The sequence below is a fragment of the Roseovarius aestuarii genome (assembly GCF_019966515.1).
Taxonomy (GTDB): domain Bacteria; phylum Pseudomonadota; class Alphaproteobacteria; order Rhodobacterales; family Rhodobacteraceae; genus Roseovarius; species Roseovarius aestuarii.
This window is the reverse complement of the sequence record NZ_JAIMIB010000017.1, coordinates 57,672-110,250: the sequence shown is the minus strand read 5'-3', so window position 1 is coordinate 110,250 and position 52,579 is coordinate 57,672. Positions and strand designations below refer to the sequence as shown.

50 protein-coding genes, 1 tRNA gene and 2 pseudogenes (1 of these 53 running past the window's edge) are annotated in these 52,579 nt (G+C 53.5%); 19 read left to right on the top strand and 34 right to left on the bottom strand.

Annotated elements, in window-relative coordinates:
* Positions 1-115 precede the first annotated feature (115 nt).
* On the bottom strand, positions 116-1,180 hold the full coding sequence (locus LC334_RS18150; protein ID WP_085801631.1) for a Hint domain-containing protein: 1,065 nt from the start codon (positions 1,178-1,180) through the stop codon (positions 116-118).
* 213 nt (positions 1,181-1,393) lie between these two features.
* Between LC334_RS18150 and LC334_RS18145 the strand changes: the two genes are divergently transcribed.
* Positions 1,394-2,176, top strand: a complete 783-nt coding sequence (locus LC334_RS18145; RefSeq protein WP_223413060.1) for a maleate cis-trans isomerase family protein — start codon at positions 1,394-1,396, stop codon at positions 2,174-2,176.
* Between the two features lie 74 nt (positions 2,177-2,250).
* Here the strand turns inward: LC334_RS18145 and LC334_RS18140 are convergent, their stop codons facing one another.
* From LC334_RS18140 to LC334_RS18095, 10 genes and pseudogenes are all read right to left on the bottom strand, one after another.
* A complete protein-coding gene (locus tag LC334_RS18140; protein WP_085801632.1) occupies positions 2,251-3,276 on the bottom strand; it encodes a trans-3-hydroxy-L-proline dehydratase in 1,026 nt (341 codons plus the stop codon).
* Between the two features lie 62 nt (positions 3,277-3,338).
* Complete coding sequence (locus LC334_RS18135) at positions 3,339-3,920, bottom strand: GNAT family N-acetyltransferase (RefSeq protein ID WP_085801633.1); 582 nt, start codon at positions 3,918-3,920, stop codon at positions 3,339-3,341.
* Positions 3,917-4,309 carry a ketosteroid isomerase-related protein gene (locus LC334_RS18130; RefSeq protein ID WP_085801634.1) on the bottom strand — a complete coding sequence of 131 codons (393 nt, stop codon included), beginning with the start codon at positions 4,307-4,309 and terminating at the stop codon, positions 3,917-3,919. Before LC334_RS18130 ends, LC334_RS18135 begins: the two co-directional genes overlap by 4 nt.
* Positions 4,306-4,767, bottom strand: coding sequence for an arsenate-mycothiol transferase ArsC (locus tag LC334_RS18125; RefSeq protein ID WP_085801725.1), 462 nt, complete (start codon positions 4,765-4,767; stop codon positions 4,306-4,308). Before LC334_RS18125 ends, LC334_RS18130 begins: the two co-directional genes overlap by 4 nt.
* 5 nt (positions 4,768-4,772) lie before the next feature.
* Positions 4,773-5,252, bottom strand: coding sequence for a UPF0262 family protein (locus LC334_RS18120; protein WP_223413062.1), 480 nt, complete (start codon positions 5,250-5,252; stop codon positions 4,773-4,775).
* A 129-nt stretch (positions 5,253-5,381) separates the two neighbouring features.
* Positions 5,382-6,566: pseudogene (locus tag LC334_RS18115) on the bottom strand (RidA family protein); the annotation flags it as partial.
* Positions 6,567-6,684: 118 nt separating this feature from the next.
* The gene (gene hisD, locus LC334_RS18110; RefSeq protein ID WP_085801636.1) at positions 6,685-7,986 is read right to left on the bottom strand and encodes a histidinol dehydrogenase; all 1,302 of its coding nucleotides are present in this window, start codon (positions 7,984-7,986) and stop codon (positions 6,685-6,687) included.
* A gap of 152 nt (positions 7,987-8,138) precedes the next feature.
* Positions 8,139-8,609: a DUF2948 family protein gene (locus tag LC334_RS18105; RefSeq protein ID WP_085801637.1), complete on the bottom strand. Its 471-nt coding sequence runs from the start codon at positions 8,607-8,609 to the stop codon at positions 8,139-8,141.
* Entirely contained in the window at positions 8,606-9,874 is a 1,269-nt protein-coding gene (gene murA, locus LC334_RS18100) for a UDP-N-acetylglucosamine 1-carboxyvinyltransferase (RefSeq protein ID WP_085801638.1), read from the bottom strand. Before murA ends, LC334_RS18105 begins: the two co-directional genes overlap by 4 nt.
* A 5-nt stretch (positions 9,875-9,879) precedes the next feature.
* A complete protein-coding gene (locus tag LC334_RS18095) occupies positions 9,880-10,035 on the bottom strand; it encodes a hypothetical protein (RefSeq protein WP_176237734.1) in 156 nt (51 codons plus the stop codon).
* 233 nt (positions 10,036-10,268) lie between these two features.
* On the opposite strand from LC334_RS18095, the gene LC334_RS18090 reads away from it, so the two are divergent.
* Positions 10,269-10,343, top strand: a tRNA-Thr gene (locus tag LC334_RS18090).
* Positions 10,344-10,489: 146 nt separating this feature from the next.
* Here LC334_RS18090 and LC334_RS18085 read toward each other — a convergent pair.
* A complete protein-coding gene (locus LC334_RS18085) occupies positions 10,490-11,656 on the bottom strand; it encodes a tyrosine-type recombinase/integrase (protein WP_085801639.1) in 1,167 nt (388 codons plus the stop codon).
* 454 nt (positions 11,657-12,110) lie between these two features.
* On the opposite strand from LC334_RS18085, the gene LC334_RS18080 reads away from it, so the two are divergent.
* The 7 genes from LC334_RS18080 (at position 12,111) to LC334_RS18050 (ending at position 22,635) form a co-directional block, all read left to right on the top strand.
* Positions 12,111-12,707: a restriction endonuclease subunit S gene (locus LC334_RS18080; protein ID WP_223413059.1), complete on the top strand. Its 597-nt coding sequence runs from the start codon at positions 12,111-12,113 to the stop codon at positions 12,705-12,707.
* The gene (locus tag LC334_RS18075; protein ID WP_085801641.1) at positions 12,704-14,218 is read left to right on the top strand and encodes a type I restriction-modification system subunit M; all 1,515 of its coding nucleotides are present in this window, start codon (positions 12,704-12,706) and stop codon (positions 14,216-14,218) included. Before LC334_RS18080 ends, LC334_RS18075 begins: the two co-directional genes overlap by 4 nt.
* On the top strand, positions 14,208-15,398 hold the full coding sequence (locus LC334_RS18070) for a restriction endonuclease subunit S (RefSeq protein ID WP_085801642.1): 1,191 nt from the start codon (positions 14,208-14,210) through the stop codon (positions 15,396-15,398). The genes LC334_RS18075 and LC334_RS18070 overlap by 11 nt, the downstream gene beginning before the upstream one ends.
* 2 nt (positions 15,399-15,400) lie before the next feature.
* On the top strand, positions 15,401-17,101 hold the full coding sequence (locus LC334_RS18065) for a DUF6119 family protein (RefSeq protein WP_085801643.1): 1,701 nt from the start codon (positions 15,401-15,403) through the stop codon (positions 17,099-17,101).
* Positions 17,098-20,379 carry a type I restriction endonuclease subunit R gene (locus LC334_RS18060; RefSeq protein ID WP_085801644.1) on the top strand — a complete coding sequence of 1,094 codons (3,282 nt, stop codon included), beginning with the start codon at positions 17,098-17,100 and terminating at the stop codon, positions 20,377-20,379. The genes LC334_RS18065 and LC334_RS18060 overlap by 4 nt, the downstream gene beginning before the upstream one ends.
* 4 nt (positions 20,380-20,383) lie before the next feature.
* On the top strand, positions 20,384-21,112 hold the full coding sequence (locus tag LC334_RS18055; RefSeq protein WP_085801645.1) for a M48 family metallopeptidase: 729 nt from the start codon (positions 20,384-20,386) through the stop codon (positions 21,110-21,112).
* Between the two features lie 149 nt (positions 21,113-21,261).
* A complete protein-coding gene (locus LC334_RS18050) occupies positions 21,262-22,635 on the top strand; it encodes an exonuclease domain-containing protein (protein WP_085801646.1) in 1,374 nt (457 codons plus the stop codon).
* A gap of 209 nt (positions 22,636-22,844) precedes the next feature.
* Here LC334_RS18050 and LC334_RS18045 read toward each other — a convergent pair whose 3' ends face one another.
* The 4 genes from LC334_RS18045 to LC334_RS18030 all read right to left on the bottom strand — a co-directional run bounded on the left by LC334_RS18045 (position 22,845) and on the right by LC334_RS18030 (position 28,100).
* Entirely contained in the window at positions 22,845-25,250 is a 2,406-nt protein-coding gene (locus LC334_RS18045) for a bifunctional DNA primase/polymerase (RefSeq protein WP_085801647.1), read from the bottom strand.
* 268 nt (positions 25,251-25,518) lie between these two features.
* The gene (locus LC334_RS18040; RefSeq protein WP_085801649.1) at positions 25,519-26,103 is read right to left on the bottom strand and encodes a hypothetical protein; all 585 of its coding nucleotides are present in this window, start codon (positions 26,101-26,103) and stop codon (positions 25,519-25,521) included.
* A 39-nt stretch (positions 26,104-26,142) separates the two neighbouring features.
* Positions 26,143-26,343, bottom strand: a complete 201-nt coding sequence (locus LC334_RS18035) for a hypothetical protein (RefSeq protein ID WP_223413058.1) — start codon at positions 26,341-26,343, stop codon at positions 26,143-26,145.
* A gap of 605 nt (positions 26,344-26,948) precedes the next feature.
* Positions 26,949-28,100 (bottom strand): DUF4268 domain-containing protein, encoded by a 1,152-nt coding sequence (locus LC334_RS18030; protein ID WP_085801650.1) that lies wholly within the window; start codon positions 28,098-28,100, stop codon positions 26,949-26,951.
* A gap of 362 nt (positions 28,101-28,462) precedes the next feature.
* Between LC334_RS18030 and LC334_RS18025 the strand changes: the two genes are divergently transcribed.
* The gene (locus LC334_RS18025) at positions 28,463-29,326 is read left to right on the top strand and encodes a hypothetical protein (RefSeq protein ID WP_223413057.1); all 864 of its coding nucleotides are present in this window, start codon (positions 28,463-28,465) and stop codon (positions 29,324-29,326) included.
* Positions 29,327-29,555: 229 nt separating this feature from the next.
* On the opposite strand, the gene LC334_RS18020 is transcribed toward LC334_RS18025, so the two are convergent.
* Positions 29,556-30,230 (bottom strand): hypothetical protein, encoded by a 675-nt coding sequence (locus tag LC334_RS18020; RefSeq protein WP_085801652.1) that lies wholly within the window; start codon positions 30,228-30,230, stop codon positions 29,556-29,558.
* Positions 30,231-30,292: 62 nt separating this feature from the next.
* On the bottom strand, positions 30,293-33,577 hold the full coding sequence (locus LC334_RS18015) for a DEAD/DEAH box helicase family protein (RefSeq protein WP_223413056.1): 3,285 nt from the start codon (positions 33,575-33,577) through the stop codon (positions 30,293-30,295).
* Positions 33,578-34,345: 768 nt separating this feature from the next.
* On the opposite strand from LC334_RS18015, the gene LC334_RS18010 reads away from it, so the two are divergent.
* From LC334_RS18010 to LC334_RS18000, 3 genes are all read left to right on the top strand, one after another.
* Complete coding sequence (locus LC334_RS18010; RefSeq protein ID WP_085801654.1) at positions 34,346-34,612, top strand: hypothetical protein; 267 nt, start codon at positions 34,346-34,348, stop codon at positions 34,610-34,612.
* A gap of 150 nt (positions 34,613-34,762) precedes the next feature.
* Positions 34,763-35,017, top strand: a complete 255-nt coding sequence (locus LC334_RS18005; RefSeq protein ID WP_085801655.1) for a hypothetical protein — start codon at positions 34,763-34,765, stop codon at positions 35,015-35,017.
* A 415-nt stretch (positions 35,018-35,432) separates the two neighbouring features.
* Positions 35,433-36,272: an EF-hand domain-containing protein gene (locus LC334_RS18000; protein WP_139836466.1), complete on the top strand. Its 840-nt coding sequence runs from the start codon at positions 35,433-35,435 to the stop codon at positions 36,270-36,272.
* Between the two features lie 547 nt (positions 36,273-36,819).
* Here LC334_RS18000 and LC334_RS17995 read toward each other — a convergent pair.
* Together LC334_RS17995 and LC334_RS17990 are read right to left on the bottom strand one after the other, a co-directional pair.
* Positions 36,820-36,984, bottom strand: coding sequence for a hypothetical protein (locus LC334_RS17995; RefSeq protein WP_223413055.1), 165 nt, complete (start codon positions 36,982-36,984; stop codon positions 36,820-36,822).
* A 189-nt stretch (positions 36,985-37,173) separates the two neighbouring features.
* Positions 37,174-37,380, bottom strand: a complete 207-nt coding sequence (locus tag LC334_RS17990; protein ID WP_139836467.1) for a hypothetical protein — start codon at positions 37,378-37,380, stop codon at positions 37,174-37,176.
* A 660-nt stretch (positions 37,381-38,040) separates the two neighbouring features.
* On the opposite strand from LC334_RS17990, the gene LC334_RS17985 reads away from it, so the two are divergent.
* From LC334_RS17985 to LC334_RS17975, 3 genes are all read left to right on the top strand, one after another.
* A complete protein-coding gene (locus LC334_RS17985) occupies positions 38,041-38,496 on the top strand; it encodes a hypothetical protein (RefSeq protein WP_139836468.1) in 456 nt (151 codons plus the stop codon).
* A 635-nt stretch (positions 38,497-39,131) separates the two neighbouring features.
* Positions 39,132-39,446, top strand: coding sequence for a hypothetical protein (locus LC334_RS17980; protein ID WP_223413054.1), 315 nt, complete (start codon positions 39,132-39,134; stop codon positions 39,444-39,446).
* Between the two features lie 699 nt (positions 39,447-40,145).
* On the top strand, positions 40,146-40,367 hold the full coding sequence (locus tag LC334_RS17975; RefSeq protein ID WP_085801662.1) for a hypothetical protein: 222 nt from the start codon (positions 40,146-40,148) through the stop codon (positions 40,365-40,367).
* An 8-nt stretch (positions 40,368-40,375) separates the two neighbouring features.
* Here the strand turns inward: LC334_RS17975 and LC334_RS17970 are convergent, their stop codons facing one another.
* The 6 genes from LC334_RS17970 to LC334_RS17950 all read right to left on the bottom strand — a co-directional run bounded on the left by LC334_RS17970 (position 40,376) and on the right by LC334_RS17950 (position 43,951).
* A complete protein-coding gene (locus LC334_RS17970) occupies positions 40,376-40,729 on the bottom strand; it encodes a helix-turn-helix domain-containing protein (protein WP_085801663.1) in 354 nt (117 codons plus the stop codon).
* A gap of 650 nt (positions 40,730-41,379) precedes the next feature.
* Complete coding sequence (locus LC334_RS17965; protein ID WP_085801664.1) at positions 41,380-41,559, bottom strand: hypothetical protein; 180 nt, start codon at positions 41,557-41,559, stop codon at positions 41,380-41,382.
* Positions 41,560-41,932: 373 nt separating this feature from the next.
* A complete protein-coding gene (locus LC334_RS23345) occupies positions 41,933-42,391 on the bottom strand; it encodes a GFA family protein (RefSeq protein ID WP_176237735.1) in 459 nt (152 codons plus the stop codon).
* 78 nt (positions 42,392-42,469) lie between these two features.
* Positions 42,470-42,664, bottom strand: coding sequence for a hypothetical protein (locus tag LC334_RS17960; RefSeq protein WP_139836470.1), 195 nt, complete (start codon positions 42,662-42,664; stop codon positions 42,470-42,472).
* Positions 42,665-42,781: 117 nt separating this feature from the next.
* Complete coding sequence (locus LC334_RS17955; protein WP_085801666.1) at positions 42,782-42,970, bottom strand: hypothetical protein; 189 nt, start codon at positions 42,968-42,970, stop codon at positions 42,782-42,784.
* A 738-nt stretch (positions 42,971-43,708) separates the two neighbouring features.
* Positions 43,709-43,951, bottom strand: a complete 243-nt coding sequence (locus LC334_RS17950) for a hypothetical protein (protein ID WP_085801667.1) — start codon at positions 43,949-43,951, stop codon at positions 43,709-43,711.
* A gap of 30 nt (positions 43,952-43,981) precedes the next feature.
* Here LC334_RS17950 and LC334_RS17945 point away from each other — a divergent pair.
* A pseudogene (locus LC334_RS17945) lies at positions 43,982-44,134 on the top strand (integrase core domain-containing protein); the annotation flags it as partial.
* A gap of 405 nt (positions 44,135-44,539) precedes the next feature.
* Here LC334_RS17945 and LC334_RS17940 read toward each other — a convergent pair.
* From LC334_RS17940 to LC334_RS17905, 8 genes are all read right to left on the bottom strand, one after another.
* Positions 44,540-45,061 carry an HGGxSTG domain-containing protein gene (locus LC334_RS17940; RefSeq protein WP_085801668.1) on the bottom strand — a complete coding sequence of 174 codons (522 nt, stop codon included), beginning with the start codon at positions 45,059-45,061 and terminating at the stop codon, positions 44,540-44,542.
* Complete coding sequence (locus tag LC334_RS17935) at positions 45,051-45,299, bottom strand: hypothetical protein (RefSeq protein ID WP_139836471.1); 249 nt, start codon at positions 45,297-45,299, stop codon at positions 45,051-45,053. Before LC334_RS17935 ends, LC334_RS17940 begins: the two co-directional genes overlap by 11 nt.
* Entirely contained in the window at positions 45,296-45,685 is a 390-nt protein-coding gene (locus tag LC334_RS17930; RefSeq protein WP_139836472.1) for a hypothetical protein, read from the bottom strand. The genes LC334_RS17935 and LC334_RS17930 overlap by 4 nt, the downstream gene beginning before the upstream one ends.
* 1 nt (position 45,686) lies before the next feature.
* Positions 45,687-47,174 carry a YfjI family protein gene (locus LC334_RS17925; RefSeq protein ID WP_176237736.1) on the bottom strand — a complete coding sequence of 496 codons (1,488 nt, stop codon included), beginning with the start codon at positions 47,172-47,174 and terminating at the stop codon, positions 45,687-45,689.
* Positions 47,175-47,218: 44 nt separating this feature from the next.
* Complete coding sequence (locus tag LC334_RS17920; protein ID WP_085801671.1) at positions 47,219-47,605, bottom strand: hypothetical protein; 387 nt, start codon at positions 47,603-47,605, stop codon at positions 47,219-47,221.
* 269 nt (positions 47,606-47,874) lie between these two features.
* Complete coding sequence (locus tag LC334_RS17915) at positions 47,875-48,075, bottom strand: helix-turn-helix transcriptional regulator (protein ID WP_085801672.1); 201 nt, start codon at positions 48,073-48,075, stop codon at positions 47,875-47,877.
* A gap of 97 nt (positions 48,076-48,172) precedes the next feature.
* Positions 48,173-48,904: a hypothetical protein gene (locus LC334_RS17910; protein WP_139836473.1), complete on the bottom strand. Its 732-nt coding sequence runs from the start codon at positions 48,902-48,904 to the stop codon at positions 48,173-48,175.
* Entirely contained in the window at positions 48,901-50,103 is a 1,203-nt protein-coding gene (locus LC334_RS17905; protein ID WP_085801674.1) for a tyrosine-type recombinase/integrase, read from the bottom strand. The genes LC334_RS17910 and LC334_RS17905 overlap by 4 nt, the downstream gene beginning before the upstream one ends.
* A gap of 475 nt (positions 50,104-50,578) precedes the next feature.
* On the opposite strand from LC334_RS17905, the gene LC334_RS17900 reads away from it, so the two are divergent.
* Together LC334_RS17900 and LC334_RS17895 are read left to right on the top strand one after the other, a co-directional pair.
* Positions 50,579-51,973 (top strand): serine/threonine protein kinase, encoded by a 1,395-nt coding sequence (locus LC334_RS17900; protein ID WP_223413053.1) that lies wholly within the window; start codon positions 50,579-50,581, stop codon positions 51,971-51,973.
* Positions 51,974-52,030: 57 nt separating this feature from the next.
* Positions 52,031-52,579, top strand: the 5' portion of a protein-coding gene (locus LC334_RS17895) for an FHA domain-containing protein (protein WP_223413052.1). It continues 420 nt past the right edge of the window; 549 of the gene's 969 nt are visible here — the first part of the coding sequence; it begins with the start codon at positions 52,031-52,033; its stop codon lies beyond the right edge, outside the window.

The window sequence follows — 52,579 nt, the reverse complement described above, 5'->3', positions numbered from 1 at the left end:
AAATCCCAAAACAGCTGGATCAGTGTCCAACACCCGCCAAGTGCGCCAATGCCGCGAGAGCGGCTTCGTCCTTGTCCGCAAAGCAGACTATTCCATCAGATCAACCGCCGCCCATTTATGCCGCCTCATGCGCCAAGATTGCGGCCTCGGAACTGCTGAGATTGCGGCGCGCGAAATTACCATAGGCGTAGGGTTCGTATTCCAGCCGGTGATTCCGTTCCAGCAGACGCGCCTTGTCTTCGGCATCCAGCATATCCAGTGAGGTATTGGCCGGATGGAAGCTTTCGGTCTCAATGCCGTTGGCCCAAAGAATCTGGTGCCGCGGCAAAAGCAGGTGGATATAGGTCACCTCGCGCACGGCCAGATCGATCGAGACAGTTGATCCGTTGATCAGATCCTTGGCCGAGACCAGCACCTCGGGCACGTTGAAGAGCGATTGCGCGACATTCCCCTGAATCAGCATCCGGTGTTCGGGGCTGACAAGCAGTTCGGCGTCCGGCCGGTCGATGCCAAGCGCACCGGTACGGATGCGCACAGGCCGCAACCTCGGCATGGCAAAAAGGCGCGCGCCGGTCATCCGGCGGCTGCCGATCCATTCGATTTCCTGCGCGTCGCTATCCTTGGTCTGGACCCAATCGCCTTCGCGCAGTTCCTCTACCAGACGCGGGCCCTGCGGGGTCTCGATGCGCGTACCGGGGGTGAAGCAGATCACGCCACTGGCCATCGGCTCTTTGCTGTCATCGCGCGCCCGTTCCAGTGACTGGTGCACGATCCACATCTCGGTTCCCTTTGGCGGAATTTCATCGAGGAACATCAGCAGCGGCGGCGCACCGCGCCCTACGTCAACCAGCGTCGCCGTGTAGCTTTGCGCCCCGTCGGACACGATGAAGCCACTATCTATCAGTGGTTCGTCTACATCGACCTTTTCCAGATCGCTTGTATGTGTGATTGCAGCCCCGACCAACCGCCGCACTATCCGTGCCGCGCGTTTGCGATCTGTCATGTCATCGTCTGCCCGCTCAAGGCGCAGGAGTTCACTTGGACCGTCCACCCGCACAGCATCGCCCCGCCAGGCCCACGCGGCCCCGACACGTAACGACTGCACCGGAGCAGCTTTTAATCCGTCCACTTCCGTCTGCGACCAGGAGATGACAAACGTGCCGCGAAAGCCCGTCTTCATTGCCTGCTAACCTGCCTTTTTTATTTTTTATTAACCAAGGTTAACAAAAGCGAATCACCCTGGGAAGCCCTGGAATCCCAAACAAGCGAAAAAATCCAAACCGTCGCAATCTGCCCACATGATCCGCGCCCGCGTAGTTGACGGCGGCCTCACAATGATTGTGTGCCTCGCGCAGCGGTGTAATATCCCATGATCCAATCCGGAGTGCGCGCGATGAACAAACCTGAAAACATGACTGAGGCCACCCGCAGGGCGATACTGGACAACGTGGGCTTTGACGGCGGGCGCAGTGCGCGCGGCAAGATCGGTTTTGTGCTGATCCCCAACGAGCAGACCATCGAGGATGACATGACCCGTCACATGCCGCCCGGTGTGGGCGTCTATTTCAGCCGGGCAACCATGCCGCGGGAGATATCCACCGAAAGCCTAGCGCAGCTGCGCGGCTCCTTGGCGGAAACCGCCGCGCGAATCCTGCCCGATGACGGTCTTGACGTGATCTGCTTTGGCTGCACATCGGGCACGGTGGCGGTGGGCGAAGCGGCCTCGTGCATTGAACTTTCCAAGGGCGCACCGGGAGCCGAGACCTCAACCCTGGCAGGGGCGGTACGCAAGGCGCTGACCGCAATGGGGGCCAGGAACATCTCGCTCGGCTCTCCTTATGTGGCCGAATTGAACGACAATGTGGCAGCCTACCTATCACAGGCAGGGTTCAACATGATTGCGGCGCATGGGATGGGGCTGAATTACGATACCGAGATGATACGAGTCGCACCAGAATATCTGATCGATTACGCCCGCGCCATCGACACGCCTGAGGCGGACACCATCCTGCTGAGCTGCGGGGCGTTGCGCAGCATCGATGTGGTCGATGAAATCGAACAGAGACTGGGCAAGACGGTGATCTGCAGCAATCAGGCGATGTTGTGGGATTGTCTGCGTCTGGCAGGCATTGATGATCGCCTGCCGGGTCTGGGGCGACTTCTGCGCGAACACTGAGTATTGTAAGCACCAGCCTCCGCGATTTGCGCCTTATAACCTGGTTGCGCCAGCGCGCCCAACTTGCCGAGACCTCATACGCCCCAGGTGTCGCTTAGCCGGTAACCGCCGGGCCAGGGGTCGTCGGGGTCCAGCATGTGCTGGTGCATACCGGTGATCCAGCCGCGCCCGCCGATCTCGGGCACGACAGCCGGTTTACTGCCCACCTGCGTGTCACCCACAATCCGCCCGGTGAAACGCGACCCGATGATCGATATTGCCTCAAAGCTCTGCCCGGTTTGCATCTGCCCCTTTGCGGCCATCAGCGCCATACGAGCCGACACTGCCGTACCGGTGGGCGAGCGGTCGACCTTGCCAGGCTGGATCGCCACGGCGGATTTGCCGGACAGACCAGTTTCGGTCTGTTTCACCGGGCCGCAGAAGGCGCAGAACGAAATATGGGTCCAGTCAGGGTTTTCGGGGTGGGTAAAGCCAAGCTGCTCATTCGCCGCCTCAGCGATCTTCATACCTGTACGGGCAATGGATTTGGCTTCGCTTTCAACGATCTCGAACCCTAGCGTCGCGGCATCGACCACCACGAAACTATCGCCACCATAGGCCGTATCAACGGTCAGCGTACCCAGACCCGGCACTTCCAATGGCACAGCGATCTTATCGGCGAAACTTGGCAGGTTTTGCACGAATATGCGCTCGGCCTTGCCATTGCGGCAAACAGCGCGCACCCGGACAAGCCCGCCCGGTGCTTCCAACGTCAAAAGGGTTTCGGGTTCACGCATCGAGATGATGCCGCCATCCAGCAGCACCGTGGCGACGCAGATCGAGTTTGAGCCGGACATCGGCGGATCAAATTCCGGCTCCATGATGATGAAGCCCATATCGGCTTGCGGATGTTTGGGCGGCACCAGCAAGTTGACATGGCGAAAAACCCCGCCGCGCGGTTCGTTCAGGACGAAATTGCGCAGGGTCTGATCGCGTGAAATAAACGAGCGCTGCTGCCACAGGGTATCGCCAGGTGGGGGTGCCACCCCGCCCACGATGACATCGCCGACCTCGCCTTCGGCATGGGCCGAGATGACATGAACTGTCTTGCTGCTGCGCATTAAAAACCCTTTTTGAGCTTACCTTGTCACGGGATCCCCGGACAGGTCAAAGAATGTCAGGATCAGAGGGCACGCATCCAGAATTGCAAATCATGATCGCTCTCACCGTGCTGGTCGATATCCTTCCAGCGATACTGCGCGACTGCGCCCTCAACCGGCATGTAGCCGCGCTTGCGCCAAAACGGATCTAGCGGGGCGTAATCAGCGGGCCTGAGCGGATGGTCCGAAGGCCGCACCACACCGCAAAAGGCCGAGTAACGCCGCCTGAGATCGCGGCCATGCGCCTCGCGCAGATCGAAGAAACTATGCCCGATCCCCTGCCCGCGATAGTCCGCCAACAGCACGCTTTCTGCACAATAGAAGATGTCTTTCAGGTCGATATCCTGCCTGTCGAAGGCCGCCGCAAATTCCCCGTGGTCCTCCATCGGCGTACCGGTCGAGGCACCCACCAACCGTGCGCCGTCAAAGGCCCCCACGAGGATTGCGTCGGCACTGTCGCGATAGGTTTGCAGATATGCGCGCTCATAGGCGGCATCGCCGTCATAAAGATAGGGAAAGGCGCGAAAGACCTCGATCCGCAACCGCGCCACATCGTCAAGCGCGGCGCCAAGCGCCTCGCCGGTCAGGCGCACGACCCGGATCATGCGACCTGACGCATCCACTCAGCCAGATTATAGTAGGTGACAACGCGGGTGATCCTGCCATCTCGCAGCGAGAAAAACGATCCTGCGGGCAATTTGTAGGTCTGGCCTCTGGCTTCCGGCAAGCCTTCATCGGTTTGCAGATATGTGCCGGTTACGATGAATTCCGCCGCTGCGCGGGTGCCATCCTGTGCCGAGAAAATCACCATCTCGATCAGTTCTTCGCGATAGCAGCGGTTCATATGCTCGCAAAAGGCGCGAAACTTCTCTTTGCCCTGTCGGACCTGACCTTCGTTCACGTGATGCGCCACATCATCCGACAGGCAGTCCAGCATGGCCGGAACATCGCCACGGTTAAAGGCATCGAAGTAGCGTTGTATAATGTCTTTCATCGTTCTTCTCGTGCGGGTCCCCAACGTTCGGTCAGATGACCGATGATCTGGTCCCGTGTTTGCCGGTATGAGCCCAGCTTGGCCTCGCGTGTCTCGCCCAGCCCCGTGGGGTCCATGATCGGCCAATAGATGACCTCAAGATGAAAAACCCGCGTCAGTTCCAGCGCCCGGCGCTGGCTGGCAGGACTGAGCGCCACCACCAGATCGAAGGACGACAGATCATCACCCCATTGCTCCATCTCGTCGAAACTGCGGGTGCGGTGCCGGTCCAGCTCGACCCCGATCTCACCGCAGACGGCGATGCTGAACCCGTCGATATCCATATCGCTTTTGACACCGGCGGATTGCACATAGGTATCTGTGCCGTAGAATTTTTTCATGATCCCTTCGGCCATGGGTGATCTCACGGCGTTATGATCACAACAGAACAGAACGGACTGAGGAAGCTCCTCAACCATGCGCATCAGGCCCCGAAATGCAGCACGCAGATCAGCGTGAAGAGGCGGCGTGCCGTATCATTGTCAATCACGGCCTTGCCTTCCAGCCGCTCTTCCAGAACGCGCGCGCCCTCATTGTGAATGCCCCGCCGGGCCATGTCGATGGTTTCGATCTGGCCGGGCGGCAGGTTCTTCACGGCATCGAAATAACTTTCGCAGATCTGCCAGTAATCCTTGACCACTTGCCGGAACGGGCTGAGCGACAGGTGAAACTCCGCCGCCGGTTCCTCGGCCTCGGTCTGAATGTCAAAGACCAGCCGCTTTTCACGGATCGACAACTGCACTCGGTAAGGTCCCGGCGGTACGACACGGTCATCACGTTTAGGCAGATCAAAGGTGTTGCCCTCGATCAGGTCAAACATCGCCACTTTCCGCTCCTGCTCGATCTCGGGCGTGGGTGGCGGCAGATTGGCGTCATCCAATTCGATATGGCTGATACGGCTCATCTCACTATCTTTCACTTGGCAAGCGTCAGCACCACTATCGCAGGAGGTGTTATTGGGCAATGCGGCATCGGATTGTGCCCCGGGTTCGAGGCGATTTGGGCACAGCCGGTCCGACTCGACCATCGCGGTGACCTCAATCTCAATGACCATGTCAGGATAGACCAGCGCGGGCATCGGAATGCCCGTCGTGGCGGGGCCGGGTTCGGTGTAGGAATTCGAGCGGATCAGCAGGTTTTCATGCAGCGCCTCGGCCGAGGCATTGCCCTGATAATGGGTCGTGACCTTCACCACATCATCCAGACCGGCGCCCAGATCGGCAAGCACCTTGGCAACGTTATCCATCGCGCGACGGGTCTGGGCCACCATATCGCCCGGGTCAATCACCTGGGCCTCGCTATCAAGCGACACCTGCCCGCCCACATGGATCATCTGCCCGCAGCGGTTGCCATGCTTATAAGGTAGTGGCGTGGTCCAATCCCAGTGACCATCGGGCCAGGCATAGGTTTTTTCGCCGCGCATGGCAGTGACGTAAATTTTGGTCATCACCTCCGGGTCAGGGAACCGTGGCACCGGCATACCGGTCGGCGCAGGCCCGGGATCAGGGAAATATCCGGCCCGGATTTTCGCAGGCTTCTCCCAATCTTCCGCCGCGCCCGAGCCGACATAAAAGACGTTTAACTTAACCACGTCGCTGATCCCCGCTCCGGCTGCGGCCAGCGCTTTTGACAACTGCTCCATCATGAATTCGGTCTGAGCGGCCACATCTCCGGGCGCGGCGACACGACCATCCGGCGCAATCGCCGACAGATCGCCGGTAAAGATCATGTCTTCGGCCACAACCAGATGGGAAAAAGCTGGCGACAAAAATGGCATGTCCGGCAAGTGCAAACAGGTGCGCGGCACAGTCCTGCCATCCTCGGTCCGCATGGCGACCCCTTCGATTTCGATCATCATCTGCGGATAGCAAAGCTCGGGCAAGGCAATCAGATTGACCACCGGTCTGGCGCGGTCATCGAGGATATCCGCCAATTGCTTCAGAAGGCAGCTTTCGGTCTCAGCGTCACCGACGAAATAGACCACCAGCCTGACAAGGTCTTCCAACCCCGCATCCAGGTCCTTCAGGACATCCGCCAGATAGGCCATGGCGGCATCGCATTGCTGATAAATGTTGCCGGGGTTGCGCACATTCCCATCCGCATCCAGATCAACCTGCCCGCCGGTAAAGATCATCTGTCCGGCCCGTACACCGTGCTGGTGTGTCAGCCTGACCGGCCAGTTCCAGTGGCCCTCGGGCCAGCTATGCCGTTTTCTCATGGGATCATCCGCGCTGTCGCATCGTCTAGCGTCAGACTACACAACCGCGTTTGCGCGTCCAGTCAAACTCTGGTCGGATCGGAGATCTTGTTTCGGCTACACATGCGCCGAGGCCCGGTCAATCGTTCAGATGATCCAGCCGGGCGCGCACCGACAGTCCGTGTGCCTGCAAGCTTTCGGATTTCGCCAGTGTTTCCGCTGCGGGACCGATGGCTTTCAGGGCGGCAGGCGTCATGCGCGTCAGCGTCGTGCGCTTCACGAAATCCATCACGCTCAACCCGCTGCTGAATCGTGCCGAACGCGCCGTCGGCAGCACATGGTTCGGGCCGCCCACATAGTCGCCGATCGCCTCGGGCGTCCATGCGCCGAGGAAAATTGCGCCCGCATGGGTGATCCTGTCGGCCAGCGCATCGGCATCAGCAATACAAAGTTCAAGGTGCTCCGGTGCGACGCGGTTCGACAACTCAGCCGCCCTGTCCAGATCGGGCACCACGATCACCGCGCCATAATCCCGCCAACTCGCGCCGGCAATCTCGCGGCGTTCAAGGGTCTGCAAATGCTGGTCGATCGACACACTGACCGCTTTGGCCAGATCGGCATCGTCGGTGATCAGGATCGATTGCGCGCTTTCATCATGCTCGGCCTGGCTTAGCATATCCAGCGCAATCCAATCGGGGTTGCTGCTCCCATCCGCAATCACCAGGATCTCCGACGGGCCCGCGATCATGTCGATCCCCACCTTGCCGAAGACCCGCCGCTTGGCAGCAGCGACAAAGGCATTGCCCGGCCCGGTGATCTTGTCGACGGGCGCCACCGTTTCAGTGCCATAGGCCAGCGCCGCAATCGCCTGCGCACCACCGATCCGGTAAACCTCATCAACCCCGGCCAGGCGTGCCGCCAGCAGGACCAGCGGATTGGCCTGCCCGTCCGGCGTCGGCACGGTGATCGCCAATCGTCCGACGCCTGCCACCTTGGCCGGAATGGCGTTCATCAGAACCGAGGACGGGTATGACGCCAATCCGCCCGGCACATAAAGCCCAGCCGCGCTGACCGGCGTCCAGCGCCAACCCAGCATCGCGCCCTGCGCATCGGTCCAGCTTTCATCTGCGGGCATCTGACGTTCGTGATAGGCGCGGATACGCGCCGCCGCGCGTTCCAGCGCTGCGCGTTCCTCTGCCGGAACCTCGGCCACCAACGCGTCAATCTCGGCATCGCTAAACCGAAGCTCATCCACGCTCAGCGCCATTCGATCAAACCGCGCAGTCAGTTCAATGAGCGCGGCATCGCCCCGCGCCCGCACATCGGCGATTATATCGGCAACCACCCGGTCCACGTCCGGGCTGTCCTCACGCTTTGCGCCCAGCAATGTGGTGAATGACGCCTCGAAATCCGCGTCTTCAGCGTTTAAGAATACCGGCATGCAGCGCCTCCTTGATCGGGCAGAGCCTTACTGCGAACCGCATCCGGGCTCAAGGTGCCGCAACCGGTTTCGCCTGATATTGACGATGCACCTTACCGGCGGCCTGTAGGGCCGCCCCCGGGCGACGCGCGCAAGCGCGGCGCAACCCGATCTCATGCGCCGTGGTCGGGAGTTTTGCCGGAGGGCGCGGCGTAGGGTTGTGTGACATCTTTCAGGGTCACTTCCAGCGCTTCGACTTCCAGCCGGATCGCACCGTCCCCCGCCAAGGTCATCAGGACCTGCCCGGTTCCATCCTCGCCAGCTTCGAACGTCACCGCCATCAGCGACAGGATCAAATCGGGGTCGCGCCGGTCAATCCCCTGACTGGCCACCCGCAATACGTTGTCCACCACCAGCAACGCACGAACCCGCTCGGGGCCATGCCGGTCGCGCCCGTCATCCTCCCAGCGAAACCGGTTCAGCAGCAGCGCAAAACGGCGCTCACCTGCCCGCCAGGCCATCTCTGAAATCGGGAAAACCGCGTCCTGAACAAGCGATGATATCACCTCAAGATCATCCGACGCCAGCGCGCCAAGGTTCAGGGGCGCCTCGCGGCCATCCTCAAAAAGTGCGTCATCACTCATCTGTCCGACACCCGCTCGATCCGGGCTCCGACGCCTTCAAATTTACGCACCACATGTTCATAACCGCGATCCAGATGATAGACCCGGCTGACAAGGGTCTCTCCCTCGGCCGCCAGACCGGCCAGAATAAGCGAGACACTGGCCCGCAGATCCGTCGCCATGACCGGCGCGCCTTTCAGCCGTTCAACGCCGGTCACCGTCGCGGTGCCACCCTGGACATCGATCTTTGCGCCCATGCGGGTGAGTTCCGGCGCATGCATGAACCGGTTCTCGAATATTTTCTCTTCCAGCACGCTTGTGCCGTCGGCGGTACACATCAACGCCATCATCTGCGCCTGCAGATCGGTTGGAAAACCCGGGAACGGCTCGGTCGTCACATCGACGGATCGTATGCGCCCGTTCTTGCGCGCCACTTTCAGCCCTGCATCGGTTTCGGTCACGGATATGCCAGCTGCATCCAGCTTTTCACAGAAAGCCCCCAGCAGGGCGATCCGCCCGCCGAGGCATTCCACTTCTCCGCCACAGACTGCCGGGGCCAGCATATAGGTACCCAGTTCGATCCTGTCAGTCACCACCGGATGGGTCGCTCCGCCCAGTCGGTCCACGCCCTGAATGGTGATCGTGCTGCTGCCATCACCTTCGATCTGCGCGCCCATGCGACGCAGGCAATCGGCCAGATCCACGATCTCGGGCTCCCGCGCGGCATTTTCAAGGACAGTTGTACCCTTGGCCAGCGTCGCGGCCATCAGCACGTTTTCCGTCGCTCCGACCGAGGCGAAGCTGAACGAAATCTTCGCCCCCTTCAGCCCACCCGGCGCTTTTGCGTGCAGATAGCCATCGCGCAGCTCAATCTCGGCCCCAAGCGCCTTGAGACCCTGAATATGCAGATCCATCGGGCGCGCGCCAATGGCACATCCCCCCGGCAATGACACGACCGCATGGCCCAGCCGCGCCAGCATCGGCCCCAACACAAGGTTCGAGGCGCGCATCTTGCGCACGATGTCATAATCGGCCACGTGATTGTCGAGGTTATGACTAGACATCACCAGTACCTGCCCGTCCTGCAGGCTGGAGACTTCACAGCCCAGCGACCCCAGCAGCGCCGTCATGGTCTTGATATCCGAGAGGCGCGGCGCGTTGGTCAGCGTCAGCGGCTCGTCACTCAGCAATGTCGCGGGCATCAGCGTCAGGCAAGCATTCTTGGCCCCCGCGATGGGTATCTGCCCGTTCAGCGGGCCGTTGCCCGTCACCACAATCGAATCCATCTGCTCTATTCCTTGCCTTCGCTCGTGCCAGTATCAGCGGCATCCCGCGCCCGGGACTGCGCCTTGCGCCTTGCCAGATTGGCCTTCAACGCCTGTTTCAGCCTGTCTTCGCGCGACTCAACCGCTTTTTTTGGTTTTTTTGCGGGCGCTTTCTTATCCATCCCAACTCTCTACATCAGCTGCGGATTAGGGTCCAGATTACCCTTGCACCATATGCGATAAGGGTCTAATCAGCGCGCCACAACGTGCTGCTGTAGCTCAGTGGTAGAGCGCACCCTTGGTAATGGGTAGGTCCATTCCAGGTTTGTGTGTTTGAACAGTGAGTTAGCGGGGCGTGGTGAAAATAAGTAGGGTATTAGTAGGGCATATGTCGTGATGCCCTGAAAATGGATAGGCTGCTGTAGCTCAGAGGTAGAGCACTCCCTTGGTAAGGGAGAGGTCGAGAGTTCGATTCTCTCCAGCAGCACCATAAGCCACTGATTTTTCATTGGAAAACGCCGCTCCGTCGGCCGAAAGTTATACTGGTCGGCTTCCTAAGCAGTGTCCCAATTGACCTAGACAGAAAGCACGCTCTTCTGTGCTGTAACCGCTTACCGTCGAGGTAGCGGCTTGCAATCAGTCGTTAGCTTCTTTCATGGCCAGAATGCGTTCGGAAATGAGTTCAACGGGGCCGCGCAACCTATCAACGTTGATGATGATATATCCGCCAGTCACGTCGGCGGACGAGCGGTGGTTCAGAAGCCGTTTGAGCGCGTAGTGCGGGATATCGAGACTTTCAGCAATCGTGATGTAAGTTCTGCGCAAGTCGTGCAGGGTGAAAGTTACGCCTGAGGCTGCAGCCACCCGTTGAGAGAATTTCTTAGGCTCGACAATGTGACCTGCGGGTCCGTTACCGGGAAACACCCAAGGCGATGGCCCCGCGCTGTCTTTTCTTTCCCGAAGCAAATTGAGCAAATAGTCAGAAAGTGGAAGCATCAAGGGATCACCATTCTTGGTTGTCGGCAGGTGTAGCTTGCGATCGTCAAGGTCGATGTCTTCCCATCTCAGGCTTGCGATCTCGTTGCGGCGCATCCCGGTGAACAGCGCGAGGAGCAGGAAGTCGCGCGCGTGTTTAGGCTCTCCCATCACAGCGGCCCACCATGCGGGAAGCTGTTTGGCTTCGATAATTGTTTGGCGCCTCCGCTCTTTGTTCCAAGCTCTTGCTTGGCTAAGAATACTCACTGGATTTGGCGGGAAGTCGTCTTCTGTTGCAGCAATGAAATTGTACACAGAGCGAAAATGACGGAACGAGTCATTAGCGGTGACCTTTCCGTTATTGCGCGACATCTCCTGGTGTTTTTTCAACACCATCTGTCGTGTGATTTCATTGATTGGCTTATTCGACCATGATTTAAAGTAAATGTATCCAGTGCGGGAGTAGTTCTCAACCGTTGCTCTGGCCAGATCAGGTCTGGCTTCAAAGAACTTGTTGAAAGCCTTCTCAACCGTCAACTTTTTTGCAGCTTCTTTGCGCTTCTCAGCTGTCGGATCAACACCGTTTGCCATATCACCCAAAATGACGAGCGCTTTGCGTCGCGCTGTTTCCGGCGGAAAGAGGTCAGCCCGCCCGATTGTAACGCGTTTGGTCCGACGATTTACCTGTCCTTCGACAATGTATGTTTTTGATTTTGCACCGACACGCACACCAAAACCAGGCAACATCGTATCTCTATAGATAGCTTGCCCGCGCTCGGAATGCGGTATGTCATCAACACTGCGGCGGGTAAGACGTAAGTTTGGCATCGTGACCTCCTTATGGCCACAACTCAGTATAAGCACATTTTTAGAAAATGCTCGACTTTTCTGATGGTTATACAGCCGCAGCGTACTGCATCCGGTACAATGAAACGCCGTCCAACTTTTTGGCGGCGAACCTCAATAGCTCAGCTGGTAGAGCAGGCCCTTCGTAAGGACAAGGTCGGGGTTCGAGTCCCTCTTGAGGCACCAGTTATCCGATAGAGTACAAAGATCCCGCTCCAATTCTTATCGATGCCAGACCTAAGGCATCTTAGTCGGGCGTATGTATAATTTCCGGAATCACATGGATCTAAAGGTGGAGGGGCAAACAGCCCCGTTCATCAATTGACCCGCCAAAATTAAGCGTGCCCAAGGAAAACACCGCATAGACAAACATTAGTATGACGCATACTTTTCTCATGCTCTTGACTGCCAGGTGAATCGATCGTATATGAATAGTATGACGTATACTTATGGCATACAAAAACTAGGCGATCTAGCGGACATCAGGTCAGGCTACCTCTTTAAGGGAGCTCTCCCTGAAGATGCTTCCGGCGATGTCTCGGTCGTTCAGGTGAAGGATCTGAAAGCTGGCCAGCCAATCGGCTGGGAGAATTGTGCGCGGGTGGCCGAAGGGCGATTGATGAACGAGGCCCGCCTCCGAAGGGGGCTGGTCATCTTCTCTGCGAAAGGTTCCCGCAACTTCGCTTGGCACATTGATGACCAACCAGATTTTGCGATTGCCAACTCGTTGTTTCATGTGATCGACGCACGGTCTCCTGAAATCGACCCTGCTTTCTTGGCCTGGCAAATAAATCAGCCCAAGGCGCAGGGCTGGATCGACAACGCATCAGCCGGTGTAACTGTCCGAAACGTAAAGATCAGCGCGCTACGCGACCTGCCAGTCGTAGTTCCGCCAATCGAAATCCAACTAAAAATCGCATCCTACGAGAGCGCCGCCGCTGCTGAAAGGCGGGCGTTGAAGGCGCTCATCCAGAACCGAGAAAGAGAAATGCGCGGCATCGCAGCAACCATTCTGTCAGGAAAAACGACATGACCAAGCAAGTAAACCAAGCCGAGATTAACCAGGCCGTATGGGCGGCATGTGACACCTTCCGCGGAACGGTAGATCCAAGCATCTATAAGGACTTCGTTCTGACGATGTTGTTCCTCAAGTTCCTCAGCGACGTCTGGCGGGAGCACTACGAACAGTACGAAGCCGACTATGGCGACGCACCAGAGCTCATCGCGGAAATGATGAAGAACGAGCGCTTCGTCCTTCCCGAGGGCGCAAGCTTCTACGACCTCTACGGGCAGCGGCACGCACCAGGCAATGGTGAACGCATCGACAAGGCGCTGCACGCCATTGAGGAGGCAAACATCACCAAGCTGCGCGACGTATTTCAGGACATCAGCTTTAACAGCACCAAGCTCGGTGATGAGAAGCAAAAGAATGACTTGCTGGCCCACCTTTTGGAGGACTTCGTGGACGAGCGCTTAGACCTTCGAATGGCACACATCGGCAACCAAGACGTCATTGGGAACGCATATGAGTATCTGATTTCGCGGTTTGCGTCTGAAGGTGGCAAGACGGCTGGCGAGTTTTATACACCGGCGGAAGTCTCCGAACTCATAGCAGAGCTTGTTGACCCCCAAGAGGGCGATGAGATTTGCGATCCAACCTGTGGCTCCGCCTCGTTGCTCATGAAATGCGGTCGGAAGGTGAGGGCGAAGGGCTCGAAGAAGTATGCACTCTTTGGGCAAGAGGCCATTGGCAGCACCTGGGCCTTAGCCAAAATGAACTTATTCCTGCACGGTGAGGATAATCACCGGGTTGAGTGGGGCGATACGATCCGAAACCCAAAGCTGCTTGATGAGCATGACCGCCTTAAGCACTTTGACGTGGTCGTAGCCAATCCACCGTTTAGCTTGGACAAATGGGGGCACGGAACTGCCGAGGATGACAGATTTTCGCGCTTTCGGCGAGGTATTCCGCCAAAGTCCAAGGGCGATTATGCGTTCATCCTGCATATGATCGAGACCATGAAGCCTGGCTCAGGTCGCATGGGTGTAGTGGTTCCACTTGGAGCACTGTTTCGAGGCGCTTCTGAGGGAAAAATTCGGCGCAGACTAGTTGAAGAGCACAAGCTAGATGCGGTCATCGGATTGCCCGAGAAGCTGTTCTTTGGCACCGGCATCCCAGCCGCCATCCTCATCTTTAAGCAGGACAAAGAGGACGGGTCGGTTCTGTTCATCGATGCCAGCCGCGAGTTCATTAAGGGCACAAACCAGAACCGGTTGGACCCCGAAAAGCACATCAAGAAGATCGTCGAAACCTACCGGGCAAGGGAGTCCGAAACTGACAAGTATTCCTATCTCGCCCAGTTCGAAGAGATGGCTGAAAACGACTTCAACCTAAACATCCCTCGTTACGTCGACACATTCGAGGAAGAAGAAGAGATCGACTTAATGGCGGTTCGCGCAGAGCGCGAAGTGTTGAAGAAAGAACTTGCTGACCTGGACATTCAAATGGCTGGCTGCCTGAAGGAACTGGGCTATGACGCCTGAAGGATGGAAGGAGCAAAAGATTGAAGATGTCCTGACGCGAGTTGGGAGTGCGGTCGATGTGCAACCTGACGAGCAGTACCAGCAGATTGGTATTCGATCCCACGCCAAAGGCCTCTTCGACAAACCGTCTGTTTCTGGCGTTGAGTTAGGCAACAAGAGAGTATTCTGGGTCGAGCCGAATTGTTTTGTTGTGAATATTGTCTTCGCTTGGGAACAAGCCGTCGGAAGGACAACCGAAAAGGACGTAGGCAAGATTGCCTCCCATAGGTTCCCTATGTATCGGCCAAAAAACAACAAGGCTGACGTGGATTTCTTTCTCTACCTCTTCAAATCGAAGTACGGAAAACACCTTCTAACACTTGCGTCCCCAGGTGGTGCTGGCCGCAACAAAACGCTCGGTCAGAGCGAATTCAGTAAAACCGCTGTTTCGATTCCACCGCTTGCGGAACAACAGGAGATCGCCAAGATCCTGTCTACTTGGGATCAAGCTATTGAGGCCACGGAGAGACTGATTGAGAACTCCAAGGACCAGAAGCAGGCACTCCTGCAAGGGTTGCTCACTGGAAAAAGACGGCTTCCAGGGTTTTCGCAAAGTGAATGGCTAATATTGCCATTCGAAAATATCGCTCGAAAGTCGAGCCGAAACTTTACACCAGGGAAAGGCTCGAAAGTTTTTCGATGCATTGAACTGGAACATATTGAGCCAGAAACTGGTCGTCTTCTTTCTGAGACGACAACCAAAGAAACAGAGAGCAACAAGACGCATTTTACTGCAAAAAGCATTCTTTTTGGTAAGCTTCGCCCTTATCTGCGGAAGTTCCTAAAACCTGGCTTTGACGGCGTTTGCACATCCGAGATTTGGGTGTTGGACGCTGTGCAAAGCGTGTGCTCCCGAGATTACCTTTACTTCTTAGTACAATCCGGTCCGTTCCTCAGAGCAACGAGTATTTCAAGCGGATCAAAAATGCCTCGCGCAGATTGGCAGTACGTAAAGGATTCTCTTTTTCACATTCCCAAGGACAAAGAAGAACAAGCAGGCATAGCAGAAGTACTGACTCGTTGTGAGGTGGAGCTAGACCGGCTCGAAACCCAGCTCGAAAGCCTAAGGGATCAGAAAAAGGCATTGATGCAACAACTCCTGACCGGCAAGCGCCGCGTCAAATTGGATGGAGGTGACTAACGATGGCCGCAACCGAAGACGAAACAAAAATCGTAACGCTGACAGCGCGCCTTCTGAAGCCAGGAAGAGACATCGAAGGTACCTTCGCAGCTGACTATGCACCTGGCCAAACCAAGGCTTTCGAAGAGAAGGACTGGCCTGGGATTGAGGGCGCTCGTTTGTTTGTTGGCGAGGCATTCTCCACACCGCCCGGTTGGCTGGAATTCGTCACCAGAGCCAGCCCAGGAGCTGGAAGCATCACGAAAACAACCGTGGACGGGGTGGAAGAAGAACGACGCCTTTGGGTGAGTGGCGCTGCTGGCATCCTATTTGTACCCGTGGATGGCCGAGTTATGGCGATCTGTTTTGGACATGCTCACATCCCGCTGAACCTTGAGGCGTTCGAAAAGCGTTTTGGGTTGAAAGTGACGTTGAACCGGGTGCCACGCGACAAGCTGCGTACGCTCGACGTCGCCGTACCTGACGCAACCTCGTTCCAAAAGCGGATTCAATCGAGCCGAGACAGTGACCTTTCCGCCTTCGGCGTAAATGTGTTGCGCGACATCGCGCAAGTGGCTGGGGGCACCCCAAAGGACAAAGATTTTGCCCGCTTCGTCGCCGGCAAAGACAGCCTTTCTATTACCTGCAAAGTTGGCCCGAACGACATCGAAGACCTCAGCATCAAATTGATGGCAGCCTACAAGGACAAGGCCTATCAAAGTGACTTTAAGTGGATCGATTTTCTGCAGCCGGTCGACAAGACCGTGACGGCAGAGCTTGACACGAAGCTTTCGGAGGCATTGCAGGAGCTGCGCGACGGCGGCGTCAATGACCTGCATTTGGCACCGCCAGAAATCGTAGATTACCGGGAGGGATCGAAACTCCACTACAACGGCTTCAACGGTGGTTCAGACGACTTCTTCCAACTCGGAATCGGGGATTACTGTGCCCAGTTGGACAAGGCCGGATTTGCTGGCGATATCGCTGAAATCAAAGAAAAACACTACATTCGCGGAGCCAGGAGCGGCGAGGAAAAACTCTCCAAGCGCTGGCGCGTGTACGAATGCTTGGTTTACGAACTTGAGCACCAGCCAGCAGGTGAGACAAAGGCAAGCCGCTTTGCCCTCTATGGTGGCGACTGGTACCGGATCGACAGCGACTACAAAGACCAGATTGAAAACGGGTTCGACGCGATACCCAAGAAGTCTGTGATTGGGGCAACCACCTGTGCCAACGAAGAACTGCTCAATGAAGATCTAAAGGCTCGTCCGGAGTTTGTTTGCCTCGATAAGCAGAAGATCAACCCAAAGGGCGTTCGTTACGCCAACCTCGAACCCTGTGACTTCTTTTCGGAAACTAAACAATTCATCCATGTGAAGGATGGGCACTCCTCCCATTCGATAAGCCACCTATGGAGCCAGGGTTTTGTAAGCGCCGAGGCCTTTGTGAACGATGGGAAATTCCGGGGCGACCTACGCAAGAAGGTCAAGAAGCTGAAGCCTGGATTTGAAGCGCACCTTCCGACGGCTCGCAAAAAGCCTGACACCTCGGAGTACGAGATAGTCTACGCGATCATGCGGCGCCCGTACGCCGATGGCTCAATGAGCATCCCATTCTTCAGTAAAGTGAGCGTGCATTCGTCGCTCGAACAGCTCCAAAACATGGGCTTCAAGGTGGCGATCGACCTGGTTGAGAAACTTGAACCAGTGGCAGTCGCAGCATGACCAAGACACCCGAAACTTCTGAGGCATACGCCTCGCACATTCCAGCACTCCACATTCTCATGGCCATGGGCTGGAAGTTCATGTCCCAGGCGGACTGCCTGGCCGCTCGGAGTGGCAACACCGGTGTGGTGATGAGGGGGGTACTGGTCGAACAGCTGAAGGAACGCACTTTTGAGTACAAGGGGCGCTTGTATCCACTTTCAACGAACGCCATCGATCAAATTGTCCGGGAAGTCACATCGCCTGCACTTAACGAAGGTTTGGAGACGGCCAATGAACGGCTCTACGACCAGATCACGCTGGGTATTACCGTTACCGAGTTCGTAGATGGGAACCGGTACAGCCCGACCATTCAGCTGATCGATTGGGGTAATCTAGGCAACAACAGCTTTATTGTCACAGAAGAGCTTGAGGTCCTGTCTGCAGGCGGCACACATACTCGTCGACCCGACGTGGTTTGCTATGTCAACGGCCTGCCTCTTGTAGTCATCGAAGCCAAACGACCTGACAGCGGCAACCCGAACAAGTCGATGGTAGTCGAGGGGATCAGCCAATCAATTCGCAACCAACGCACGGACGAAATCCCTCAGCTTTTTGCCTATTCGCAACTTCTGATGTCCGTAAGCGGTATCGATGGCAAGTACGCGACGACCAAAACGCCGTCAAAATTCTGGTCAAATTGGCGAGAAGAAGAGATTGAGGAGAGCGAGTTCTCCAAAATCAAGTCTTACGTTCCAGACCGCCAATCGGCTGATGCTCTGTTTGCGGATAAGCCTTTCTGGAAACGGCAGTACTTCGAGGAATTGTGGACCGCTCACAACCTACCAACAGAGCAAGACAAGCTGATTGTCAGTTTGCTGCGGCACGACAGACTTCTAGAGTTCATTCGCTATTTCATCTTGTTTGATAAGAAAGTTGGCAAGATCGCTGCGCGGTATCAACAAGCTTTTGGCATAAAGGCATTGCTAGACCGCATAACGCAGAAGCGGGTAGACGGAGGTCGAGAAGGCGGCGTTGTCTGGCACACCACGGGCTCCGGAAAGTCCTTTACGATGGTGTTCCTTACGAAGGCACTTTTGCTGCACGAGCAACTTAAGCGTTGCCGCATAGTCGTGGTGACCGACCGCATCGATCTGGAAAGACAGTTATCAAAAACCTTCATGTCTAGTGGAGCGTTTGGCTCTGATATCGGGACCAAGAAAGACGGTGAGAAGGCCAAGGCTCAGTCCGGACGAGACCTTGCCAAGCGTATCGGCCAGGGCAAGGAGCGGATAATTTTCTCAATCATCGACAAGTTCTATGGAGCTTCAAAGTTTCCCGAGTGTAGGAACACCAGTAGTGATCTCATCGTTCTTGTTGACGAGGGGCATCGTAGTCATGGTGGCGAAAACCATGAGCGGATGAAGCAGGCCCTACCGAATGCAGCATACGTCGCATTTACCGGCACTCCGCTGCTCACAAAGGATAAGACAACGAGCAAGTTCGGCCCAATTGTTCATGCCTACACGATGCAGCGTGCGGTCGAGGACGGGACTGTTACCCCGCTGTTGTACGAGGAACGAAAACCGGTTCTCGACGTCAATGAAACGGCCATCGACAACTGGTTTGAAAAGATCACTCTTGGTCTAACTGACAGCCAGAAGAATGACCTGAAGAAGAAGTACGGCACCAAGGGGCCCGTTTACGGATCGGCAAACCGCATTGATCTGATTGCGTGGGACATTGCTGTCCACTTTAGTGAAAACATCAAATCGCTGGGTGGAGGTTTGAAAGGGCAACTGGCGACAGACAGTAAGATCTCGGCAATCCGTTACAAAGAAGCTCTCGACAAGACCGGGCTAGTCACCAGTGCCATTATTATGTCGCCACCGGATACACGCGAGGACCATTCGGACGTCGACAATGCGAAGCTTCCAGAGATCCAAGAGTGGTGGAAGAACAACGTCGGCAACGACCCGGAAGAGTATGAGCGGCAGGTATTGGAAGACTTCGGAACGGACGGCCGCCCGGACATACTAATCGTTGTTAGCAAACTGCTAACCGGTTTTGATGAGCCACGTAACGGCGTGCTCTACATCGACAAAAAGCTCGAAAAGCATAATCTTATCCAAGCCATAGCGCGTGTGAACAGACTACATGAAGCCAAGAAGTATGGGCTATTGATCGATTACCGCGGCATTCTGCGGGAACTTGATACGGCAATCAGAGACTACCAGGACTTAGCCGAGAGGACCCAAGGCGGCTACGATATCGAGGACCTGGAGGGTCTCTATAACCAGGTCGACACCGAATACAAAAGATTGCCCTCCCTGCATGACGCTCTTTGGGCACATTTTGCGGCTGTGCAAAATAGACAGGATTTGGAGCAATATCGGCAGATACTGGTGCCCCATTTCCAGAACGATGATGATGGCGTACCTTATGATGTGCGTCAGAAGATCAGAGAGGACTTTTACGCGAGCCTCTCCGAGTTTGGAATGTGCTTGAAAATAGCACTTTCATCACGAAGCTTTTTTGAGGATGGAGGCGTTTCTGAAGAGCGAATTGAGCAATACAAGAGCAACCTAAAGTTCTTCACAAACCTTCGCAAAATCGCAAAGCAAGATGCGCAGGAAACTGTGGATTTCAGTATTTACGAGGAGCAAATCCGAAACCTGGTCGATAAACACGTTGTCGGGGAAGAAGTGCTAGATCCTGAGGGCGTCATTTCACTTACAGACATCGGCAATACTGACCCTGAGGGATGGGACGCGGAACACGCTCGCAATGAAGCCGATGTGATTAGGAGCCGTGTCACCAAAACAATTGAACAAGCGCTTGGCGAAGATCCTTACGCCCAGAAGGTATTTTCTGAGTTGCTGAAGGAGGCCATATCGGAAGCGGAGGCATTATTTGACCACCCAATAAAGCAATATCTGCTGTTCAAGGAACTGGAGGAGAAGGTTAAAGATCGAAGGGTCGAGCAAATTCCTTCAGAACTAAGCGAGAACCGGCGCGCAGCGGCGTACTTTGGGTTGTTCAAGCTTGCCAAAGGTGAAGAGTATTTTGAGAGCCTAGATGTGGTTGGGATGGATCAACTCATCTCAGAAGCCTTGGAAATCGACACCATTGTCCGCAATGCGATAGCGGAGAATTCTCTAAATCCTCAGAATATCGAAACGGAAATTCGCAAAAACCTGTTGCCGCGTTTGTTTAAACTGATCGGGTTGGATGACGCCAAAGAGGTAATCGAACAAGTTATCCTGATTACGCGCGTCGGATTGGGCAAGAAAGGTTGATCCTGTGAACCGGCAGTCTTTTAGCTACGGCGGGAACAGTTACGATTATTCAGTAGTCCATCTACCTGGGAAAAGAAGTGCGATCGAAATTCACGTGTTCCCAAACGGCGCTATTCAGGTTGATGCCCCAGCTGACGCATGCGGTCCCGAGATCAAAAGAGCCGTTCTGAAAAGAGCTCGCTGGATCGAGCGCCATGTGGAGGAGTCAGAAAAGCGTCTTAGGCACATCTTGCCGCGCGAGTATGTGAGTGGTGAAAGTCACTACTATCTTGGACGTAGATATCTGCTGAAGGTGTTGCCTGCAGAGGATGGCGACCAATCAGTGAAATTGCTGCGTGGGAGGCTTCAAGTCACATGCCGAAGCAAAGATGCAGAAAGCGTTAGAGCACTACTGGATACTTGGTACCGGCAGCGGGCTGCTAGCATTTTTCATGATCGTCTTGGGGCGGTTTGCGAGACTGTCCTTTGGCTTAAAGAAAGGCCTTCGATCAAACTTCTGAGCATGAAGAAGCAATGGGGCAGCTGCTCCACTTCTGGAAGGGTCATTCTAAATCCGAGCCTCGTAAAGGCGCCAAAAGAATGCATTGATTACGTCATCGTACATGAAATCTGTCATCTTAAAGAGCACAATCACAGCCCGCGTTTTTACAGAGAGCTGGATCAGCTGATGCCTAATTGGCGCAGTGTAAAAGGTCGGCTGGACGGGATGGCTGAGGCCATTCTGGCTAGATAAGGATGGGGGCGAGTATGACGAAAGTGGTTTTTTCCTATTCAGCTGCGTCTGCTCCCAGAGGGCGCAAAAATATTCTTTTGACTCCTTTGGAACTTGGCGGTGCAGCTGCCGCAACTTCACTGGAGCCCTTTGTTCAAAGGTCAACATGAATGGGCTTCGTTTTTTACGATACCGAAACGACCGGAACGGACACTACCTTCGACCAAATTCTGCAGTTCGCAGCGATCCGGACAGATGACGATCTAAACGAACTCGACCGCTTCGAAACCCGCTGTCGTCTGCTGCCCCATGTGATCCCAGCGCCGGGAGCTTTGCTTGCCACGCGAGTCACACCGGCAATGCTGATCGATCCCAGGCTACCCACACACTACGAAATGATGCTTCAGATCGCCGAGAAGCTGCGCGCGTGGTCACCCGCGATCTTCACTGGTTACAACACCCTCTCCTTCGACGAACCCTTGCTGCGTCAGGCATTCTACCAAACACTACAGCCGGTTTACCTGACAAACACCAACGGCAATCAACGCGCGGATGTGCTGCGCCTGGCCCAAGCCACAGCAGCATTGGCTCCCAACGCCATGGCGGTGCCCATCAGTGCCAGGGGTAAGCCGACACTGCGCCTCGACACGCTGGCACCAGCCAACGGGTTCGCCCATGAAAACGCCCATGATGCTTTGGCAGATGTGGAAGCTACCATTTACATGGCACGTCTGATCCGTGACCGAGCTCCTGCCGTTTGGCATGCGTTGCTGCCGCTTGTGGACAAGGCAGAAGTAAAAGCACACCTGAACACCAGCGAACCAAAATGCCTGGTCGAATACCATATGGGGGTTCCATCTACGCGCGCCGTTGTCGGCTGCGGAAACCACCCCAAGAACCCAACTATGCAGGCTGTGTTCGATCTCCGCCGCGACCCAGCTGAGGTTCTGGACCTGAGCGAGGAAGACCTGGCGGGAGAAACCAAGGGACCTAACCGAGCGCTGCGCACAGTTTACGCCAACAAGATGCCAGCGCTGGTCGACCCGGGTCTTGCGCCTGACCTACCAGCCACCATTGGCCTGCACTTGCCCGAGATCGTCCGCAGGGCCGCTGTGGTGTCCGCTGACAACCAGTTCGCCGCCCGAGTAGGCAGGGTGATGGAACAGCGCTACCCGCCCTTCGAGCCTGCCCAGATCGTCGAGCAGCGGATGTATGAGGGTTTCCCAAGCCGAGCCGACGAAAACCGAATGCAGGAGTTCCACAAGGCGGATTGGTCCGTACGAGCGGAGATTGCCGAAGCGCTCGAGGACGACAGATATCGCGAACTGGCGCGGCGGCTCGTGTTTGTGAATGCACCTGAAGCGTTGACCGATCCGCGCCGGTCTCAACTGCAGGCCTGGCTCAGGAACCGGCGACATGGGCGCGATGGCGTTGAAGTCGGAAGAACCATTTCAGGCGCATTGGCGGAGCTTGATAACGACTCTTCTGCAGATCAACCTCCGGAAGCGGAAGCCATACGATCCTGGTTAAGGAATCTTGATTAATAATCTGCGGGCAGATGCTGTACCGCCCGAGAGCTTTGCCCGGTCTTATTTTTGATCATGCGTAGTTTTGCCCCGGGTTTGCAGTGTTAATAGGGTTATTGTGGCCCGTGCATAATGCGCTGGGTAAAACAAACCCGCGTTACCCTTAAAACCTGTAGGGCGCATGCAATCTGCACGCGCCCATCTGTAAGTTTGAAAATGACTTTTGCCTAGAATGGGATTTCAACTGATGCTGGCTGGCCAATAGTTTCCAGCCGATAACGCTTTACACCAGTGGGATCGTCGACACAGCGAAGGACCCTCCCGCCGACAACACGGTCTTTGTGTTTTCCCAGGTAGCGCCCAACGCTCCGGGAGTTGAATGTACCCTTGTAGGTTCTGGCAGCCAGCGCATCGTGAAGTACTGTGACCTTGCTGTTCTGATTGTAGCCAGCCGATTCCACAATTTCCGCAAGCGTTGTTGGTTGCCCGCCGAGCGCATCACCCCACACGTCCAGCAATTCCGCCAGGTCACCTTTGCGCGGATCGTCTGCGATGACCCGCTCGCGGGTCGACGTGGGGTCAGCCTCATCCAACCATACAAGCGCTTCACGGATCATGTTCCAACTTTCAAACGACCCCATCGGCACCATGCGGTTCGGGCGCCCGGCGGCCTCATAAGCCCGTAGGATTGTCAAACCAGCTACGACCAGGGCCGCACGATCCGAGCGGGCCTCTTCGACAGGGTTGAAATCGTGCTCGATTTGATCTGGCCGTTCTTCACCAGTATCAATCCGGCTCAGAAGTGTCCGGCGACCAAGATCCCCCAAAACTTCAATGTTGTTTCCCGTTGCCATGAATAGAGCATTCGTCAGCACACGCGGCACCTCAGATTTACCCAGTACTCTCGCTGCAATGACTTCTTGGGTCAGAGCGGAACACAGGGTGTCACCGACCAAGGGGCGATCACAGTTGTCAAATACCAGAATCGGATCACCCGCCATAAGAACACTAGAGATACGTTTTTCGTTCTCTTCGTCTGTCTTGCCCTGCGAAATCATAGTCGGTTTGTGGCCTGTGGCGATGATGCCAACCGTTTCACACAACAATGACTTTCCAGAGCCCGCTGTTGGTGCGTCGATTGCAAAGAGTGGTGCTGAAGGAAGAATCCGACGCACAATTGCCGTCAATGCACCACTAAGCAGAACACTACGATCTGCAGGGGTGGCAAACTCGAAATTACGAAACGGCGCAAAAAGAACGTCTCGTGCGCGCAATGCATCTTCACGTGTTGGTGCATCTGGTACAGCTGGGAATTCGACGCCGTTTGGCTCGAAAAGAAGACCAGACTCCGGGTCATATCCAGGGGTTTGGAGAATGGTGCCATCTTTGCGCATGGTCGGGCTGGAAACCACACCATGCAAAACCGGCGCGTTCCATTCTCCCACGCGCGCCAAGAGTGCGGATACATGCCCACCAGGTGGATTGATCGGAATGTCCATCTCTTCACCAGGTTTGAACCAGAGCGAAGCAATCGCAAACTTTTCCTTCAACCAGGGCTGCGTCAATTCGTTGATCAACAAAACACCACCGGACCGCTTGACGCCATCTTCTCCGATACTTTGCGGAAGGCGTACAACGCGAACCAGTTTTTCACCGCGCTGATAAACACCAAGATCGGCAGCAAGCAACGCTGCTTCAGCCTGGTCAACCTCCTCAGGCGTGTGGCCAGCGCGTACAAGAATACGTGAGCGAGTGTCACCGCTGGACGAACCGCCGCTGAGGCGCATCCATTCCCGCAGTTTGGGTTCCAACGCTTCCATACCCAAACGCTCGCAAAGCTGTGGCAACCCCCAAGTAGGTTCCTCGGACTCAAGCTTGGCGCGGGTCGCTGCAGCTTTTCCACCGCGTTTTTCTGCCTCATCATCACCAGCAACAGCCGCTACAGCGATCACAAGCTCGTCTACTTCGTCATCTGACAAGTCACAGCGGACAAGCACACCGGTCAAGATAAGGCAGATTTCATCGCGTTCACCGGCCACCTTGGGATAGTGCATAGCAACGACAGACAGTGCGGCCAGCAAACCGCAACGTTTTGCAAGCTCACCGCCGTTTATTGTCGGTACTTGGTGCGGATCGTCGTGCCAGGTTACAATTTCGCCGCTTGGGTGCGTGGACGGCGGAAACATAGTCTGATGTCCATTGCCACGAACCTCCAGCAGCATCGCACGGTCCGCGCCGATGGTTTCTGCTGCGCTAGTAGGAAGTTGGAAGACCAAGCGCCCCTTTTTCAGCTTCGCGTATGCAACGCGATGACTAAATGGAGATCCTGCGCGTCCAAAGCTAGGCAGGTCGCTGAGCACGACCTTAGCCAGTTCGGCTGCTTCTGGGCAGTCAAAATCAATGTCGATGAGGCCGCTTGAACGCTTGCCCAGCGCAATACCGATATTCACGTTGCCGCCAAATTCGGTCTTTACAGTTTCGGGCGTCCATGCGCGCGGTTCTTTCCATTTTCCGCGTGGGGATTTCTCTTTGAAAGGCAGGATCAGCGGTTCCCAACCAAGTTTTGTGTAAGTGAGCGCGGCTTCTGCCGCGCCCCCAATATCATGAGTAGTATTTGCAGAAGATTTTTTCATTTTTGGTCTCCCACCGGGGTGACCATATGCTCTTCAAGCCAGCGTATGACGTCGGAAAGCCAGTATAGCACGAGGTGGCCGCGCTTGATATATTTGGGACCTTCACCACGACAACGCAGCTTTTCCCAGTATGATTTACTTGTCTTTGTCAGGCGCGCGATTGCGCACGTGTCAACAAGCGTCTTCTCCGAATCTATGAGCATTTCTGCCTCCTTTCAAAAAGTGGAGGCTTCCCAATGATACCGAAAACGGGTTCGAAGATACGTGTTTAAATCAGGGAATTAAGTTCCCGGTCTTGATCAACCTCCGCTGAGACGGGAATTCCAAGTACCCGCAATGTCTCGGCAAGGTCGCGTACATGCATTTGAATCAAGTCTCCGTTTGTTCCATCCCAGCCAACTACACGACGAATGAGCTCTTCCCGCGATGCGTCGAATTTTTGTTGCAGATTTCGGATCTTCTCATCTTCGTTGTAAGGTTTGTATCCGGGATGTTGTTCTTTGCGGGCTGCGATTGCGCACCGCGCGAGTTCGGTTTGATAGCCCTTTTCCTTCTCATCGTTGTCTGAAAACCTGGGTATGTAGTCTGAATCCAGTTTGTAGTCTCCACGTTCTCGAACGTATTCTTTGGCCATGTAGACGAGTTCTGGAATGTCACGATCTTTTGGCCTGCCTCGAAAGGATTTGAAACCGAACAGAGCAGTCTTGGCATGGTTCAGGCGCTTGCGCTCATCTTCCGCAGCTTCCCCCGCCATGGGCGAATGGGTTCGGATAACACTCAATAGCGCCGCATCTATAATGGCGATAATCGCTGGATTTTCACGCCAGTCTTCCGCTTCAACATCGTTCTTCAAGCTACTCGGTTCCTTTGGTCTGTTTTTGTCATGGCCATTTCAATCATCTTGTTCGCTGCCGCGTCGACCAACCCTCGCAAAACGCTCGGCATCGATATCAATGTAGCCTCCGGTTACATCGCCGCCAACACGGTGATCATACCACTGTTTCAACGCATGACGTGGAATGCCCAAAGCAACCGAACAGTTAACAACATGCGCGCGCGAAGGCCCAAGTACTTGATCTCCTGTTATATACATAGTGTGGGTGCATCGTTGATTTGTGTGCGTTTCTTCTGGATGCCATCGACTGTGCTGTTGAAGACGAAAGTCCTTCGACAAGAATGGCGAACCATGAGCACAGACTGCGGCGGTTGCGTCGAAGCACACCGATGGGCAGGGTGCAGTGCACTAAAGTGCTGTTCCAGTGTTTTTCAGTAATAAGAAACCGATGCTGTCACCGGTAGGCTCGTCCAGATACTTAGAGGCCACCCTCCAAAGAGTGGGTAAGACCTTTCCCAACTTTGTAGATCGGGACCGCAAAATCACAATTACTTCGTTGCCGACTGATAGGTTCTCCGCAGCTTCTCGATAGCGGCCTTTATTCACTTTCGGTATGTAGGCTGTGGCTTCACCATTCTGAATTTTGTCATTCCAGACAGAGCAGACGACAAATCCATTTCGTCCGCTGTGATGGCCCCAATAGCCCCGAGCGTTTCCTGGAATATCTGTGACACCTGCAGCCTCGAAGGCTTTAGTCCAAGGTACGAATTCTGAACTGGATTCTGCCACAGTTGCTGAGCCTCTGTTGTTTAGCCGGATGCGCTGAGCCAAAAAGATGGGTTGGTCGAGTTAAATTCTTGCAATCAAATGCCGCCACCTGGTTTCATACGTGACGCGAGCTGACGAACTGGCTCCGAAAAAACCTCATCCATCTTTTTGTAATGATCGACCAACCATCCGATCATATCAGGCCAATTCTCTTTGCTGTATCCTTGGACAGGCGTCTTGCAGACAAGGATACTGACCTTTTTGTCATCCATTCTCCGCCATTCTAACTCCCCACCAAAAGCCTTTTCATACTTTTCTCTACCCTCGACCAGCTGATCGAACAGCCACTTGTTCTCGTCCGGATTTGAACGGCCGAGTTGCAACTCGACCCGGACTTCATGACGAAGAAAAATAAGCGTCAGGCCGCATCCTGAGACACCAATACTCGAATTACTCCAATGGTCTCTTGACGGTGTGATATTTTGCCATCGCTCAAGACCAGCACTTCGGAGTGCCTCAAGTGCCTGGTCCCAGAACTCGAGCCGCATTTGATGGCTCCATCGTTGAGCGCCTTTTGTGGATTTTTCTTCACTATCTTTTTCGGCCATCCGGATCATGTAGTCCGCAGCCTCAGGTGTTGGGATGACTTGTTGTAGATCGATAAAAAGCTCTTCTCCGAACTTGTAAGGCACGACCTTAATACAGCGCGCGTCTATCTGATGATCACGCAACCATAGCACGGTGGCAGTGACTTCACGTCTGAAATTCGCAGCTATGAAAACGACCCGTTGATTGGTGCCATCGTTTAAAACCACCTCATCCAAGGCATCCTCATCGAGAAATTCACATATCCTTGCCGCTGCATCACCGCCGCCGTTGTGATCGAGATACTGCTGAAATATTGCCAATATCTCGGCCTTCTTCAGGCTCGAGCAGTAAGCCGCGTACTTGAGTGCCTGCCAGACGACATCCCGTCCAGAGTCATCAAGCTTATTTTCGATGACAACAAGCTGCCCGCTACGGTCAAGTGCAAGCAGATCGAGCCGTTCTCGCGTTCCATCGAAGCCATCGAATTCCTTCTGGATTATAAGAAGACTATCTTGTCCTTCGCTCATTGCCTCACAAAGAGCATCCGGCATGGCTGCGAGCCATTCCTGTAGATGTTCCCGTTCTCTAAAACCGACTTCCGTGAAGGTTGTACGTTCTAGTTTATTTAGGCGGTTGGAGGACCGGTCAATTTGAAACATAATTTGCCTGCTAAGTCGCTTTTTTGTTGATTGGCCATCACATAAGAAAGTGTCACCGTCATGGCAAAAGCCTATATTCCTTTCGATCCTCCTTTGCTGTATCTAATTATTCAAGCCTTTGAAAATTCGCTGGAAGTAGCTCTCCAGAAGTGGTGGACCGGGAGGGCGCTGACGCCCCTAGTGCCGGAAAGCCGTCGATGGGGTGGGGTTGCCCGGGTTTGCAGTGTTTAACGGATATGGCGCAGCCAGTTAACATAACTGCGCTTACGCGCATCAACACGGCTTAAGATGAATATAGTGTAGCTACTCGAAGCTCTTGTGCAACTACTCGTCGCACGGCTAATCAAATCAAAGCCAGCAAGTTGCTGGCAGCGAACAGGATTCTGGCGATGAACTCTATACCGGTGCCCAGTTGGAAAGAAGCTGAGTCTAAGATCAGTGTTGAGATCAATGGAGTCTACGTGCAATTGAAGAACGCTCCTGACCAGTTTCAAAGATTTGTCAGACCTGCCGTCTTCTCAACCGACAACGAGATCTGGGAGCTTCAGTATCACGGCAGTGCCACCATGGTGAGGTACGGCGGCCGCGACATGGCAATAACAACTGCGCATCAAACCGGCGATGGTCACGCAGCGCCAAGAGCAGAAAAATTCGTGATCGTCGTTAAAGACGAAGAGCGCAGACTTACCGTTCCTCCTCGGTCAGTCCGCAATGTGATGGTTGATGCAGGTGAGAACACAATCGCCGAGGACATCCTCTTTTACGAGTATGATAAGCAAGGCGGCCGCAAAGTAGCTGACCACCTCGAACTTACCAAAGTGCTTTGGTCAGATGCGATTGGGCTCAAGGTTGTTTACTCGTTCTTGATAGGGTTCCCGTCGGAAAGCGTAATCATTGAACTCGATCCGTCTGATGAGACGGCAATTGGCGAGTACAAACTGCGATGGATCAGGCAAGATTTGGAACCAGCTGAGCGCCAGCCGTTGGACCCGGGAAACCGCAACATCTTCATAAAACACCATCAATCGAGTCGAAGGAGTGTCAAACCTGATGGTCTGAGTGGGAGTCCGGTGTTCTCGGTCGTTCAAGATAGTGGAAATGATTGTCACTTACGGTTCGATGGAATCGTGACACATGCCAAGGGAGACAGGTTCGCCGTCTATCCAAGTCAAATGATCCGAGAAGCCCTAGACACGATTCAGGACGATGGATCAGTTGAACGCTAAGACCGGCGGTCTGCTTAACATAATGGACCTTACAGGTCATTCACCGGACACAAATACATTTGCCCGACGCTGAAATACTCAGCACCGGGCAATTGATCACCAAATCAGAAAAGAATGGTAATGTGGATTTATCACATGAAGGAATAACGCATTGTAGTATTTAAATGCGAGATTTGGGCAAGAGAGGTTCGGCTTGCCGTCGTCTACTTGATCGGATGCTTCCCTTTCATCAGCGCCCCCAGCGCTTCGCAATCATATGCTTTTCAAGCCAATTCGACAGCTTTTCAGTTTCCCCGATGGCAACTCGCAGTTGATCTCGCGAAACATGAACGGCAGGGTCCAAAAATGAGACATCTGCAATATCGGAATTACTAAACATGGCGCTATCCTGTTCGCTCATGAAAAATAGATGGCCGTGTTTTTCTCTGTCAGTCTTCGAGTGACTAACTCGCATTGTTGTTATTTTCTCTGGATGCTGGTCACGGTTTCGGGCCAGTGTAATCTGCTCGATTAACCCCAGGTCGGCGGGACAATCACGACGCGAAATGCCGAGAACTTGCTCAAAGCAGGTCATGTAGCCTTCGATAAAGCCTTTCTTGAAAACTTTCTTTCGGTCACCGTCTTCCCACTGCACCCCTAGTTCTCGCTCCCAAGTTCTAAAATAGAGCTGAAGTGAAGGCGAAAGCATCGACAAACATGTCCGGCCTAGCACCTCAAGCGCTTCAGATGCCTCAATCCACTCAACCAGATAGGCTGGTTCACCATCTTCACTGTACGGCGGGTCATCAAACGGTGGTAGCTCGTCCTCGATGGCTTTCATGGTTGTTTCAAATGGAATTGCGGCAGTATCGTAGAACAGTCTGATGAACCGGGTACGCTCTTTGTAGAAATATAGTACGTCCATACTGGTCTCCCATGCACAGATTAGCCGCTGCTGGTGCGGATCACCGAAACGCGGTTGCCGGTTCAGTGCTCGCCTGCACCGTCTGAGAAAAACACCACCGAGATGCGACGGCCGATCTCCGGCTCATGATCCCGCGATAGAAGCTCGGCTTCCTCGATTACCGCAGACATCATTTCATGAATTTCGGCAGCGCGGCTAGCATCATATTCGAGCTTTTCGAGAATAGCTTGGATTGCGATATAACCCTTTGGTAGGTCTTCGTACGCAAAGCTGTCCCGCACTTCTTGCTTTGCCTGCTCCCAAAACGGGTCGAGAAGACGGCTCCAACTTTCGCAGATCATTTCTACAGCGGCCAGAGACAGATGCCCAAACAGCTCTTGGTCATCAAGATCGTTGCCATTTCTCCGACTCATAAACTCGGCGCATGCCTTCATCAGGCTTTCGACACGTGCCGGGCGCAGGTCCCACTCAGTAAGTATTCCAAGCTGGCCTGAGATTGTCTCGAGAGCCCCAGAAAGATTTTCCAGGCTCATCCGAGTCTGTTCCATGCCTAGGGATTTCGTCCTCTCGTATGCCGCCTCAAGGGTCTTTGCGCTGGTCAGCTGATCCCTTACTGGATCAAGGCCGTTCTCGGATTGCTGCAACATCAGGAGCCGAGGAGGCAAGAAACTGGCGGGCTTGTTTATTCCTTTCAGGTGCAGAGCTGTGAAACTCTCTCTTGCAGCAAGGAGTGCTAGCTCCGCGCCCCAGGTGCCCTGGATTTTTGCCTTGTTGATAAGATCATAGCGGCCCGGGGCGATCGTCTTTCGCGTGCGAGACAAAACATCGTGGAAGTTATTGTCGCGCAGGCGTCTCGGGGATCGAAGATAGCTGACAACACTCTCAAGAATCACCTCCGCATCCTCAGACCCTTCTTCCTGTACGGCATCAACAAGTTCTTCACCGGAAAGAGTTCTGTAGTTTTCGATGCGCTTTGCGACCTTTTCGTCGGAAGCAAATTGACCAACAGGGATGTCGACAAGATGGTAATTTACAATGCCAAATTGGCTATCGATCCTGTCAATCCGTCCAAGTCCTTGGATGAGTTCCTTCAAATTGGATGTGACGCCGAGAAGTACCAAAGTGTCAGCCGATTGAAGGTTGATACCTTCGGCCATCTTATAAGTCATGAAGACGGAGGCTGGGCCATCTGGGGCATTCCTTCCGCCGGGGCGGAAGTATGATTCCACGGACTTCCCCTGCTTGATCCGTTTGAAGCTATCTGGGCCACTGCCAAAAATGGCCTTTACTGCGCGTTCTTCGCCCTTCGTCTGGTTGCCAACAACGAAATTATTATGCTGACCTCTGCGCGAAAGGGCCTCCGCGAAAATCTCAAGCGTATCGGTCCGCTCTGCCAAGAAGACCACGCGGTCTTTCCCTTCCTGGACCTTCAGGCAGGCTTGGTAACGCTTTTCATCTAGTTCTCGAAGTGCGCGCGTACTAAGTTTTTGGGCCAAGGCGTCGCACTTCTCCGCAGCTGCTGGTACATCGATGCCAAGCACAGAAAACATGTCAGTCTGATTGGGGTGGGTCAGTCTTTTCCGGGCCTTTGAGCCCTGTTCGAACTCTCGCAGCCATTTGCCAATTGCACCATGAGACATTTCCCAGCCCGCTTGTGCGGCGCTCACTCGAAGAATGTTCAACAGATTCCTTATGTGAAGCTGATCCTGAGAGCTGTGTCGAGTATTCACATTGCCGAAACGGCTTTTCTCAACAGCAGTCACTCTTCCGCCGGGTGCAAGTTCCTTACAGAGCGCTACGATCTCGTCGAGCCGCTCTTTCTGTGGCTTGGTAACCTTCAATACCTTCGGACGTCCATGATTAGTAAGCTTGGGATAACTGTGTTTAGACCGATCCTTATCTTCGCCGATACAGCGACGCTGCCTGCGGGTCAAAAAGGGCGAAATCAGTTGCGAGAGTTCGTTACGCGCTTGCCTGGAAAGCGTAGTCTCCGGTTCAGAAAGAACGGCAACCGGCACGTTCAGATCGAAGATGTCAGGTGATTTTTGCATCTCCCGATCAAAGAGCTCCCCCATTGATTGGATGTAATCAGGGGTCATAAAGATGGAGGCGCGTTTTTCTTGCATGTGCGCCAACCAATCGACGTCTCGATTGCCCAGAAGAGTCGCAGATAGGCAGACATTCCAACTCGGTGGGGCTAGTTCGATGGCCGCAGCCATTTGAGAGGCTTGTTCGAACCCAGGTGTGACCGTGTGACTTTCGTCGATGATTAGAACGCCAAACTGATCAAGACGAAGGCCAGCTCGTTTATCATCTCCTGCTCCTCGCAGATGTTGCTTTGCAAGCTTGCTGTTGGCTACAGCATCCAGTGAGTTTGTAGAATACTTCTTCCAGCTAGGTATCACCTTTGGCGGAGCAATAACGACCGCGTTCTTTCGTGCAACGCCATGGATGGGAGATCGCGGTATGACCCGCGTGAAGGTCTCAGACAAAGCCTCTGCAAGGTGGCATCCGATTTCAGTTTTGCCAGAGCCAGTAGGTGCCTCGACAAAAGTAATACCGTGATCGTATGTGATAGAGCACGCCTCGTAGGTAAGTTCCTGCTGGTAATCGTAAAGCGTATGGCCAGTAATGTCTTTGCGGTCGCCAGTTATCCAAGGCTCAAAGCCCTTCTGCTCCGAGATCATTCGCGCCATCGCATCTTCGGCGGTGACGGGTTTTATGAGCTTATCGAGGATTTCTAGCGCTTCGCTTTTCCAGTCAGCTGAAACGTCCCAAATCTGCTCGGCCGCCTGCGTTCGTTCCGGCTGCAGTTCATGGGAACCAGTATCAAGCCCATCCGCATACTCGATGTTACTGTACAAACCTGATTTGGAAAAGTTGGCCGAGCCGGCGACAGCACCATTCGGTGAGCTGACGATCTTTGAATGCATCCGACGATCTCCGGTGATCCCAAGCTTTTCCTTGGCCAATATGGGGTCAAAGACGCGTAGCTCAATCTTACCAGATAGGATGGCATGCTTCGCCAGCACTGCCAGCAGATCGTCGTCATCTTCGACTTGGATACCTGAGCGCTCTAGCCAATATAGCTTCATTTCTTCTGTCACAGGTTTCGGTTTGGCAAGACGACGGGCATTCGCTGTATCGATACCGAAAGAGATCCGAATGCGTACCGCGCTGTCGCCATCAGGTTCCTTCAGCTCAGGTACTTCTTTCATGAGGATGGCCAGAGAGGAGAGAAAGTCTTGGTATCCGGTTACAATCAGACAGTCGCCGGAGACGATGTGTGGCCGGTAGAGTTTAATGACGGGTCGATCGATATTGGTGCCGACCTTGGGCGCAACCACGTCAACGTCATCGCGCTGGGAAGCGTGTTCAGGTTGGTTAATTCGTTTTGGCTTAGAACGGAGCCAATTAGGGAGGGAGAACAAAAGATAAAACCAAGTTATTGAGACTACTTAGTAACTTGGTACTTACGTCTCTTTTCGGCAAGGCTTCGATGCGCGTCACTTTCGCAGCCGTCTCATTTTGTGGACAACAGCTACCCCACTCTTTGCGCGACAAGCAGTTGGAATCTGATGTGCGTGGTAGGTCGCCAACTCCTTCGGAGCGGGACACGCAGTTAGGCGTCCTGTCTCGACACCCGTCGATGGGGTGGGGTCACTAGTAGGGGATTAGTAGGGGAGCGGAGTACAACCGGGACTGGTCACATGCGACACCATGCCAAACCAACTCGGAGAAAAGTCTAATTACAGCAATCGGTTATGCTACCTGAGACAACTTTATCAGTTCGCGTCCAACCCAGTCCAAGAGTTTGAAAAACACATTGGTAAGGGTGAGGTCGGGAGTTCAATCCTCCCCAGCAGCACCATTTAGTTAAACAATATCGCGTAAATTCAAATACTTGCTATATTTGAGCAAATTTGTATCCACCTAATTACCCACCCCTATATCTCTAAAGTAGTCCATTTTTCTAAATCGCGGCGCCTTTTGCATCAGGGTAACTTATGGGGGTAATTAATGTGATTTCGACACACTATTTGATCGGGCACACCAGTAGCAATTTCTTAATATGTCCTATGTAGTCCATTAATCTCTGCTAACGGAGTGCTACAATGGATGGGTTGATATTTTTTGCAGCAATCGCTGGTATCGCAGGATTGACGCTGTTGTTCATTTTCACGGTTTTGCTTCGCGAAATTTTGAAGAAACCCGGAGGATTTGGCGAGGCTCAGCGCCACTGTCGAGAAGAGGCTGCACGGCTAATGCACGATGGAGCCCCTGACGACAAAATTGAAGAATGGATTGCTGCCGCCGAATGCCCACTTGCTGCAAAGAAGAAGCGAAACGATTGCTTACCTGGCTACGGATTGGCGTTCTGATCCGAGGAAGCCGCCTAAATCATGGTGCACTTGCCTAAAGACATTATGGGGACAATTGGTGTGGTTTAGCCCTATATTGCCGGGTGCTCCGGTAGCAATTTCTTAACCTGTGGTTTGTAACCTATTAATCTTCGCTAACGAGGATTGAAGATGGGCTTCTCTGTGTTCTTCGGTGTAATTGCTAGCATTGCTGCGGTGATGTTGTTGTTCATAATATCATCTATTATTCGCGAGTTGAGGATGCGCCCTGTTGAATTGAGCGCGGCCCAACATTGTTGCTTGGAACAGGCCGCGCGTTTGCAGGCAAAAAAAGCGCCAGACTGTGAAGTCCAAGCTTGGTTATGGGCTTCGTTAAAACGTAGAACTGCGAAAAAATGGGCGGCGTACGTGCTGAAGTTCGGCTGAGGTGTGAATGTCGTTGCTGGCCCGCGCGCGTGTAACGCGTATGGATAGGGGTGTAGCAGCAATATCTGCCTATTTTGTCATTATTGACTGATTCCACATTTCGCCCGGCCTTTTGCAGATTCTCGCTGACCACGACATATGGAACATTGGGTATGGATTTAGCCAGGAATTGTGAAAGCTTCCGCCGCAGAGCAGTATGGTCTGATTGACTGCGTTCAGATAGGGATTTAGCATTGCGGACCTAAGCTAAAATCACGATATTGCCTGTCTGTGAGACGGATAAATTTGACAAGTTATAGAAAAATCTCAGCACTTTGTGAGAGCCTCTGCTGAAATTACGTTTGAAAATTATCATAGTTGAAACGGTACAAAGCTACCTAGTTTGCCAGAAATCTTTCTGGGAAAGGGTGATATTATGAATATTGAAGCAATCGGAACAAATTCCGCATTGGGTCATGCGCAAACGAGAATGCGTGAATCAACGACTCACAGAGTAGAAACAGCAACGAAGAAATCTGAAAGTGAACGTTTCGTGGCGCTCAATGATTCAGATAACGATGGCAAACTAAACATAAACGAACTGCGCGAGACAAAGCTTGGCAAGAGAATGAGTGTTGAACGTTTTGCTAAGCTAGATGCGAATTCTGACGGAATGTTGGAAGCAAAGGAATTCGATCAAGCAGGAAAATCAAAAGACCATAGGAACCACAGCAACATTTCGATGGAAAGCGCAGTTCGCGCAAAAATCGCCAATTACCTGATAGCAAAAGTTGAGAGTGACCCAGCATCAGATGTTGCTCAGCGCGTTATAAATGGTTTGGATGGAGATGGCAGCGGTGGTTTGAATTCTGAAGAAATCGCCGGTACAAAGCTGGCTGGGTTGATCGGGGACACATTCTTTTCACTCGACGCAGATAAAAGCGGAGCGTTAGACCAAGCTGAACTTGCCGGGTATATTGCTGATAGGCTGTCAGACTTGGCCCATTCGGCAATCGTTTCAGAACCAGTTTCAAAATTGGAAGACGCTGCCGTCAATGACGTTATTGAGGAACAAGCCGCACTGCCTGAGGTTGAAGAAAACGCCACTCCCTCAACTGAACGGAATACAGAATCTTCTGTTTCAGAATATGCAAACCGTGTGAAATCAGCTTTTGAAACAGCTCTTGAAATACTCAAGAACAATAACTCTGGAGGCTCATATGATGTAGTAAATGCATTGTTTGAAGATGTTCAGTCAATTTATGAAGTCGCCTAAGGAGAGAATACTGTAGGAACCGGCTATGGAAAGAATGGATATAGCCGGTGCCTGGCAGAATACCGACATAACAAGTTGGGAACTGCCGTTCGCTGACTTAGCTTACAACATTCGAAATGTTGACGTTTCTGATTCTTGTGAAGTAGGGAATTGCCCCTGATCCAACTCGTAGTACTATGACAGCTTAGGCTTCGTGTTGATTGTCTTTTCCCATCAATTCATTCGATATCCGACCTCGCCACGACCAACATCGGCTCGTCCGGAAAGCTGCGTATGTCAAACCAGGTAAACCGCGTGCCATCCGCGTTGCACTTGTTACCCCACACCAATCCGTCCGCCCCCTGTCGGATCAGAGCAGCCCTGAATGCGCGCAGGTCAATCAGATAATAGCTCTCTATTGCTGTCTGAGCAGCCTTGGCGTGGCCGTAGATAGCCAGTCGCTCTTGCCGTTCACTATCTTGATCATCTCTGTCTCTACTCCTGAGCCAACGAGTGAGTGGATGGTGAATTGACACGGGTATTTGTTAGCGAAACCCGGTCGACGCACTCATGCGGCGATCCGCATGTCGCGGGCATCCAGCATGAGCAGGTCGGTGGTCTGATGCCAGTCCAATGGATCTGGCGCGGTTTCGAGAAGATGGCACCGGACGATGCGCTTTATCTGCGGTAGGAACTGGTCTGACCAGCGTCTGTTGGTGGCATAATGGTTCATCGAAATGGCCTTACCGTACAAATTTTCAATCTTACCGAAACAACTAAAAGCCGTCCTCAAACCGCCACAAATAAGTCAATTCAGCACTCATATTCCCCGGCACTAGACTTGAAAGAACTTTCAGTCAGGAGGTCTCGTCAGCTGTCCGATGGCGGGGCCTCTTTTATTCGTCTGCAATGAAATCCCTACCTACAAAGGCACCTCTACCGCGCCGTCAGCATCGGCGATTGCGTCATCACACGCGCGATCCAACGCGGTGAGAAAGACCGACATGGCGTTGCCCGATTGAGGAGATGTTTCCTCCGTTTCAAGCTGAGCCTTTGCCAGACCAGTCAGTCCCTGCACCTGCTCAATCCCTTCTCTCAGATATTCGTATTCTTCCATGTTAAGGGGCATGTAAAAATCTCCAAACTGTGTAACGATAAGTTCATATATTTGCGGTTAGTTGACGGCACTCCAACTGCACATGGTTGGAAGAAAGAAGCCCCATCTTGTCGTGTCGTGTGGACGGGGCTTCTTTCACCCCCCTCGAAATACTCCCTCCGCATGACAGCTACTTCTATGCCGGTCGCCTCAATGGCTGCCATGTTCGAAGACACATACGCAGGCTTGGTGCCCAGTGCCCTTTCATCAGCCGGGATGAGCTTGTCGCGGGGTCGCATGATCTTGCGCAATATCTTCAGGCTGGGGCGGTCCCTAACGCGGACCGTGGGCTTATCGGAAAGCACATGCTCTGCGCCCAGATAGTGAAGCTGTCGGATATTTGTTCCAGCACAGCTCGGATGGCCTGTAACCATTTAGCCAAATACGCAGTTGTCGTTATCGCGGAAGGCAGCGGCATGACAGCAGCCACAGGTCATTTCACCCCCTTTCCGTCAATTGAGCGATTTCTGCTGGAATATGGCTGACGCATTCTGATTGCCCCACTCCTTAGTGAGCAGTTCAATGAAACGGTAGAAAGGCTCAACGCTTCACGGTTGTTTAAGATAATTCACTTAACAACCACTTCAAACGCTACTTGACGAGCCTAACTCCCCGTTGAAAGAGATGCGGAAGATGTTTGATCGCCGAAAACCGACACGCGAAGTGTTGCCCGGCTATGAAGACCAAGATATTTTCAAAGGTCAGATTGTTCAGATTGCTGTCGAATTGGTACCCCTGATCGGTCGCAACTCGCACGATGATATCATTATCAAGGGTTTTGTGCTTGGTGACAACGCAATTGATGTGGTTATTGCAGGGCGTCGAAAGAAACAAGCTCAGACCCTACTGAGCCAGATCCAGTCGTTGTGGTCCAGGGCGTGTACAGCAGCTCGAAATCTCGGGGAATCACCAGTGGTTGAAGATGTAAGGTACCCAGTTTACGTGGAAGGGTCATGGCGTACGCGGTTCAACCGGGACGACCATGGATGGGAGACACGTAATCATCAGCTTTACGCGGCCAGATGGACGATCACCGATCAGAATGGCGGGTCTGTTATATACGGAGAATTTGTGGTGCGAGATGTCTGAAACTAACGCCTTTATCGTCTCGCTTCGACACGCCAGTAAATTCCGGCGCCTCAGATGAAAACTCGATAGGCCTAACGCCTTGAGGTTTCGCGACAACCTGTCGGGAAACTGCGCGCGCGCGCCCACAGCCCCTGCGCATGTAACATCCTAAGCTTCGTTCGTGACCCACATGGCCTCCTGAGCTCGGGTTCGGTGAATCGCTTATTGGTTCAATTTACTAACAAAGCACTAATGGCGTTTTTGCGTCTGAGAACTCAGCGAAAAGCTGCCCATGGACAGCACCCTATCACTGCGTAGGGCGAATTCTATTGAAAGTATCGGGTGCCCGCTTTGTCCGTTGAGTGATCTAACCGCGCCCTTAACGACGAACACTTTCTTTACCATAATCACCTATTCATCTGACTTGTGTGGGAGCTATGTGTTAGCCCACCTCGATATGCTCCCACCAAGAGTTAAGAGCTCCCACACGCTTTCATAGTGAATTTGCCTACCAAACCACACGCAGCTATGTTTTTGCGCAGCCAAAGATTCGAACTGGAGAGATGCCATGGACATGCCTTCAATTGTTTCTTCTGATTTCTCCCAAAACGTGCTGGTCGAAGGTCGCCGGTTTCATATCAACATCTATCGCTCTGATGATGAAGATTTTTTGGACCCTTAAAGTCATCAATGATGAAGGAACCTCGTTCGTCTGGGGCGACCCCTTTGCGACCGAGCAGGCGGCATTGGATGCAGCGCTGACAGTCTTTGAGAAAGAAGGGGTGCGGGGATTTGCTGATCTTATCCAAGTCAGTGCCCCGTATGGCGCCTCTGGCGGCCTGTGTGACGCCTTCTGCACGAGATACAGCGCGGGTTACCGTGGACTTGTTGACGCCAGTTGCATCCGCTGTTTCGGCGGTGAATTGCTTCTCATGTTGTGGCTTCTTGGTGGCGCAACTTGCATCAGCTAGCTTTCTTGCACCCCATAGCTCCTTCCGCCTCGCCAGATGCTCTGCTTGCTGGGTTGTGATTAGCTCCGACCGGATAAGATTTTCATCTATCTCTCTTAGTTGGCGGTCGATATCGTCTGCATGACCATTTGGTCAAGTTGACCTACCTCATAGTCGCAAATTTTGTGTAGTGGTATATGTTCGCCAATCCTCTTTTCCAAAGCACACAGAGATTGGCTTGCGAATGTCAAAGCTTGAGAACGTGACCGCTGAACTCTGCGATCAACTAATGATTGAAGCTTCCTCCGGTGACTTGAATTGCATCAAAAACACTGTGGCGATGCTGATCGAATACTCCGCTTGTGAATTAGCTCGGCACAAGAATTCAGAGGCGTCAATTCTATTGCTCGACGTCGCAAAAGAGTTTGAGAGAACTTTTCCGAGAGAGAAGCAAAGGCATCAATCAATCCTCTGACTTGGATTTCGATAAAGTCTTCGCGAACCTCAGTAGCGCCTTCCGTTGCTCTTCGGAGATTTTGGTATAGGCAGCAACCAACATCACGGCATGTTCGTCGAGTTTCAACTATCGGGTATCAATCTTAGTCTATTCTTAAGGACATGTTGCAACTCCGAAATCAGTGAGTTACGCGCCGTCCTCGAAGTCTTTTCTGAGTTATACTTTGCCACTACCTTCCCCTACACTCAGTTGAGAATTCTATCATGTCGAAAATCGACAATTTGACCGCCGAGCTTTGCGACGAGTTAATGATCGCTGCATCATGCGGAAAATTGGAACATATCAAGAGCGTTATTCTCATGCTCATCGAGTATTCGAGTGTGGAACTCGGTAGGCATGATAGGCTTGAAGCAGCGTCTGCCCTTCACCGGATAGCCAAAGATATCGAAATTTCTCTGTCTCTAAGACTCGATAAAGTAGATTAGTTCAAATGCTAGGGATCCGGACAAGCCAAAGCAGCGGCCATTTCAAAAAACGACTTTCGCTTTTCTTCGGGTATTTTGTAGTAGGAGGCGACCAAAAGCACGGCATTTCGGTCGTCCAAAAAGTATTCCCGTTCCGTGTCGTCCTGTTCTAGACCCTTGAAGAAGAATTCGACCGGAACGTTAAGCACGCGAGAGATTTCCCAAAGCTTGGAAGCGCTAACCCTATTGCTACCAGTTTCGTACTTTTGAATTTGCTGAAACCTCAATCCAACTCGTTCAGCTAACTCTTGCTGCGAAATATCAATCAACCAACGGCGATGCCTAATGCGCCTTCCAACATAAACATCCACCTTTCGCGCCATTCAACCCTCCCCAATTTACGTTACCGTTCCCTGTTAACCTGACACGGTAAATTGGGCTCATAAGGGGAAAGTTTGGCGAAACATATCAGTGTGATTACCTATTAGCCCGCCGTTGGAAGCGGACGATGTCACCGTGTGAGGCGCAACCTGTGCGCGATTTCCACGGTCAGCGAAGAGTAGCTGATGCAGCGTTATTGATCAGTAGAACGTATTAAATTGGCTAACATTTTCCCTTGGTTAACCGTTCGTTAAGAGCGCCGATGCTAACGAAGGCCCAGCTGGTTTGCGTCATTTGAATTGGGAAACATTTTTTGTACCTTTGTGCCCCATTGAGATGCAAACCAGCCCGACCAATACCTTCCGCCAACTCTTACAAGCGTATCACGAGCGGGAATAAGCCATTACGCACACAGCCGTTGCGCTTGTAACATCCCAACCTTCGTTCGGGATCAAAGTAGCCTCCTGAGCTTGCGTTCGGTGAATCGCTTATTGGTTCAATTCACTAACAAAGTGCTAATGGCTTTATGGGAGATGCGTGCTCAGCAAAAAGCCGCTCAGCGACGACACACCTTTGCGACCGAGCTGGTGGCATTGGATGCAGCACTGACAGTCTTTGAGATAGAAGGGGTTGCAGGGTTTAACTAAGGAAACTAATCCTTCCTCCAGTCACGCAAAACCAGAGCCATTTTTGAGAGCCACATTCCTTTGTGCTCGATGATCTCTTCCTGATCCGCTAGCGGCGGAAACCTGTTGCGTTTACTGCTGATGACCTTCAGCGCCCCTATCGTTGCAGTCATGGTGGCAGCGGGCATTACATTGTCTTTAGGCATTCTGGTCTCCGAAAATACTCCACTCCACACCGCGTTGAGGCTGCCATTGGTGGGCAAAAGGTCTAAAATCAAATTAATTGCTCTACCGCATGTAATTGTTCATCTGGATCAACCCTCTTCAGTTCATCTAGCACCACGCCCTTGTCCAGATCAGTGCCCCTTATGGCGTCTCTGGCGGCCTGTGTGACACCTTCTGCGCGGGATACGGCACGAGTCACCGTGGACTTGTTGACGCCAGTAGCATCCGCTGTTTCGACGGTAAATTGTTTTGGCTGCCCTCTGCCGCGATTACTGGTGCAAGTCGCTTCAGTATTCCGGCACCCCCAAAGCTCTTTCCGCTTTGCCAGATGCTTGGCTTGTTGGGTCGGATATCTTAGCTAACTTTTCGCCCAGGCATGGCAAGCACTCGCGTCAAGGGAAGTGCGAGGGCGATGTGGGACGACAACATCCCATCATGTTTTGGAATTTCATCATCCAAGTTCGAAGCTCGGGTTCGATAGTAGATGTCGCAATCGATTGGCGGTTTCTTTAGCCCCGATACCGTCCTGGTTGGTATGATCGTCAAAACTCCATAAAGATACGCCAACACTGGCTCATTGCATTTGCTGCAAAGGCCTCGCACCAGTGGCGATGGTCGCTTTGTGCGAACCCACTTAATCATTCCTTGATTGGCAGGGCGAGCTTGGCCACGACGTAGGACTAATGCATCGGCGTATGGCGCCCGATAGACCGCCTGACACTTGGTGCAGTGACAGCGAAAGCGAACCCGAGGAGTGGCAGAAAGGATTGTGCCTGCCTGTCTGCATCCGCAGCTCGCAATAATCTCTGTCACGTCATTCTCTATCGAGAGAGCCTCCTGCAAGCTTAGTATAAGCTCAGATAGCGCATAAATGCTACCTGTCACCAGTTGTCAGCTATGCAATGGAGCGCCGGTTGCAATGTCAGATTTTCGAGAATTATGCTTTTTTTCAACGTGGTCGCGCAGGTCTTTTCGAAGTGCTTCACGCGCTTTCCCGATTAAGTTTTCAGCCTGTGAAAATAGATTATCTTCTGAATACTTCTCGATGTCACATATTAGCGTCGCGAAGCTCTTGTAACTCGTCATGGTTTGCATCCCCTTTAGACGTTATGGCGAATGAGCTATCGCCAACCATCACAACCTCAGGGAGATTGGTTAACAATATGTGAATATCCCTATTTCAGACGTATAGGTCCGAGTGCGTCAGTGACGTTGGAGCGTATCGGGTAGTGAGTTCACTCGTTTTTCGCCGATAGATAGTGTTTGCGAATTCATGAGCTGCAGCAGACTATCAACGATTCCATCAAAGGCCTCTGCTGTGTTTAAGAACCCGTGCTCTCTAGCCTCTTTCGAAGCATTCATGGTTCGGACCAGAATTTCCTCAGTATCCATAGTTTTCTCCAGGTGTTCGCGACAATTTGTTGATCAATGGAGGTATTTTCTTAACAATATCCTAATGATTTCTTAAGCTTGGAACACGGTTGGTAAAGTCGGCGTTATCCCGCCGGTATTATGTTTTTCGCTTATTTAGTCCACCTGCACCACAGCCATAGCCGCCCCGGTCAGATACTTTGAGAGAATGCGCTCCAGGTTTGGCGAGTTAAGGTTGCTTGGGAGTTCAGCTTGCAGGGTGGTGAACAATTAATTGGGCGAATGCGTGTGAATTCTTGTGCTCAATCGACGCGGTAATTGTTTTGAGGCAGGTTGCATAGAAACTTGGTTCGCTGACCGGGATTCAGTGTCCAACAATGCCAACAAGTGATTCACTATTTTGTCGAAAGAATTGGCTGTATTGTGGAGGCCCTCTTCACGCGCATGCCTTGCCGCATGAATAGACTTCATTAAGAGTTCAAATGTACGCATAGCTGCCCCCAGAAATGCTCTAATTGAAAGACTTGATGGTAGGAGCTTATTAACCGAATCCTAATGATTTCTTAAGCTCGGCAAGCATCGTCGTATTCACCCCAACCACTCCCCCGGGACCACCGCTTCCGGCTCAATCCCACCGTTGCCATCCGGCTTTGGTATGACACGCACGGGTAATCCCAAGCTTTCCTCGTATTCCATCAGAATGCTGTAGACCGCCATTTCCAGTGCAAATCGGGCCGGGTTGAACTCGATGCTGCTCGCCTATTCATCTGGCAACGATGCCCCCACCGTCCCTGTCAGATACCGCGACATAATCCGCTCCACCCGTGGCGAGTTGAGGTTGGACGGCCTGCCCAAAAGAACCTTCATCAGTTCCGGGTCTTCCACGGCATCCACGAGGATTTGCCGCGCCCTGTCATTGGTCAGGCTTTGCAGGAACTGCTTCGCCCGACCCGAGGCCATGTTGGCAATCTGAAGGCTTTCACCCGCACCACCGGAATGCATGTTGCCAGCGGCTTTGACAGCGGCAATGCGGGCGAAATCTTCTACAGCTTACGGGAGGCACAAATCCTGATCGAACAATGGAGGAAATACTACAACACTAAACGACCCCACAGTGCTCTGGGCTACCGCCCACCGGCTCCAGAATCCATCGTACCGATGGAACCCAGGCCAATCATGCACTAACATTCAAACTGGACCACTCAGGTGAGGCTGATCATTGTTTCGATGGATCCAAAGAAGGCCCGAGAAAGAACAAGCACGATGAAAATCTTCGCATTCCTTATTTTTGTTTTGCACGCATCGCCAACGTCAGCAGCATTGGTCTGTAGTTTTGTAAGTCAAGATGAGTATCTTGATGGCGGGAAGGTCACTTTTTTTGACGAATTTGCAATACTCGAAAGTGCCTCAAAAAGAGAGTTTGTTTACAGATGCAACAAAGGTTCTTGCATCAATGAAGAGTGGGTTTCGGACAGATCGGTACAGTTACATTTGATCCGACTTCTATCGGATGAGAATTCATTGGTGATGGTTACCGTTCCTACCAGTCCATACCTAGATCCCAGCATCTCAGAACGCCAGGTTAACTGTTTAGGTTAAGTATTTTTTCCGTCGATAGGCCTCCCAACGCTTTCTCTGGGCCTCTGCAATCCTGGCCTTGCCCTCTGCAGTTTTCGGGCCTGTGGACTTTCCACCGTGATACTTGCAGCGCCGCTTGCCGGGTTCTGATTTCATGCGACACGGATGACCCTTGCGGGTTTTCGCACCGCATGGCTGACGGCGACGGTCCATTTGCGCTTGTAGCTTTGCACGCCGTCTTTCCATCTCTCGATCCAGCATGGCCTGCGCTGCGTCATATAGCGGTAAAACCCCATACCCGCGCGCGCGCGTTGACCTCAGATAAATCGGCAAAATCTCGATACCCAGGACCTTGAACATCATTGCCGGAACGCCAAAGCGATATTGCTTTGAGGTGAGTGGGTGTTGCTTGGTCTCCCAATAACTGACGCCACTACGCGATGCGCCTATCAGTTTGCCCATTTCAGTTTGATTGATACCGGCCTTTCGGCGTATCGCCTTTAGCTCTGGTCCGGTGATGGATTCAAGTTTCATGACCTTCACCCGTGTTGATTACATCGCCGCCACGGGTGACAAGCGATACCTCAATGTCGATCCGTGCAGGATTGACGAATGGTCTGATTGCAGCGGAGTGGTCTTGTGCTGCCAACAGGCGCATAACGGGCGTCAGGGGCGCTATGGCACGGTTCAGGCGAGTTTGAGCGTCTGAGGTGCTGTCAGCCCCCGAAACGGCCTGAGCGGCTATATCGCGAACTTGGTCTGCTTGGGTCATGTCTGCCCCTCCCATTGCTGAGATTGCCCGCCCCAATGCTTGCCGCCAGGTCCGTGCTTTTCCCGATCAGACAGGCTGCGCCACGCATCGAGTGAAACGACCTTGCCTGTGTAGGTGACGGGGCGACCGCCGGGGGAAGTGCCAAAGGGGTAGTCAGACCCTTCCGCGCTTGCGGAAATCTTAGGGTCAAACTCGGGGTCGGGCGTTTTGGGTTTTTCGGAATGGAGGGTCCGGTTCCCTGCTAAACTTGCTAATCTCGCTAAACTTTGCCCGCCTTGATGAGATCGTTTAGCAGAATTAGCGGAATTAGCAGTATCGCTACCCCGGGTATTCTGATTTTCAGCCTCCAGCGCACGCGCCAGGGCGGCCTTTACATCAAACCCCATTTTAGCCCCCTTTCTGCACGCTATAAGCTTCACGGCGGGATTTGCCCCGCACCACCGTCCCGGCATTCAACGGCACCAGCCAGCCAGCTTGAACCAAGGTTGAAATGGCTTGGCCTGCGGCTTTGCGGTTGCGCAGACTGTTCGGTCCAAATTGCAGTATGTCCCCCGGCAACACTGCGGGTTCATGCCAGCTATCCACCAACCAGCGGCGCAGTTTCTCGGCCTGTGCAATGTCCGGCGGTATGATCGCACCATCCACCAGACGCGCCGCTTCGCTCAGGTAAAATTCGGCAAGAGTGATTGCATTAGCCATCGTATCTGGCTGTACCTCTGGCGCATCCAGATCAGCCCATAGCGTCAGCACACCGGCAATGCGTGCGGCTTGTTCCTGAGCTTTAGAAGCGTAGCCTGTGATGCTGTGGAATTCTCCACCATGTGCCTGCTCCCGCTCAACATGGTCTGAGAACTCAATAAGCATGTTGCGGGCGGCAGAAGACAGGTGTAGGTCGCGCGGTTCCAACTCGCGGGTGTCAGGATCGCGCATGGGCATGGTGCGCGTCAGGATTGCCGAAAGCCGGGCAGCAAAGGCGTCTATCGGAGCCGTGTCGAAACGCAGCACGGATGACAGCCGCGTGCCGATTGTGCTGGTCGGTTCGCAGATCAGGCAACGCGGCAGAAATCCGATACCACCCGCCAAAGCGTCAGACATGACGCCTTGCGCCACCTCTGGCTGAACCATCAGATGCAGGGCCAGCCGCTTGCCGTAGAGCGTCGTTGCACCATCCCCGGCGCGCGTACGCCGAATGGGGGAGCCATCCCACAGGCTGTTCAACCCGGCTAAGGTCTTTTGCTTGTTGTCGGAGTTCATACCGTGGCCACCGAGGAACTGCCCGCCCTCGTCAGAGAAGAGGCCTTGAGAAGGCTGCCCCTCAATAAAGAGCTTGGTCAGCCCCTCGAAGGTCGGCTCGGTGGCGGTGCGGGATTGAGACGGCGGTGCAGGCGGTTCACCACCCAGATCAGCCAGATCAACTCTGGCTGCGTTCCGGTCGCTCCCTTTCTTTTTCATGCCGCCGGTTATCGCATCACGGGATTGCCGCCACAGAGCAACGTCATTCTGCCACGTGGTCATGGCCTCGCGGCGGTCGGCCTCGCGTTCACGCTCATGCTCACGAAGGGCCAGCATAAACTGACGGTCGCAGCTCGACTTACGTTCACCGCTTCTGGCGATGGTCAGGGCATAGAGTGACGTGGGCGAAAAACCTGCCAACGTCTCCACATTGGCAAATCCCTGCACCGCCAGTGAGGCTACCGACAACGCGCTTTGGGCCGGGATTGCCAAGGGTGCGCCGGTGCTGGCATGCACGGCTTTGACAGCGCCCTTGAGTGGCCCCAGTGCATCAGAGGGATAAGGCTGCCCCGGTGGTGTTTCGCGAATGAGCGGCTGTGGCCCTTCGGGTTGAGCGCCATGCCCATTCAGACCAATGGTCATTCCATTCTCCCGGAAAGCCGCATCAACTTGAGCATAAACAGTCATTACGCAGCCCTCCGTTCAACGTGATCCAGGAAGGCAGTTTGGTCCTGCGCGGTCAGTCGGTTGAACCCGGCCAGGGTGCAGGCTTTGATGTCGTCATAGCCTGCCCAGGAGGCCCAGTGCACGGCCTCGTCCGCAGAAGACAGCAAGGGTGGCAATGGCGTATCACCCCCGGCGAACACCGTCTCAACAACCATGGCGGCCTGATCTGGTTCGAGGGATTTCAGGGCAGCGAAACTCAACGCGGCCCCTTCCTTGTCTGTCAGACGCGCTGCCCAGACGGCAGACGTTGCCTGCCACGCGTCAAACCCTCCAAGGGTTAGGGCATAGATCAGGGAGCGGGCTGCGCGTTTGTGCGGGTCAGCGAATTTTGTGTATTTGGTACCCATTACACGCGCTCCCCGAATGCAAGGAGCGCGATGTTGCGGGCAGTCGCTGCCGATACACCCGTGGTCCGGCGAATGCGGCGAGATTGCAGGTCTATCGCTGGGATAACGTTTTTTACCCGCGTCGTGCGGGCTGTGTTGGTAAGTGAGTTGGTATTGATGTCAATCATATCGACGTCCTTTGTTGTAAGGACAGCCAAACCGCGCTATATTCGAAGGTGCTGGGTAACAAATAGAGCCTCAGTCCGATCTGTCGGGCTGGGGCTTTTTCGTTAGGCGGCTTCGCGTTGAGCTTTGACGGCTTCTATTGCTGCTGCAATCTCCGACATCGACCATCGGGTCATGCCGCCAATCTTGATGGGTTTCGGAATGGTTCCGTCAGCGACACGACGCCATACAGTCGACGGGCTGCATTGGCAGACATCTGCGACTTCCTTAACATCGCCGAGCTGGTCGGGGCTTCCTGGGGTCATATTCAACACCTCGCGGTTAGTTGCGTTGTGTTGAAGCTTTTAGGCGCAGGAAAAACTTAAGTCGTATACAGCAAACTAGATAATCTCGCTTTACTGTTCACCCATGAGCGCTAATCTCTCGATCGAGACTCTTTAATGAATTCAAAGCTGATGCCGCTGAAACGTGTGAAATGCCATCAACGGAATAAATTCCAAGCGCGTTCATTACATCTTCTAAAAATTTACCAAATACCGCTGGGGCATCCGCCTTCTGAGACTTGGGGGCAAAACTCAATTTAAATTCTATTATTAGCGTTTCGGCATCCGCCACTTGTTTCTGTCGAGTCTGGGTGAATTTCTTCCATTGGTCACCACTTTTAGCAATTTCCTCTTCTGCCCAAATTTGCCTGCAGATCCTCGCCGCGCCGCAAGCTTTCCAGTTCCTATTTCGACTTGCACAGGGCAAATCATGATGCTTCTTCATTTTTTCCGCCCCTAACAAAAATTTCTCAACGTTACGTTGAAAATCATCCAATGCTGTGAAATTCTCGACTTGATTAACGAAACTCATCGCGAGCAAACTCCGTCGGTCAGAAATAGATAGACCTTTTGTCAACGAATGAAGTTTACGAAGCGTCAAAATCAAATCGTGAAGCGTTGTAGTGCTCCCTGAGAACCCGCTGTTAGTCTCAAAATTTTCAACCATGAAATAGGTTGGCATTGCGTATTCTTGCGCTCGATTTTCAAAAGTGGAAGGGTATGAGGAAGCGGCAATCGATGACGGCATGTGTCTTAGAATCACACTAGTGAGGCCGCCCAAATCGCTCAGAAGACCTTTTAAATCACTCACCGCACCATCCTAGCAAATTCGCCGGATTTGCCAGTGACATGATCCGCCCAACGTTCCATCAACACCCGGCGCTGCTCCAGAAAATCAGTCCTGCGATAGGCACGTTCAACTTTGCTGCCTGTCACATGTGCCATCGCGGCTTCGGCAACCTGGTCGGTTACGTCAGTTGCTTCGGCACACCACGTTCTGAAACTGGATCTGAAACCGTGGGGTCGAAACTCCAATTCTCGGCGCTTCATCATACGGCTCATCGTGGCATCTGAAATCACGCCACGGCGCTGGCTGGGGAACAGGTAGTCATCACGGGCCAAAGGCTTGGCCCGTTCAATCACTGACAGCGCTTCGTTTGACAACGGTACTCTAAAATCCGTTTCGTGTCCCTTTAACGCTTTCATGTTATCCGCAGGTACGGTCCAAACATCGCCTTCGATTTCATCGAGACGGCAAAAGCGAATGGGCTTTGATCTGAGGCTGGTCAGTATTAGCAGCCTCAGTGCGAGATGGGTGATCGTTCCCTTATCCAGGCTATCATAGAAGGTTGGCACTTCCTGCCACGGCATAGAGGGAATGTTCTGGATCACATGCCGGGTTTTCCCAAGCAGTGCCTTCGCCTTTTCCGTGGCCTGAATATCTACGTCCAGACCCATCGCGGCAGCGTAACGCAACGTGATCCGCAGGCGATTGAGTGCCTTCTGCGCTGTGTCGGCCTTTTCATGCCAAATGGGTGCTAGTGTATTTCGAATGTCTCGTTGGTCGATATCCTCAACGGGCACCTGGCCAAGCTTTGGCAGCACATAAAGCTTCAGAGGCGTAAACCACCGTCCCGCCTTGCCGTCGTCCCGCAGCTCTGCCTTGCGTGCTTCAAAAGCTTCTTCCGCGACTGTTTCCAATGTGTAGTCCGCTTTGGCAGCTTCTCGCTGCTGGCGTTCTCGTTCCTTAATCGGGTCTTTACCCTGCCTGACGATTGAGCGCCACTTTTCTGCGTACTCTCGCGCTTCCTTTAATGAAGCACCGAACTCACCCTTACTGTCATAACGACCAAGGCCCATTTCCCTGCGTCGCCCGTGGATCGAAACACGAAGAAACCATTGACCACCACCGTCAGGACGCTTGTGAAGCCACAAGCCACCCCCATCCGAATACTTGCCAGTGGCAAAGTTCTTTATCTGGATGTTCGTCAGTTTGTTCAAAGCTCTCAAATTTCTTACCCACCCTTCTATCCACCCTCTACATATAGCATAGGGTGAAACAGAATGAAACGGATTGAGACAGTAATTCTTGCTAGAAAGTTGAATTCACTGAATTTGTGATACAGCATGACACCACATGATATAGTGTTTCAATGCTCCCCAGCAGCACCAGCCTTCACCGCAAATGCAAATCTGTCCACGATCCCGGGTCTGACCTTGCCGACACAGCCGGAAGTTCAGGGGGCTTAATGCGGGCTTTGACGTGAAAGTCATACATCACAGACAGACCTAAAGGAATGCACGTGCCTGCATCCTGGTCGGCATGGTGGCGACAATTTTCGGAAATTGATAACATCACTCCCGAACGGAACCCGAAACATGCCACCTTTGCACCACAGTTCGAGGCGCAAGTAAGCCTCGTAAAATAGCGCAGATGCGCGAGGCAAGAACAGGTACTTTCGGATTGTGACGTCAAATGGCTGAATTGCAGACAACATTTGAAGATGGCGATGAGCCGGTATGTAACGAGGCTCTGCCTGCGGGGACCGTTCTTCTGAACGGGCAATACACGATCGAACGTTACCTCAGCAGTGGCGGCTTCGGCATCACCTATTTTGCCCGCGACAGCCTGGATCGCCGTGTTGTTATCAAGGAATGTTATCCCGAGGCTTTTTGCAGTCGCGAGAACAAGACGGTGCTGGCCCGCTCGCGCGGCCATATGCAGGAATTCCGGTCATTTGTGGAAATGTTCGTACGCGAGGCGCATAGCATCGCAAAGCTGAACCACCCGAATATCGTCGGCGTGCATCAGGTCTTCGAGGATAACCAGACCGCCTATATGGCGCTTGATCTGATCGACGGCAAAGACCTGCTTGAAACGATAGAGCTTAGTGACAACCACCTGGCGCCCGATGAGATAAAAGGCCTTCTGCTCAAGGTGCTTGACGCAATTTCGACTGTGCATGAACAGGACATGCTGCACCGCGACATTTCACCCGACAATATCCTGATCGACGCCTGGGATAATCCGGTCCTGATCGACTTTGGCGCTGCGCGCGAAGAAGCCAGCAAAAAAAGCCGCGCGCTCTCGGCTGTACTGGTGGTCAAGGATGGCTACTCACCGCAGGAATTTTACATCGCGGGCAGCAAACAGACGCCCTGCAGTGATTTATACGCGCTGGCGGCGACCTTTTATCATCTGATTTCAGGCAACGCGCCGCCCAACAGCCAGGCCCGTCTGGCCGCGATCGCGGGTAACAAACCTGATCCATACCAGCCACTTGCGGGACGCATTGACGGCTACGAGTTGGAATTCCTTGAGACGATAGACGTCGCGATGAGTGTCTTTCCGCAGGATCGTATCCAATCGGCCCGCGAGTGGATGCTGAAAATCGATGACAGGAAGCGCCGCGAGGCCGCGTTGGAAAAAGCGCAGAGCAACCAGGATATTGAAAACACCGTGGTACAGCTCATCCTTCAGGCCCGGCAAGAGGCGGCACAAGCACCGGAAGCGGTTGCGCCCGAAATCGACGAGGAGCCCGAGGTTGAAGTGAAGCCCCGGGAACCAGAGATCCTGCTGCCGGAAGAGCCGCTAACAACAAAGCTGGTTCATGAAGAAATCGACGCGGCGCCACCGCCCTCGCCTCCTCCGGCGCGCGACTATGTGCGTGACATGGCGGTTGGCACTGTAGTGCCAAAAAGGCTGAAAAGCTCCGCGCCACGGCGGCGCATCAAGCGCAAAGCCGCACGCCTGGTACTTGCCGCGGCACTGATCTTTTGCGTGCTCGACGGGCAGGTCACCCGAATGACCGAAGTCTTTGCGCCCTTGGTCGAACAGGTGATGCGTCTTCAGGGCGGCGGCGACGGATATTTTGGGTAACGCATTGAACGTCCCTTAAGGAAATGCGGCAAAGATGAGTAAGTTAGAGGTAGCGAGATGACGTTGTTCAAAAAAGTATTCAGAAGTCATGCGGCAGTCGAGGCCGATGACCCCACCCTGCCCGAGCTGCAGGAAGATGCCGGGATGACCGAAACGCCCGACGAAGAGTTCATGACAGACCTGTCGTCAATCTCTGGCGTTGATACCTTTGAATTGCCCGAGACTGACGAAAGCACGGATCAAGCCTTTGACGCAGACACCCCCGCCGAGCATGAAGCGCCGGTTGAAAGCCGGATGCAAACATCTCAGCCGATCGCGCCCGCAGAGGAGTCAACGCCAGAGCCGACCATGGCCGAACGCGCCGCCGCGGCCCAGCGCCAGATCGAACTGTCGCAGCAGCGTTTTGCGGCGGAACAGGGCTCTTCCCAGACCGCGCCATCTCCAGCCGAACGCAAGGTTGAAGACGTACCTGCACCGGTCGCGGCAACGCCCGACAAGATGCCTCCGGCCCCGGTCGAACAAGGTACTGCTGCGCCTGCCGCACCACAGCGTCCGGGCCGATCGGCAAAGCGGGCCCGAACCCGCCTTCTGGGCTTCAATCAGAAC

Excerpts from the sequence above, each read along its gene's own strand:
- LC334_RS18150 (WP_085801631.1), bottom strand. The coding sequence starts at position 1,180 with ATGAAGACGGGCTTTCGCGGCACGTTTGTCATCTCCTGGTCGCAGACG.
- LC334_RS18145 (WP_223413060.1), top strand. The coding sequence starts at position 1,394 with ATGAACAAACCTGAAAACATGACTGAGGCCACCCGCAGGGCGATACTG.
- LC334_RS18140 (WP_085801632.1), bottom strand. The coding sequence starts at position 3,276 with ATGCGCAGCAGCAAGACAGTTCATGTCATCTCGGCCCATGCCGAAGGC.
- LC334_RS18135 (WP_085801633.1), bottom strand. The coding sequence starts at position 3,920 with ATGATCCGGGTCGTGCGCCTGACCGGCGAGGCGCTTGGCGCCGCGCTT.
- LC334_RS18130 (WP_085801634.1), bottom strand. The coding sequence starts at position 4,309 with ATGAAAGACATTATACAACGCTACTTCGATGCCTTTAACCGTGGCGAT.
- LC334_RS18125 (WP_085801725.1), bottom strand. The coding sequence starts at position 4,767 with ATGGTTGAGGAGCTTCCTCAGTCCGTTCTGTTCTGTTGTGATCATAAC.
- LC334_RS18120 (WP_223413062.1), bottom strand. The coding sequence starts at position 5,252 with ATGAGCCGTATCAGCCATATCGAATTGGATGACGCCAATCTGCCGCCA.
- hisD (WP_085801636.1), bottom strand. The coding sequence starts at position 7,986 with ATGCCGGTATTCTTAAACGCTGAAGACGCGGATTTCGAGGCGTCATTC.
- LC334_RS18105 (WP_085801637.1), bottom strand. The coding sequence starts at position 8,609 with ATGAGTGATGACGCACTTTTTGAGGATGGCCGCGAGGCGCCCCTGAAC.
- murA (WP_085801638.1), bottom strand. The coding sequence starts at position 9,874 with ATGGATTCGATTGTGGTGACGGGCAACGGCCCGCTGAACGGGCAGATA.
- LC334_RS18095 (WP_176237734.1), bottom strand. The coding sequence starts at position 10,035 with ATGGATAAGAAAGCGCCCGCAAAAAAACCAAAAAAAGCGGTTGAGTCG.
- LC334_RS18085 (WP_085801639.1), bottom strand. The coding sequence starts at position 11,656 with ATGCCAAACTTACGTCTTACCCGCCGCAGTGTTGATGACATACCGCAT.
- LC334_RS18080 (WP_223413059.1), top strand. The coding sequence starts at position 12,111 with ATGACGTATACTTATGGCATACAAAAACTAGGCGATCTAGCGGACATC.
- LC334_RS18075 (WP_085801641.1), top strand. The coding sequence starts at position 12,704 with ATGACCAAGCAAGTAAACCAAGCCGAGATTAACCAGGCCGTATGGGCG.
- LC334_RS18070 (WP_085801642.1), top strand. The coding sequence starts at position 14,208 with ATGACGCCTGAAGGATGGAAGGAGCAAAAGATTGAAGATGTCCTGACG.
- LC334_RS18065 (WP_085801643.1), top strand. The coding sequence starts at position 15,401 with ATGGCCGCAACCGAAGACGAAACAAAAATCGTAACGCTGACAGCGCGC.
- LC334_RS18060 (WP_085801644.1), top strand. The coding sequence starts at position 17,098 with ATGACCAAGACACCCGAAACTTCTGAGGCATACGCCTCGCACATTCCA.
- LC334_RS18050 (WP_085801646.1), top strand. The coding sequence starts at position 21,262 with ATGGGCTTCGTTTTTTACGATACCGAAACGACCGGAACGGACACTACC.
- LC334_RS18045 (WP_085801647.1), bottom strand. The coding sequence starts at position 25,250 with ATGAAAAAATCTTCTGCAAATACTACTCATGATATTGGGGGCGCGGCA.
- LC334_RS18035 (WP_223413058.1), bottom strand. The coding sequence starts at position 26,343 with ATGTATATAACAGGAGATCAAGTACTTGGGCCTTCGCGCGCGCATGTT.
- LC334_RS18030 (WP_085801650.1), bottom strand. The coding sequence starts at position 28,100 with ATGTTTCAAATTGACCGGTCCTCCAACCGCCTAAATAAACTAGAACGT.
- LC334_RS18020 (WP_085801652.1), bottom strand. The coding sequence starts at position 30,230 with ATGGACGTACTATATTTCTACAAAGAGCGTACCCGGTTCATCAGACTG.
- LC334_RS18010 (WP_085801654.1), top strand. The coding sequence starts at position 34,346 with ATGGATGGGTTGATATTTTTTGCAGCAATCGCTGGTATCGCAGGATTG.
- LC334_RS18005 (WP_085801655.1), top strand. The coding sequence starts at position 34,763 with ATGGGCTTCTCTGTGTTCTTCGGTGTAATTGCTAGCATTGCTGCGGTG.
- LC334_RS18000 (WP_139836466.1), top strand. The coding sequence starts at position 35,433 with ATGAATATTGAAGCAATCGGAACAAATTCCGCATTGGGTCATGCGCAA.
- LC334_RS17995 (WP_223413055.1), bottom strand. The coding sequence starts at position 36,984 with ATGAACCATTATGCCACCAACAGACGCTGGTCAGACCAGTTCCTACCG.
- LC334_RS17990 (WP_139836467.1), bottom strand. The coding sequence starts at position 37,380 with ATGCCCCTTAACATGGAAGAATACGAATATCTGAGAGAAGGGATTGAG.
- LC334_RS17985 (WP_139836468.1), top strand. The coding sequence starts at position 38,041 with ATGTTTGATCGCCGAAAACCGACACGCGAAGTGTTGCCCGGCTATGAA.
- LC334_RS17980 (WP_223413054.1), top strand. The coding sequence starts at position 39,132 with ATGATGAAGATTTTTTGGACCCTTAAAGTCATCAATGATGAAGGAACC.
- LC334_RS17975 (WP_085801662.1), top strand. The coding sequence starts at position 40,146 with ATGTCGAAAATCGACAATTTGACCGCCGAGCTTTGCGACGAGTTAATG.
- LC334_RS17970 (WP_085801663.1), bottom strand. The coding sequence starts at position 40,729 with ATGGCGCGAAAGGTGGATGTTTATGTTGGAAGGCGCATTAGGCATCGC.
- LC334_RS17965 (WP_085801664.1), bottom strand. The coding sequence starts at position 41,559 with ATGCCTAAAGACAATGTAATGCCCGCTGCCACCATGACTGCAACGATA.
- LC334_RS17960 (WP_139836470.1), bottom strand. The coding sequence starts at position 42,664 with ATGACGAGTTACAAGAGCTTCGCGACGCTAATATGTGACATCGAGAAG.
- LC334_RS17955 (WP_085801666.1), bottom strand. The coding sequence starts at position 42,970 with ATGGATACTGAGGAAATTCTGGTCCGAACCATGAATGCTTCGAAAGAG.
- LC334_RS17950 (WP_085801667.1), bottom strand. The coding sequence starts at position 43,951 with ATGCATTCCGGTGGTGCGGGTGAAAGCCTTCAGATTGCCAACATGGCC.
- LC334_RS17940 (WP_085801668.1), bottom strand. The coding sequence starts at position 45,061 with ATGAAACTTGAATCCATCACCGGACCAGAGCTAAAGGCGATACGCCGA.
- LC334_RS17935 (WP_139836471.1), bottom strand. The coding sequence starts at position 45,299 with ATGACCCAAGCAGACCAAGTTCGCGATATAGCCGCTCAGGCCGTTTCG.
- LC334_RS17930 (WP_139836472.1), bottom strand. The coding sequence starts at position 45,685 with ATGGGGTTTGATGTAAAGGCCGCCCTGGCGCGTGCGCTGGAGGCTGAA.
- LC334_RS17925 (WP_176237736.1), bottom strand. The coding sequence starts at position 47,174 with ATGACCATTGGTCTGAATGGGCATGGCGCTCAACCCGAAGGGCCACAG.
- LC334_RS17920 (WP_085801671.1), bottom strand. The coding sequence starts at position 47,605 with ATGGGTACCAAATACACAAAATTCGCTGACCCGCACAAACGCGCAGCC.
- LC334_RS17915 (WP_085801672.1), bottom strand. The coding sequence starts at position 48,075 with ATGACCCCAGGAAGCCCCGACCAGCTCGGCGATGTTAAGGAAGTCGCA.